Here is a 56061-nt window from a genome sequence, read left to right on the forward strand (position 1 = left end):
TGCGCACGAGGCTGTGCTATAAGAGTTTCACGGCCGTCTCGCCGGACCTGTCGCCGGGTCAAAGCGGGCAGATAGATCAAGCACCTCCTGTCGATCCTCAACAGAGGTCGATGCGTAATCGGCGAACTTCGACCATTTGCTGAGGTACCGACAATGCGCGTTTTCTATCTGAGTCATTCTAATCTCAAATCTTTGAAGCGGTCGCTCGCTGGCCAGCAGGACGTGCGTTCGAGCCATCTTACCGAGGCCATTGCGAGGGGCTTCGGCTTTGGAACGGCCGCAGCCCTTCAAGCCTGGATGAACGATGACGACGGTCAGTATCGGCCGTTTGATCAGGAAGCGTTTTCGGATCGGGTCAGCGAACTGCATGGAGCTTCTGAAATCACGTTCAACTTCCCCGAGCTTCCCCGCGAAGACCGGTACGTCGAAGACGTCTTCGATCAACTGCATCCCATCGTCTTCAGGAAGGATCACATCCAGTTCCAACTGCCAGGCATCCACGAGATCGTTGACATTCAGCTGCGCCCTCTGCCGGGCGGGTGGTTCCGGTTCGACCGCTCACATGCGATCCACACGCCGGTCCAAGCAGGCCCTTACTACCCGAGTCGTGACATTGACGATGACGCGTCTTACGCCATGCATCGGGCGATCGAGAGCCTTGCGAGCTATCACCGCGAGGCGGTTGGCGAAGGGCACACGCCCTCTGAATCCTGGCTGGTCAGTCGCTCACGTTAACGAACTGGACTTTGTTCCCCCTCCTCGACAGGAGGGGGAATGTCGTCTGAGAGAGTAATGGATGTCTGGGATGTCGCATCCTTTCCGGAACCGGTGATCGAAGCACTCCGTGCTGTAGACGGCGCTTTCGTGGCCCACACGCTAAACGTCACCCAGAATCGCTATGAGCCGGACCCCACGGACGAGCCACGTCGGCTCGGGCTCGACGTGATCGCTCGCACCATGGCGGGAGTAACCATCCGAGCCTGGCACTACGGGCGTCTCTGCGCCGATGAGGTGGAATTACTGATGCGCGAAGGCCTGTGGCCCACGAGTCAGCATCGTCGCAATATGCGCCTACGCACGCGGCAGGATGCCGGCGACCTGACGAGCGACGATGTCGCGAGCCTGACGGCATGTTGAGAGCTGAACACGGACTCCTTCGGTGTCAAGGACGGGGCTGTCTTCATGACCTCCACGCCTCGGCACCCCGAGGAGGACTATGTGTGCAGCCTCCTCGCATCCTGGGGTGGCGAGGCGTTGGCGCGCCCACGCGCAGGAACGCCCCTCGGCCAACGGCTGGCGCTTATCGGCGAGCCCGCGGTCCTCGAGATTGCGCTGCCATTCGATCTTCTCCCCGACTGGCGGCGAGGCCTCGTCGTGGAGGCGATTGAAGGTGGGTGGCTTGCTCGCCAGGGCTGTGGCGTTACAGAGAATGGACGGGACCTGCACGTGATCGAGCCATTGGCTCCGGAACGTATTTTGAGGGTGCTTCGTCCGTGCGACCACGACTTCCATACCCTCGGCAAATCCTATCCCACGGCAGCGGTCTGCCTGTCTCCGGATGGCGCGCTCCGCCGGTAACCGGGGCGAGTCACCGACTGAGGTTCGCGCCCCTGCCGGTGACCAGTTGCGCCAGACCGTTAGTCGAGGGAACGAGCACTACCGTCTGATCGATCTTGACGCCGGCGTACCCCATCCGAAGCCTGGCGTAGTGTTCCACACCCGATCCGTCGCGCACTACCGCCCACGGCGAAGCCCCTGCCTCATCATGAAACCCCGTTTTCACGACCACACCTCGCACCGGCTCCCTGCCGAGAACCCGTACATCCCTCGCGCCCTCCAGCCGACGCTGATTGAGGGTGCGGATGATGTCCCGCCGCACTTGGAGCGTGCGCAGTTTCGTCTCCATCTCGCCGTCGAGCCGATACCGCCGCCCGGACCGCCCCGCGAGCCCTAGCCGTTCCAGATGTCTCAGCCGCCCGCGCGTCAGAGCCGCCCAGGCGTCGGTTGATCCGACCCCGTCATCGACCATCCCGTTCTTGTCCGCCTCGGCGATCAGCCGCCGGTCGAAACCGGTAAAGCGGTCGGCCTCCGTCTCCTTCCAGATGCGCCGCTCAGCCTCCACCCGCGAGAGATCGCCAAGCCGCTCCTGCGCCACTTCCTGCGCCCGCGCGCGAAACCCATAGCCGATGTAGTCGCGCGGAATGACGAGGTCTCGCCCGTCCTCGCGCCGACCCCGGACCAGCACATGGGCGTGAGGTTGATCGGTGTCGAAATGGCAGGTCGCCACCCATTTCAGGTTCGGCTCTCCGAGGTCCGCCGAGACCCGGCCCATGACCTCGCGGACATAGGATTTCATGTCGAGCCGATCGCCATGTTCCGGCGAGATGATGAACCGGAAATGATGCCGGTCCTGGCTCCACCCTTCCGTTTCAAAACCGGGTTGAACGCCATCGAGACCAGGGTCGAAAAACTCCGGCCGCGAGCCTTCCGCCCCGGCGCCCGCTCGCCCGAGGTAGGCCACATGCTTGGCGAGCGCGGCTCCCCGATCGGCGCCCTTGCCCATGTGCCGCGAGACCAGCGCCTTGACGATGACCTTCTGGCGAACGTCCAGACGAAAGGCGCGACCTGACCGGTTCTGAGCCGCCTTGAGCACCCCTGACCGGTTTCCCAGCGTAAAGGCCCTCGAACTCGCCAGACGCTTGAGCATGCCGCTTTTGACATCCATCCGCTCGGTCTTGAGGGAAAGGGGAAGGCCGACGTGCACCGCGTCGACGGTCCGCTCGGAACGGGCTGAGACCCGCCCCTCGATCGCGTCCCGGATCAGCATTCGCAGTCCTCCAGAGCATGGAGCGAAGGCTCGAAGGATGACAACTCAAGACAAGTCGTCAATGATGCTCCGAGCTGCCGCTAACTGTCGGGCAGAATAGAAGAAACCGGCGCAGTCAAAAACACCCTTTTATCTTGCCCTCCGACCCTTTTTGCAGATTGTCATCCATCGAAATCACACGCCGACATACCCTATCAACAGTCATCATAGTTGGTGACCGGAAGCGAGATACACACGCTGCACAGGCCGTCGATCGGATCGAGCCGCCGGATGACAAACAAAAACCCGCCCGGCCGAAGCCGAGCGGGTCGTTGTTTTCAGGTCCAGTCTCTCAGGCGGCCCGGGCCTTGATGGGCACATGCCGCAACCCGGACTCCATCGCCTTCTGCCCGAGGTTGAGCGCAGGTCCGAACGGCCGGTGGTCCTCCCTCATCCCCGCCAGCGAATGGACCAAGGTCAGGCAGACCTCCGGCTCGAGCGCGATGAGCTCGTCGTTCGCCCTGAAGGGAGCCGCCTTGCCGTGGGTGTCGAAATCCGCGCGGGCGAGGATCAGCTTCACCCCCTTCTGCTGGGCCCATTTGATCGCGAGTTTCTCGGAGCCCTTCGCCCCGGTCGTCGCCAGAGCCATGTCCGGCCATTCCTGTTTCGCCCAGTTCAGAGCGTCGAAGATCCGACCGGCATCCTCCGCGCTGTCGGCCGTCGGCGCGCCCCGGAAGGCGATCACCGGACCGCCCGGATCCGCCTCCCCGGACTTCCGCTGCTTGATCGCCCGGATCGCCTGTTTCGCCTCAAGCTGGGCCGCCGTCAGATGGGTGCCGCGCCGCGATCCCCGCCAGGCCGTCCAGACCTCCCCGGTCGCGACCGTCCAGGTCTCAGACGCCGCGTCCCGGATCAGTTCGCAGGCCTGCGTCGCCGCATCGCCTGCTCGGGCCTTCGCCGTGGCTTCCTGGAGTTCGACGTCAGCCGCTTCCGATCCGTCGAAGTCCCGGTCGAGCGATCGCATCGTATCGCGCGCCCGGTCCGCATCGCGTTCGATCCGCCCGGCCGCCGAATGGAAGGCGCCGATCAGGGCCTCTCCCAGGATGGTCTGGAAATCCTCCAGCGCGGTGTCAGAAATGACGTCGATCAGCTCGGTCATGAGCGCGCGCCCGAGTTGAACCAGGGCGTCTTCGGTCGGAAGCGAACCTCCCTCGTTCAGGGAAGCGGACAGGTCGGCCAAGGCGGAGGATGAAGTGTTGAAACGGGTCATTGGAACATTCCTAGAGAATGTCGAGCGCCCCATGCGCAACGACCCCGGTTTTGGCCACAGCGGGGTCCCCGGCAGTCACCGGAGCGGAGGGCCGCTTGCCCTCCGTGGAGGGAATAAGGCGAAGCCGTTGACTTCCGGGGTGCTGTGACAAAATCGGAGGGCGTTGTGTGGGGGTAAGTCGTCGTCGCCCTTCGCGACGACGACACCACTCGGCGCCGTTGCGCCGATACGGAAGACAAGACAACGCTCTTCCCGTCCGTCGGCGTCGGCGAGCCGGCGGCGCTACGCGGTTGCGAACGTCTGAGGGCGCCGCAGGCAATAGTCCGATGCTCACTCACTGGCATGAGAGAAACCAGCGGTGCTAAATCAACCCGTCCTTCAAACGTCGGAGCCTGGTATGGAGAAGATCACCGTCGCCGTGCTGCGAACCCAAGGCGGATGGCGCGTCATGAAAGACGATCGGCAGATCGGTGAATATGACTTCCGTGTCGATGCGGAGGACGCCGGATTAAAGCTGACGCGGCAAATCCATCTCTCAGGCCGCGACGTGGAGCTTCTCGTGCAAACCGAGGGCTCCCACGACGTCACGCCGATGCGAGGCTGGGAGACGGTTCACTGAAGAGAGGACGGCCTGTCTACGGGCCTTATTCTGCGGCGGAACCGGTCCAGCCGACGGGACGCCAGCCTGCCAAGAAAGGCCTCCATCGCCCCCTGAACGGGGCCGCTGATGTCACGCTTGCGGGCGTCCATGTCGAGGACATGCGCCGCCTTTTTTTCGGGAATTCCAGCCAGAAGCAAGGCGCGCGTAGTCGTCGCGGGTCCCAGCGCAGAATCTGACGGGCGACTTTCAACTCAGCGGCCGGGGCCGCGTCGGGACCTCGATCGGCCAGAGGCCGACAAGCGGGCGGCCCGATCTTGGCTGCCCGGGCCAAATACAAACGGCGACCTCGTCGAGGCCGCCGTTCAGATCGTCTCAGATTGCAGCAAGGGCGTGACGGATCTCAGTCGAGAAGCGCCAGCCGGTCGAGGGTGCGGGGAGTGTCCGCCGCCGGCCGATAGGCGACGGCGGCATGCAAGGCACAGAAGGCCCCCCGGGTCACCGGTTGACCGCACAGACTGAAGTCAGCGGCTCCGGGCTCACCGAAAGGCCAACGGCACTGGCAGCGCCGCACCGAGAGGACTGTTGCCAGGCCATGTTCAGCCGCGACTACGGGACGAGCGTCGATCGGCCGGGTCGCCAGGGACCTGGCCGGCGAGAGGCCGACCGGCTTCGGACGGGCGTCAGAGCCTTTGGGCGGGCGGCCGGAACGGCCCGCCGACAGACCTATGCGATGGACCTTGCCGAGCACGGCGCTGCGCGTGATGCCATTGGCGAGATCGCGGGCGATCTGCTCGGCGGTCTGGCCCTCGAGCCAGAGTGTCTTCAGACGACCGATGCGGTCATCGGTCCAGGCAGAGGCGGTCATGGGAAGCTCCGATGCTGACGAGCCCGATCGGCTCGCCCTGCGCCGCCCTGCCTTTCCCTCCCTCCCCAAAGGAAACGGCCCGACGCTCGCGCGCCGGGCCGCTCTCATTCGCCCGCTGTCTAGAACGGGATGTCGTCGTTTAGGTCGTAGCCACTGGCCGGCTCCTGGACCTGGCGACCGGAGTCGCCCTCGTCCTCGGCGGCGCCATCGGAAGCTTCGCGCCGGTTCTTCAGTCGGATATCCCCGACGATCACGCGCATGTCGTAGTGTTCGACACCGTCCTTGCCGGTCCAGGTGTCGTTCTCGACATGACCCTGGATCACGACGCGGCTGCCTTTGCGGGCGAACGGGCCGATGTATTTCTCGGCCGTCGCCTCGTTGAAGCAGATGCAGTTGAAGCCGGTCGTGCGTTCGCCGGGCGTGCCGTCGGCCTTGCGGAAACGGGTAGTCTCGAGCACGCGGAAGCTTGCCCGCTTCTTGCCCGAGCCTTGAGCCGAGAGGACGGAGGGGTTGGCCGTCAGATAGCCTTCGATGATCACGGTTTGCATGGTCAGTCTCCTGAGAATTGAATGTTGATGAGGGATCAGGCGGCGGCGCGGTCGGCGCTGCTGTCCTGGATGTCGCGTTCCTCGGCCCAGTCGAGGACGGTGAGCCGGTTGATGACCAGTTCCTTGGCCGTCCGCTCGGTCCCGTTCTTGGCCGCGTAGGCGGTGTCGATGAAAGCGCCGATGACCACGGCCTCACACCCCTGCGCGAGGCCCCGGGCTATGACCTTCTCGTTGAGGCCTTTGGACCAGCTCACGCAGTTGACGCCGACCAGCCGATCCTTGCCGGCGTTGTCGACGCCGCGGCTTTCAAGCAGGCGAAACACCGCCTTGCCGAAGTCGTCGGTGATCTGGGGGTCGGCCGCCAATCGGCCGGTGAACATCACGTTTTGCATGTCAGTCTCCTGGATATCCGAAGCCGTCGGGGAGCCGATCTCCCCAATCCCGCTTCACCCGGAAACTCCCTTCCTCCGCTCCTTTGGACGGTGTTCGGTCGCGCACGCGATCCTGGGCCTCACCGACATTGCCGAACCCACAATGTGATCCTATATTGGATCATATTAGGAGGCTTGTTCGATGCCCGATCCCCAGTGGACTCTGCCCGAAGCGGCGTTCGTCCTTGATCAACCGCTCGACGCGATCAAACGCGACGTCAACCGCCGACCACTCAAGCCAGAGGCCTCAGGTCCGGCCAAGCGCGCTGTGCGATGCGTCGGCCTGACCGATCTCGTCTATCTCGACATGGTGGCCACCTATCGCCACACCCTGACGCCTTCCGCGCTCGACGACCTGTATGTCGCCGTGATCAAGGAGTCTCCGCGGTCCGCCAGTGTTTCTGTCGGGCCGCTCATCGTGCAGTTGAAGCGGCATCGGACAAATGTCGCGCAACGCCTGAAGGCGCTGGAGGCTGTGGATCGCGCCATCGAGATCAAACACGGCGCTCCCGTCGTAAGAGGCACCGACATCGAGGTCCACCGCCTAGCGGCGCTCTCGGCAGGCGGAGCCACCGATGAGGAGATCCTCGAGGACTACCCGTCGCTGTCGCTCGCCAAGATCAAGGCGGCGACCGCTTATGCGCGCGCCCATCCCAAATCCGGTCGCCCTTACCCGGCGACGTCGGCGAAGCGCGCGATGCAGGGAGCCGACCTTGGCGGGCTCGAGCCATTCATGCGGCCGAGGGGATGATCTATCTGCTTGACACCAACGTCGTCAGCCAGAGCAGCAAGCCCAAACCGTCCGCCAACATCCTGGCCTGGCTCCGGTCGGTCGATGACCACGAGCTCTGCATCAGCGCCATGACTGTCCGCGAGTTGCGATACGGAGCGGAGCGGGCGACAGCCGCTGACCATCCTGCCGCCGCGGCGATCACACAGGGCGTGGACGCGGTCATCGCCGCCTATGCGGGCCGCATCCTGCCCATCGACGAAGCCGTGGCCGCCGTCTGGGGCCGGATGCTGGCCGAGCGCGACGGCGACGAGGAGGATACCGCCCTGGCCGCGACCGCGCTGGTCCACGGTCTGACGCTCGTCACCGCCAATATCAAGGATGTGACGGGTCGCGGCGTCCCCCTTCTGAACCCGTCCCGGTCCCCGCCGAAGGCGACGCCGGTCTGACCCGCTCAGGCGGCCTGCCCGTCGAGGACGGTCTGAACCGGATGGCGGCGCAGCACCGCCTCCAACACGGTCGGCCGCTCAACCGGGACGAAGACCCGAGGCGTGTAGGCGATGATCTCCACGAAACAGCCCGAGACGACCAGGGCGTCGCGATCCGTCCGGCCTCCCACCACCTCGATGCGCCAGCGGTCCATAACGCGGGACCGCTTCAGCCACAGCCCGCCCTCCAGCGATAGCTGGACGTTGCGGTCGAGGATCGTGGCGGCGGTTCTCGCGCCGTCCGCCCAAACCTCGGCGACGTCGGTCAGACCCAGGCTCGTCTTCAGAGTTCGAGCCTGAACCTGGTCCAGAACCCGCCCCAGCCAGCGGCGTCCGTCCGGCGCCCGGACCCGGCGAACCGAGCAACCCCGCGCCGGCAACCGGCCCCAAATCGGCAACAGCAATCCCGTGGCAAGCGTCAGTTCGCGCGTCCGCCAAGGGTCGGTCCCGGCGACCTCTTGGTCCCAGACCCGCCGCCAGGTCGAAACCTCCGCTGGCTTCCACGCCGACTCCTCGAACGTCTTCTCGGCCATCGTCTGGCGATCGTCGGGCCGAACCAGCCGCACGGCGGTGATCAGGCGGTTCTCGTCCGTCGAGGTGGTCAAGCCGAGTTCCGCAATCGCGGCGCGGCCCGACTTCTCGTTGACGACCAGCTGGTGGGCGACATCCTTCGCCCAAGTCAGGGCGGCGTCGGCGACGAGGATCTCGCGCCTTACCTTGAGCGAGAAGGTCACCAGAGCCGTCTCGGCGCCGGTCGAGACATCGGTCCGGATCACTTCCTGATCCGTGACCTCCAGTTCCTCGGCCTCGATGTCCTCCAGCCCGCGGTCCAGTTCACCGGAGGCGGCGGCTCGATCGAGGATGCCGGACAGGATGCGGTCGAAGTCCGCGAACAAGGCGTTCTGGTCGGCGATGCGCAGCGCCAGAAGCCGGTTCAGGAAGGTATGGATCGGCGGCAGGTCGTCGGAGGGTTTGAGGCCGCCGTCGTCGTCGAGCAGCTTCAAGCTCGTCTTGGCCACGAAGGTCTCAAGCGTCATCGAGTCCAGCTCCCCGAAGGCCAGTGCGCCGTAGAAGACCAGCAATGCCCGGCGCGCCCAAGGGCTCTCCAGATTGTCCTCGGCGCGGAACAGGCCGGCTCCGGCGGTGCGCCGTTCGCCGCGCGTGAGCGCGCCCAGAGAGTCCAGCCGGCGCGCGATCGTCGAGGTGAACCGCTTCTCGCCCTGGATGTCGGTGGTGACGGGCCGGAACAGGGGCGCGGATGCCTGATGCGTCCGGTGGGAGCGGCCAAGGCCCTGGATGGCGGCGTCGGCCCGCCAGCCCGGTTCGACCAGATAGTGGACCCGCCGCTGCTGGTTCGGAGCCGACAGGTCGGCATGGTAGCTGCGGCCGGTTCCGCCGGCGTCGGAGAAGATCAGCACCCGCTTGCGGCCCGACATGAAAGCGTCGGTCTCGGCGCGGGCCGCGGAGGCGCCCCGCCGCTCCACGACGCGACGACCGTCCCTCACCACCACCCGGCGCGACCGGCCCGTGATCTCGGCGACCGCGTCGGTCCCGAAAGCTTCCAGCAGGGCGTCGAGCACGCCCGGCACAGCGGGCAGCAAGGCCATCTTCTCGATCAGGGCCTCGCGTCGGGCCAACGCCTCCTGACTGAGGGCGGGACGACCGTCGTCTATGACCGGGACCATGGTGACATTGCCGTCATCGTCCTCGACCGCCTCCATCAGATGCACGGGAAAGGCCTCGCGCAAATAGTCGAGGACGTATTCTCGCGGCGTCAGGTCGATGGATAGGTTGTTCCATTCCTCGGGCGGGATCGAGGACAGCCGCCGCTCCATCACCGCCTCGTTTGTGGAGACAATCTGGACCACGGCCGAGCGCTCCGAGGCGAGGTCGTCGCGGATTGACGCGATCAGGCTCGGCGCCTTCAGGCCAGCCAGAAGGTGACCGAAGAAGCGCAGTTTAGCGCCCTCGAAAGCGGAGTGGACCGCGGAAGCCGCCATCGCGCTCTTCGGCTTGCCAGCGTCGTCGCTGAGACCGGTCGCCTTCAGCGCCTCTGCCAGATTGGCGTGGATCAGCTGGAAGGCGTCGGCCCACTGGTCCCATACGCCGACGTCGTCTGGCATCAGCGGATGGACCAGGGGTTCGTACTCGACGCCCTCGAACGACAGCGATCGCGCCACATAAAGCCCGAGCGCCTTGAGCTCGCGTGCGACCAGCTCCATGGCCGCGACCCCGCCCCGGTCCATGGCGTCCAGGAAGTCGGCGCGGGACATGAACGGCGCTTCGGGCCCGCCCCACAGGCCAAGACGTGCGGCATAGGCGAGGTTCTCGGCCGTGGTGGCGCCCGTGGCCGAGACATAAAGTATCCTGGCGTTCGGCAGACGGTTCTGCAGCGCCAGCCCCGCCATGCCCTGCAGCGAGGCCTTCTTGGTCCCACGCGCGCCCTTGCCGCCACCGGCCGCGTTGGCCATGGCGTGGGCTTCATCGAAGGCGATGACGCCGTCGAAGTCCTCGCCCAGCCAGGCGACGATCTGGTCGAGGCGGGAGGGACGGACGCCCCGCGCCGGCTGACGCAGGGTCGCGTAGGTGGTGAACAGAATACCCCGGTCCAGCCGGACCCCGTCTCCCTGCTTCCAGCTCGACAGCGGCACGATGTCGTGGGCCCCGCCGCCGATGGCGCCCCAGTCGCGCCGGGCGTCCTCCAGCAGGGCGTCATTGCGGGAGAGCCAGACTGCGCGCACGCGCCCCTGGCTCATGTTGTCTGCGACGATGGCGGCGATCTGCCGCCCCTTGCCGCAGCCGGTGCCGTCGCCGAGGAAGAAACCCCGACGGAAGGCGAACGCTTCGCTTTGATCATCGCGCACGAGCGCCACCTCATGCGGTGCTTCGCCGAGGCGGAACCGGCCGGGCAGGAAGGCCGCATGGGCCTCGCCGGCGTAGATCACCGTCTCCGTTTGGGCGTCGGAGATCCGGCCCTGGATGAGCACCGCCGGCGGCAACACCGGCCGGTAGGTCGGCGCGGGCGGCGCGACTGAGGCCATGGGCCCGGATTCGACCAGGGGTGAAGGGTGAGGCCGGGGATCGGGCAGGACGATCCGCGCCAGGGCATGCGCCTGATAGAGGCCGACGTCCCGGCCCTCTCCAGCCCAGGGCCGCGCCTCATAGGCCAGGGGTGTTGCTCCGGCCAGGAAGGCCAGTCGGCCTGCGGGAAGGGCCAGCCCGCGGTCGCGCGGCGCGAGGAAGGCGGCGGCGTCCAACGTCAACCGCACGCGCGGGCGGGCGGTGCCGCGATTCGGAAGGCTCGCGAGAATCCGGGCGGTCGCCTCCAGATCCTCGGGTTGGTGAAGAAGGCCGTCCCAGACGGCTGTCCCGCCGCGATCCATAACCAGCAGGCCGGTCTCGACCGAGGTGCCGTGTTTGGCGAAAGCGCGCGCGGGAAACGCCACGGCGGCCACCATGACGCCGTGGCCTTCGAGCACCCGCCTCAGATCGGTGTCGGCAAGGGCGGTGAGGGGCACGATCGCCGCCATCCGGCCGCCGTCCGCCAGAACCTTGACCGACGCGATAAGATGGGCCTGAAGATCCGAGAACGGCGGGTTGCAGACCACGACGTCGAACGCCCCGGCGTCCCCGAGGAGGTCGGGTAGATGGCGGCCATCGTGCCGCCGGCGCGTCGCCTTGGCGAACAGTCCGTCGAGGAGCGCGGCGCGCGTGGGCGCAAGCTCGTTTAACGTCAGGCTCGCCCCGCACGCTTCGGCCACTACGGCCAGCAATCCGGTCCCGGCCGAGGGCTCCAGCACGAGGTCGCCCGGCCGAACCTGCGACGCCAGCACCGCGAGGGCGGCGAGTTGGGGCGGGGTGGAGAACTGGTCCAGCGCGACCTGTTCCTCACTGCGCCGGCTGTGGGTCAGGCCAAGCGCTGAGACCGCGGCGAGCAGAGCGGCGATCTCGGCCGGGGCGTCCTCGAGCCGGGCGATCTGCGGCGCGAGGCGGCGGATCTGAAGCACCGTCGCGCCCTCGATAGCGTCATAGGCGTCGCGCCAGGTCCAGCCGCCCTCGGCGTCGGACGCTCCGAACGCGGTGGTCATCACCTCGGCCACGAGACGTCGATCCAGCGGGCGGGAGCGGGCAAGATGGATGGCCAATGCACGGGCAGCGGCCAGGATGTTGGCGGGGAGATTCCCGACGGCGAGGTCGGCGAACAGCGACAGGTTGCGGATCGTTGACATGGAAGGCTCCGATCGCCTGGAGCGGAGGGCTCCTCCCTCTCGGTCCTCCAGGCTCGCTTCGCCCCGCCCTCCCTTCGTCTCCCCGACAGTCGCGTCGACGCGCACGACGACAGAGAAACACCGTCCCGGCAGGTCGCCGGGGCGGTGTTTCCGTGTGCGGATAATCAGGCGGCGGCGACGTCCAAGGCCGCCTTGCCCGCCGGAGTGACGACGAAGGCGCCGGCCCCTTCGTCGTCCTCATCGACGCCATCGCCGGCGGCTTGGTCCTCGATGTCCGGGGCATCCTGATCGGCGTCGATCGGGGCGGCCCATGACAGGGCGGCCGGAGCCCAGGTCCGTTGCGCGGCCTGTTCGGCCACCCAGTCGACCAGCTCGGTCTTGCGGAGCGTCTTCGCCCGCTCGTCCTCGGCGCCCATGGTGTCGAGCATGCCGGTCAGCAGGCCCTTGGAGTGGGGCTGCAGGAAGGGGGCGTCGGGCGTCCAGTGGAGAGTGATGTCCGCTTGGCAGAGAGCGGCCAGCTCCGCCGCCTCGGCCCGGGCGCTGCGGCGGATGGAGAAGGTCTTCTCCTCCCGGACGTCGAGGCTGATGGCGGTCAACTCCGCCAGCAATCCCATCTTCTCGCCGTGGGCAAGGCCGTGGACCCAGGCGATGACGGTCTCGCCGGACGCTTCCCAGGCCGTGCGACGATCCTCGAGCCGTCGACGAACGTCACCATCCAGAGCCTCGATGACCCGGCTGTTCGCGGGATTGAACCCGCTGGCGGTGATGGCCAAGGCCGAGTCCGACCGCGCGACGTGCGCGCGTCGAACGAGGACGGTGAACAGCCGCGCGATCAAGGCTGTAAGCGCCGCCCCGGGATCGTCGGCCAGCGCGCGGATCAGACCCCGCGTCGCCACATCGGTCCGCACGGCGTGAAGGGCATGGTTGACGCCTTCTGTCTCCGGCTCCGGAGCCTCGACTTCCGGCGGAACATAGGCCGGTGGCGCCGCGGTCCGACGCGCGGCCTCCGGCGCGGCGTCCTGATCCTCTTCGTCGATCTCGGGTTCCTCCGGCGTGTAGCAGCGGACTTCGACGCCTGCCTCCGCGGCCGGCCACAGGACCATCGTGGTCACGACCCGGCCCCCGCATCCAGTCTGGTCTGATGCAATCTTGGCGTGGATCATGTCGACGATCGCCAGATCAGCCACGTCGGGGTGCTCGACGTCTGCCAGGGCGATGCGGGCCTTCTCGGTCCGGTCGTTGAACACCTCCCTCTGCGCCCGGTAGCGCGCCATCTCTTCGGCGGGGAGTGAACCGCCATACACATAGCCGAGCGCCTCCAGATCGTCGGGAAGCTCTGGCTCCGGGCCGGCGGTCACGTGAACCGAGATCCCTTCGGCCTCGAACACGGCCGCGATCCCACGTGCGCGACGGGTCCAGACCTCGGTCAGGATGTCGGGGTCGAGCAGGACCGGCGGCAGTTCACCGAACAGATCGCTCTCCGTCCGCCCCCCGGCGTCAGCATAGGCCTGAGGATCGACCAGGGCGCAGCGGCGATCGCGCGTGGTGACCCGGCTGTCGTCGAGCCGCTCCTTCACCCGCCATTCCTGGAAGCCCTGGCCGTCCAGCGTCATCTGGGCGATGTCTTTCTGCTCCTGAAGGTCCGGCAGGCGCGCCAGCAGCCGGGTCTGGCGAAGCGTGATCCGGCCCGCTTTCAGCGCCACCAGAGCGGCCGGCGCGACCCCGGACAAGGCGGCCAGCCGTTTGATCTCGATCTCGTCATAACCGAGCGCCCGCGCCATGGCGGTGATCGTCAGTTTCGACTTCAGCATCCGGCCAATGGCGGCGATGACATCGGCCACATGGACCGGCACGGCGGTGTTGGTCAAAAGCACCGCCGCCGCCTGGCGCGCCGGATCGGTCTCGACATAGGTCCGGACAGGATAGTCCTCGTCGATGTCGCCGGCCTCCAGCAGGCTCGCCAGCGCCAGACGACGACGACGACCGTCTAGGGCCATGAACGGCTGCTCCTTTTTGCCGCGACCGGGCCTGACGGTCACGGGCTGCAACTGACCGGCCGCCTTCAGGGTGGCGGCCAGGGTCGGAATATCGTCGTCGGGCGGTTCGCCATAGCGCAGGTTCTCTCGCGCGATGCCGAGATCCCCGAGGCGGACGATGCGTTCCACGGGCGTGAAGATGACGGCCGGGGTTGGGGTTTCAGGAACAGAGGTTGTTGAGGTGATGACGGGAACGAGGTCGGTCATGAGGTCTCTCCTGCCGGGCGACGGGGGCCATCCCCGTCACTCCGGCGCCCCTCAGAGCCCTCGCTCCCCCTTTGCGACGCCGCCGCGACCGCGACCTCGTTCCAGTCGCCGAACGGCGGCTCGGGCCATGACACCTCAACCTTGAGACCGTCATTCACCAGGCGGCGGCGGAGCCGGGCAGCCGCCGCCTCACCGGCCTCGCCACGGTCAGCGGCGATCAGGACCCGGCGCACCCAGGCGGGCGGGCTCCAGGCGACGAGGTTATTGGCGGCCATAAGAGCCCAGCCGGGAAGACCGAAGCGGTCGATGGCCGACAGGGTCGTGACCACCCCTTCGCCCACCAACATCTCTTCGGCCGCAGGCGAGAGGCGAACGGCCGCGCCGGGCGGGACCTGACCCACAGTCTTTCGGGCCAGGCGCAGACCGCCGGCGGGCAGACCATTGGTCTCGAGATAGGTCAGCTCGACCGCCGTCAGACGATCCTCGGCGTCGCTGACCCGGGCGATCAGAGCGGGACGCACGCGCCTACCACTCTGATAGACCGACAGTGGCGCGGAGGGGTGCAGGCGAAGATTGTAAGCGGCGGCTCCGGTCATGACTGCGCGCCGTCGCAGATAGAGACTGGCCGGACCGTGGGGCGGTCGCTCCGTCGTCGCGGTCCACAGACGCGATGCGGTCTCGACGCGAAGGCGCCGGTCCGGTCTCGGCGATGAGGACCGTCCGCGCCCGCCGCCGGTGAGCCGACCGGCGTCATCGATAAAGCCGCGAAGGCGAAGATCATCCCGTGCGGTGCGCCAATCGGCGCCGCCGAATCCGTGGATGATGACCCGATCATCGGCCAGCATCAACGAAACCGAACGGTCCGCCGTGCTGTGGCCGGGTGCGGGGATGCTGGCGCGCGAACCTCCGGCATAGAGGTCGCCGCCCAGGGCGGCGACAATCGCGTGAAGGGTCATGGCCGCCTCAGATCAGGCCGAGCTGTTTGAAGCTCGCCGTACCCTGACGGCCGATGACGAGATGGTCGTGCACTTGCAGGCCGAAAACGCCGGCGGCGTCCACGATCCTGCGGGTCATCTCGATATCGGCCCGTGACGGGGCCGGGTCGCCGGACGGATGATTGTGGACAAGGATGAGCGCCGAAGCCGAGAGTTCCAGCGCCCGCCGGACGACTTCACGGGGGTAGACCGGGGCGTGATCGACCGTGCCTTCGGCCCGGAATTCGTCCCGAAGCAGGATGTTCTTCTTGTCGAGATACAGGGCGCGGAACTGCTCTCTCGGTTCGTGGGCCAGGGCCGAGCGAACATAGGCGACCAGGGCGGACCATGATGACAGGACGGGGCGGCGGCAGGCCTCCGATCGGGCCAACCTGATACTCAGCCGGCGCAACATCTTGAGATCCGTGATCGTGGTCGCGTCGAGCGTGGCGGCCCGCGCCAGCTCGTGCGGATCCGCCGCGACGACGGCGGCGACCGTGCCGAACACCGCCAGCAAGGTCGCTGCAGCCTGCGCGATGTCACGCTCCGGCATGGTGCGTGTCATCAGCAGGGAAAGAAGGGTGGCGTCGTCCATCTCCTGCTCAAGGCCCGGCGACGCCGCGAACAGGTCTCCCGAACGCAGGCCGGAAGGCCTGAATGTTGATGAGGACAAGGGTCGCATCGCGGGGCTCCAGGGGCTGCTGGCCCCGGATCGGGGCGACCACCCCCCGCCCTTCCTTTTTCTCCAATGCCCGTTGGCTAAGAGGGGCGATGGCTTCAGGCTGCGCCCATGAAATGGCTCCTGATCCTCACTGGTCTTCTCCTCGCTCCCGCCGTCGCCCACGCGGATCCGTGCGAGGGCCGTTTGCCTGACCGCGCGGGCGCGTCCTTCTCCGGTCTGGTGCGCTACATCGGTGACGGTGACAGCCTGTGTGCGGGCCCCAACAGTGACCCCTCGACCTGGATTGAGGTCCGGCTGTCGGATTTTAACGCCCCCGAGCTCCACAGTCCGACCGGACGCGCTGACCGGGACCGATTGTCGGGCTTGGTTCGCGGACGTGTCCTGACGTGCGTGGCGGTTCGCGGTCGTAACGGTCGCGTCATCGTCTATGATCGGGTGATTGCCTCATGCCGCCTTAATGGTCGAAGGGTCGGCGACCTGCTGCGTGCCGCCGGTGGACGCGAAGGGGGAGATTAGGACGCGAGCCTGCTGGACCCCGCAAGCCCTGCCGAAATCCAACTTGGAGTGGCAGTCCCCTCGTCCATCCGCGCGCATGTCGGACCCCTTGGCCACTTCCCTTCCGAGTTCCCTGCGAGCCATCAGCTAGGAGGAAGTCGTCGGCTCGCGGGGGCCCAAGGTCATAGGCGGATCGCTGCGGCAAGTATGTGGATGCGAGGCGCCCTACGAGCGTCCCGTCAGGCGACGTCGCAAGTCGCGTTCGATGGTTTTCCTCTGATGCGGAGTGAGTTTGCGCCACCCCGCGACTTCCAACCGCGTGCGTCCACAGCCTGCGCAAAAACCGGAGCGGGCGTCGAAAGTGCAGACATCGATACAGGGTGTCTTGGCCATCCCACCTGTCTACCGGGCCAGGGAGACGACGGCCTGCCAGGTCAAGACCAGGCCGACGACAGCGATCAGAACCCCTGAAAAATAGGGCGCCTTTCGTGCAAAAGCCGCGAAACCTCCCGACCAGCGCTTCTCCGCATGCCGCATCCCGATCGCCGCTGCGACACCGACGGTGACCATGGTCGCCGCCAATCCGATCGAAAAGCACAGGACGAGGGTCGCACCCAAGGCCACCTGCTTCAGCTGCAGGCAGAGCAGCAGGACGGTGATCGAGGCCGGGCACGGGATCAGGCCGCCTGTCAGGCCGAAGAGCATGATCTGCCAGGTGGTCACCTTGCGGTTGGCGAACCGTTTCTTGATGTCGTTGGCGTGGGCGCGTTCATGGGCGTCCTGGTGGCCGGGGTTTGAGACATCCAGGCCGCCGTGGTCATGACCATGCTCGTGATCGTGTTCGGCGAACTCGACGTCGAAGTCATGGGTGTGATTGCCGTGGCCCAGAACCAGCCGCGCCGTGAAGGCGTGGGGTTCGGGAATGACGTCAGCCGATTCGAGATAGCCGTCGCGTGTCTCGAAGTGGAATGTCTGGACGGAGCCGTCCGCGCGCGTGGTGGCGACCTTGATGTCGCCGGCCCTCGGGACAGGACCGTGATCGGGGGCAAACCGGAAGCGCGGCGGAATACCGTCCTCGAAGATACTCAGGCTGACGACGCCATGGCCCGTGTCGATCCAGCGCGTCTCGTCGTGGGTGTGGTCATGATCATGCTCGTTATGGACGGCGTTCTGCTCGCGCCATGTGGCCAACAGCATCCATGCGGCGACACCGAGGATGATCACGGCCGAGGCCAGTTGGAACCAGCCCTCCGAGGCTTCGATGTCGAAGAACTGACCGAAGTAAAGACCGGTCAGGGCGATCGCCCAGACGATGGCCGTGTGCGACAAGGTCGCCGAAAGCCCGAGCAATACCGCCTGCCAGACCGTCCCGCGCACGGCGACGATGAAGGCCGCCATCATGGTCTTGGAATGCCCCGGCTCAAGACCGTGAAGCGCCCCGAGAAGGAGGGCCGAGGGAATGAACAGCCAGGCATGGGCCGAGCCCTGCGCGAGCAGGTCCGCAAACGGAGTCATCGGCGTCTCACAGGTATTTGGTGATGTCTTTGAACTCGGCCATGGCCTGCCGCGCCTCAGCCGGATCGCCCTCCGCCGCATGGGCGAGGCAATGGTCGATGTGATCGTGGATCAGGGCCTTCTTGGCCGCCGCCACGGCCTTCTCGATTGCGTGAAGCTGCTGGGCGAGGTCAAGGCAGGTGCGGCCGCCCTCGATCATGGCGATGGTTTTCCGCAGATGTCCCTCGGCGCGTTTGAGCCGATTGACGATCTCGGGATGGGATTTATGGACGACGTGGGCCATAGCAAGATGCTATCCCCCCGGAGGGGATAAGGCTAGCCCCCTGGCTCGACCCGCAGGATGATCTTCGATGTTTTCCCCGCTCCGACATGCCGGTTATCGGCACCTGTTTACGGCTCAGGTCGCGGCCCTGCTCGGCACGGGCATGGCGACGGTGGCGCTGGGTCTGCTGGCGCATGATCTGGCCGGGGCCAATGCCGGCGAAGTCTTGGGGATGGCCCTGGCCATCAAGATGATCGCCTATATCGGCGTCGCGCCCTTCGCGAACGCCCTGGCGGCCAGGCTTCCCCGCAAGGCCCTGCTGGTCTCGCTGGATGTCGTCCGGGCCTGTGTCGCCGGCGCCTTGCCGTTCGTTGGCGAGGCCTGGGAGGTCTATGCCCTGATGACGGTGCTGTACGTCGCCTCGGCGGCCTTCACCCCGGCGTTCCAGGCGATGATCCCCGACCTGCTGCCTGACGAGGCGGAATACACCAAGGCCCTGTCGCTCTCGCGCCTCGCGGCCGATCTCGAGAGCGTGGCCAGTCCCGTGCTGGCGGCCGTGCTCCTCGCCTTCATGAGCTACAACAATCTGTTCGCCGGGACGTCCCTCGGCTTCGTTATCTCGGCCCTTTTCGTCGTCACGGCTGCACTGCCGGTACTGACGCAGACGGCTCAGAAACCCTTCATCCAGCGGCTCACGGGCGGGGTTCGCCTGTTCGCTTTGACGCCACGTCTGCGCGGTCTGATCGCCATCAGCATCGCCGCGGCCGCCGGCGGGGCCATGGTGTTCGTCAACACGGTCGTCCTGGTGCAGTCCCGCTTCGCCATGTCCGGCCAAGCCGCCGCCTGGGCGCTAGCGGCTTTCGGGGCGGGGTCGATGGCGGCGGCGATCGCCCTGCCTCGCCTGCTGGACCGGGTCGCAGACCGGACCGCCATGTTGTGGGGCGCCGCGATCATGACCCTGGTGCTGCTTGGGGGATCGGTGCTGGCGACCACCTATGTCGCCCTGCTCATCCTCTGGGCCGTCATGGGCGTCGGCTATTCGCTGACCCTCACACCGGCGGGTCGCGCCTTGCGTCGGTCTTCCAACGCACAGGATCGTCCGGCCCTGTTCGCGGCGCAGTTCGCCCTGTCCCACGCCGCCTGGCTGATCGCCTATCCGGTCGCCGGTCTGGTCAGCGCGGCTGCGGACCCCAGCGCGGCCTTTCTGGTGCTGGCCGCCCTGTGCGCGTTCGGAACGGTCCTAGGATTTGTAGTCTGGCCTGCGAACGACCCGACGGACCTGCCGCATCGGCATGACGCACCGGCCGAAGACGATCCGCATCTGGACGGTCAATCCGGAGAGGCGTTGCACAGCCATCCCTTCGTCATCGACGAGCGCCACCCGCGATGGCCGACGACGAAGGAGTGAGCCCAAGGCGGGAGACATCCGACCGTAAGCCTCAGTCGACGAAATCGACGCTCTCGTAGTCGCCCGAGGTTTGAAGCGTGATGGTGACACGCTCGCCGCTGCGGTTACGCCAGAACCAGCCGTGATGACCCGCGAAAGCGGCCGTTAGCACCCCCGTCTCGCGGGCGGAGGTTCCCTTGCTATAGCCGTGATAGGTGATCCCTTGGCCGTCACCATGGGTGTCATAGTTCACCGCCGGGCCACTGGTGGACCAGGTGAAGTTCGCCTTCGCGCCGTCCCCCATGGCCATTTTGATCTCGGCCCCCTCGTCAGGCTCAAGGGTCAGGGACGTGCGATGGCTGCGACCCGCCGATGCGCCATTGGTTGTCGTAGCTGCGGCTGCCGTCTGGGTCGTGACCGCTGGCGGGACGGCTTCGGTCTTGCCAGACCTGGGCGGCTCCTGAGTTGCGGTGTCTGGTGAGCCCACTGGTGCGGCTGCCGGCAAGGCAGGCGCGGTCCTCGTGGATGTAATGACCGCCGCCGTTGAGGCCGCTTCAGCCGCAGCTTCAACGGCGAGTTGGCGCTTGATCCGGCCCATCTCGGTCAGCCCGAAGACCGAGCCGATGCGGGTAGGATCGACGCCGTACTCGGCTGGAAGGACCACGGTGACCAGCAGGGCCGAGGCGATGACGACGGCGACGCCGGTAGACTTGAGCAGCTTGGCCGTCGACGGCAGTTCGGCGGGATCGGGTTGATTGAGATTTTGCATGGAAGGTCTCCCGTCAGGCGACGAAGAAGCCGACGAGCTGATAGCCCGTCAGGATGAAACCGAGGATCATGAGGATGACGTTGGCCAGATAGGCGTGGCGCCCGAAGCTGGCGGTCCGGCGCCAGAATCCCATGGCGATCAGGATGGCTCCGAGCGCCAGAAGCTGGCCGATCTCCACGCCGATGTTGAAGGCGATCAGGTTGACCAAGAGGCCGTCTGAAGACAGCTGGAAGTCCTGCAGTTTGGTCGCCAGACCCAGGCCGTGGAACAGACCGAACGCCAGGGTCGCGGCCCTGGCGTCCGGCTGGACACCGAACCAGCGTCGGTAGGCCCCCATGTTGTCGAGCGCCTTGTAGACGACGGACAGGCCGATGATGGCGTCGATCAGATAACTGGAGACGTTGACGTTCAGCATCACGCCCAGCAGCAGGGTCGTCGAATGCCCGACGGCGAACATGGTGACGTAGAGGCTGATATCCTTGAGGCGGTAGAGGTAGAAGATCACCCCGAACAGGAACAGCAGATGGTCGTAACCGGTGACCATGTGCTTGGCCCCCAGATAGACGAAGGGCCAGAAGACGATGCCGGACGTCTCCTGGATGTAGCCCTTGTCCCCTGCCGCCACCCCGTGCGCCAGGGTGGCGGTGAACAGGCCGTTGAGGAAGAGCACCAACAGGCCTGCGCTCAGCAGGCCGATGGGCGTTCGCAACCAGGCGGTCGCGCGCTGGAGACGCGGGTTCATGAAGTCCTCCGGGAGTATGCGAAGGGAAGCCGCTCACGCCACGACCGTCTGACGCCGTTCGGCGAAGACGGGCGGCCGTGGACGAGGCTGTAGAGGGCGGGGAGCACGAGCAGGGTCAGCAGGGTCGAGGAGATGATCCCGCCGATGACGACCGTGGCCAGCGGGCGCTGGACCTCGGCGCCGGCTCCGACGTTCAAGGCCATGGGCACGAAGCCGAGGCTGGCGACGAGCGCCGTCATCAGCACCGGGCGAAGACGGGTCAGCGCCCCCTCCCGGATTGCCTCGCCAAGAGGCTTCCCTTCGGCGATCAGGCTGCGGATGAAGGTGACCATGACGACACCGTTGAGCACGGCGACCCCGGACAGGGCGATGAATCCGACCCCCGCCGAGATCGACAGAGGCAGCCCACGCAGCATCAGGGCGGCCACCCCTCCGGTCAGGGCCAGAGGCACGCCGGAGAAAACGATGGCCGAGTCCTTGACCGAGCGGAACAAGGCGAACAGCAGGCCGAAGATCAGCAGCAACACCGCGGGAACCACGAGTTGCAATCGTTTGGCGGCCGAGATCAACTGCTCGAACGTTCCGCCATAGGTGACCCAATAGCCGGCCGGTATGGCGACCTCAGCATCGACCCGGTCCTGAACCTCGCGGATGAACGAACCCAGGTCGCGGTCGCGGACATTGGCCGTGGTCACGATGCGGCGTTTGCCGTTCTCTCGGCTGATCTGGTTCGGACCCTTTGTGAGTTCGATCGTGGCGACCTCATTCAGGGGCACGAACTGACGCGGCTGTCCTTCGCCCGCCGGGAGCGGGACCTGGAGACGACCGATGGCGTTGGTGTCGGCGCGCAGACGCTCGGGCAGGCGGACAACGACGTCGAAACGACGGTCACCCTCGAAGATTTGCCCGGCGGTCGTGCCGCCCATCGAGGTGGAGATAACCGACTGGACGTCTTCGATGCTCAGGCCAAGGCGCGCCATGGCGGGTCGGTTGGGTGTGATCTGGAGCACCGGCAGGCCGGTGATCTGTTCGGTCTGGGGATCGGCGGCCCCGTCCACCGAGGCCACGATGGCTTCGATCTCGGCGCCGAGGCGCAGCAGTTCGTCGAGATCGTCGCCATAGACCTTGATGGCGACGTCGGCCCGCACCCCGCTCAGCAGTTCGTTGAACCGCATCTGGATCGGCTGGGTGAACTCGTATTTGCTGCCGGGAATCTCATTCACGGCCTCTTCCATCTCGGCGACGAGGTCGCCGCGAGACTTGCGAGGGTTCGGCCAATCCTTCCTGTCCTTCAGCATGATGAAGGTGTCGGCGACCGAGGGCGGCACCGGATCGGTGGCGACCTCGGCGGTGCCGATCTTGGCCACGACCCGCTCCACCTCGGGGAAGCGGGCGATGCGGGCTTCCAACGCAGTCTGCATCTGCACGGCCTGGGTCAGGCTGGTGCCCGGGATGCGCAGGGCGTGCATGGCGATGTCGCCTTCGTCGAGATTGGGCACGAACTCCGAGCCCATCCGCGACGCCCCGAACCCGGCGAGCAGCACCAGCACGACCGCAATGCCGATCATCAGGCTGCGGGTCCTGAGCGCGAAGTCGAGCGCCGGCTGATAACCCACCCGGGCCCAGCGCATCAGGAAGCTGTCCTTCTCCTCGACCTTGCCGGTGACGAACATGGCGACGGCGGCGGGTACGAAGGTCAGGGACAGCAGGAGCGCTGCCGTCAGGGCGATGACGACGGTGATCGCCATCGGGTGGAAGGTCTTCCCCTCCACCCCGGTCAGGGCGAAGATGGGGACATAGACCAGGGTGATGATCATGACCCCGAATAGCGAGGGCCGGATTACCTCGCTGGAGGCGGTCGCCGCCAGATCGAACCGTTCCTCGCGGGTCAGGATACGACCCAGGCGATGCTGGGCCTCGCCGTAGCGCCTGAGGCAGTTCTCGACGATGATGACGGCGCCGTCCACGATCAGGCCGAAGTCGAGCGCGCCGAGGCTCATCAGATTGCCGGAGGTTCCGGTCCGCACCATGCCGGTGATGGTCATCAGCATGGTGACGGGAATGACCGCCGCCGTGATCAGGGCCGCGCGGATGTTGCCGAGCAGCAGGAACAGCACGACGATGACCAGCAGGGCGCCCTCGACGAGGTTCTTTTCGACGGTGTGGATGGCGCGTTCCACCAGTTCGGTGCGGTCGTAGACCGGCGTGGCGACGACACCGGGCGGCAGGGCCTTGGCGGCTTCATGCAGGCTGGCGGCGGCGGCCTGGGCGACGATACGGCTGTTCTCGCCAGCCAGCATGAGAACCGTCGCAAGGACCGTCTCCTTGCCGTTCTCGGTCGCGGCGCCGGTGCGAAGTTCCTGGCCCATTCCGATGTCGGCGAAGTCCAGGATGCGGATCGGAATGCCCCCACGCGTGGCGATCACGATGTTGCCCAGGTCTTCACTCGTCGAAGCCTGCCCCGGCACCCGGATCAGATACTGTTCGCCGAAGCGCTCGACATAGCCCGCGCCGACGTTGGCGTTGTTGTTGTCCAGCGCTTCGACCACCTCGGCCATGGTCACCCCGTAGGCCGCCAGCCGCTGCGGATCGGGTGTGACGTGATACTGACGCTCGTAGCCGCCGACGGTGTTGACCTCGGTGACACCGCGCGTGTTGCGAAGCTGGGGCCGGATGACCCAGTCCTGAAGCGTGCGCAGGTCTTCGGTCGTATAGGGCTGGCCGTCGGGACGTCGTGCACCCGGCTCGGCCTCGACCGTATACATGAAGATCTCCCCGAGGCCGGTGGCGATAGGGCCAAGTTCAGGGGTGACGCCGGGGGGAAGCTGACCGAGGGCGCTTTGGAGGCGCTCATTCACCAGTTGGCGTGCGAAATAGATGTCGGTGCCGTCGTCGAAGATGACGGTCACCTGGCTCAACCCGTATCGCGAAACCGAGCGGGTGTATTGAAGGCCCGGAACGCCTGCGACGGCGGTCTCGACGGGGAAGGTGATGCGCTGTTCGGCCTCCAGCGGCGAATAGCCGGGGGCTTCGGTGTTGATCTGAATCTGGACGTTGGTGATGTCCGGAGTGGCGTCGATCGGCAGGCGCTGGAAGCTCCAGACGCCGATGGCGCAGGCCAGGAGGACGAGCCCCATGACCGCCCATCGGAAGCGGATCGACAGGGCGATGATGCGTGCAAGCATGGTTCTCGCGCCCCCTAGTGATCATGGCTCGCGCCGGACTTTTCGATGTCCGCGCGAATGAGGAAGGCGCCGTCCACGACGTATTCGGTTCGGGGTTCGAGCCCGCCAAGCACCTCGGTCCACTCGTCGGTCCTTCGGCCCAGTTCGAGCATCCGCACCTCATAGGTGTTGCCGACCTTGGCGTAGACGACCTGGAAATCGCGGAACGGCTGGATGGCCTTGGTCTGGACGGCGAGAGGCACTGCACCCTCACCGACCTGAACGGTGCCCTGTACTCCCAGGCCCGGCCGCCAGACGCCGCCCTGATAGGCCAGTTCGACATGGGCGATCAGGGTCTGGCTCATCGGATCAGAGCCGGGCAGGATGGTTTCGATGACGCCATTGAAACGGTGGTCACCTGCCAGACTGGTGACCTCGACCCGCTGGCCCCGGCGGACACGTTCTGCATCGCGCGGATAGAGGGCGAACTCGGCATGGAGGCGGGTTGGGTCGCCGATCACCAGCATCGGCTCGCCGCCCGCGCCGGTGATGGCCCCGGCGTTGACGTTCTTGGCCATGATGACGCCGGAGATCGGCGCGGTGACGGAATAGGTCTGGAGGCTCTCGCTGGACTCGACCCGCGCCACAACCTGGCCTCGCGATACGCGCTGGCCCAGTTCGACGTTCAACGCCATCACCCGACCCGGATAGCGGGCGAAGACATCGCTCTGGCCCTCAGGCGTGATCTCGACCCGACCGCTCAACGGCAGAGACTCGCCCAGGACTGCGGAACCGGCGCGCTGCGTGGTGACGCCACCGGCGCGGGCGGCGTCGGCTGAGATGACGGTGCGACCCTCATAGGACTGGTAGGCCCAGGTCGATCGCTTGCCGTTCTGGGTCGCCGCGACCGCCACGTCGAAGGAGTGCGGCTCGGAGACGACACCGGGGCTGGCGAGATAGTCCTCGGTCGGGATGAAGGTGAACCGATCGACCTTCGGCCCGAGACGGGTCAGGGCCATGGTCGCCTGGACCTGACGTGGATCGAGCGGCTTGTCCTTCAGATAGGGATAGAGCCGGAACAGGGGCTCTGGTCCTTCCTCGAAGATGGTGATCTCAAGGGCGAAGTCTCCGTCGCGGAGCATCCGGCCTCGGTGAGGGCCACGCTCATAGTCGGCGGCGGCAGCCTCGCCGTTTTCGCCTGCCTTTTCGGCGGGCTTGTCTCCGCAAGCGGCGGCGGCGAAGGCGAGGACGATCGCAGACGCAACGAGCCAGCGCCGCGAAGGTGTCAGGCGGATCATGGTTGAGTCTCCAGGGCGAGGATCAGGTCGCCGTGCGCGCCGGTCAGTCTGTCGAGGCGGGCGCGATCGATATGGAATTGCTTGAGCACCGCGACGCGGCGGGCGCGGGTCTGCAGCAGGGCGGTCTGGGCGGAGATGACGTCGTTGTAGGTGAAGCCGCCCCTGTTGAAGCCGTCGCGCACCAGAACGACGGCGCGCTCGGCCTGGGGAAGGGTTTCCTGCCCGATCCTGCGAGCTTCGCTGGCTCGGGCCATGACCTGAACCTGCAGGCGCGCGATCTCACGTTCACGGTCGATGCGGGCGGCGGCGAGATCACCCTCGGCGGCCAGCCCCTCCGCTCGGGCGCGGTCGATGGCCCCGAGGTTCTGGTCGTAGCGACCAAGGGGAATCGACGCGCCGACGACAAAGCCGAGGTCGTTGCCGTCCCCGAAGTGACGGACGCCGGCGCTGACCGTGGCGTCCGACCGGGCGCGGGCCGTCTCCACCGCCACCCGGGCGACGGCGATGTCGCGCTGTGCGACGAAGATGTCCAGGTCCGCCTGGGCGACCCCATCCGTGACGTCGAGCGCCGACCGGGTGTCGGCGAAGGTCTCGGCGCCAAGGGTGAAGTCCGATGACCCATCCCAGAACCGGGCCAGCGAAATGTTGGCGACCCGGACGGTAATCCCGGCCTGATCGAAGTCGATCTGGGCCTGAGCCAGTTCGGCCTCGGCGCGCGCCCCGGCGAACAGAGGATCGCGCGCCATGTCCACGCGGCGACCGACCTCGGTCTGGAACCGTTCGGCGAGGTCAAGGCGCTCGCGGGCGATCTCCAACTCGGCCTGAGCCGCCAGAGCTTCCGCCCAGGCGCGCTGCACCTGTTCGAGCCGGTCCAACTGGCGAATGCGCGCGGTGGCGTCGACCAGCAGCCCTTCGGCTTCGGCGAGAGAGACACGGGCGGACCTGTCACCGCCCCGCTCGAACCGTTGCTCGACTGTGAGCGTGGTCTCGGTCCGACGGAACAGGTCGCCTCCGCCGATGGTCGGAAAGTTCTCGACCATCACCCCAAGCGTGGGGTTGGGACGAACGTCCGCCTGACGCACGGCTGCCCGCGACGCCTGTCGCCGGGCCTGGGTCGGTGCCAGTGAGGGATCGACCAGGGCGGCTCGACGCAGCGCCTCGTCCAGCGACAGTACAGGCGCGGTGGACGTGGCCGCCGCATCCTGTGCGACAGCAAGGGTCGGCGGCAGCGAGGCCGCCAGAATGAGCGCGAGGGCCGACACGGCCGTCAGTCGCGCCCACGGCCCGGCAATGCCGGACGATGGGGTCTTCAAGGGATTCTCTCCGGGAAACGGGGGTGCACGCGCGACCGATTGGCCGCGTCGGATCAGATGATCGTGCGCGTCCGTCTGGGAGGGTATTCAGGCCCGTCGCCGTCGTGGGCCGGACGTGCGCCATCGCCCGCCGGCTGGATCAGCACGGCGTTCATGGCGACGAGGGGGCTCAGATCGCGGTTGAGGATCGGGATGGCGGTGTGGCTGTCGCCGCTCGTATGGTGGTGATGGCTTGCTGGACGCCCGGCCTCGCCCTCGTCTTCGCCGTCTTCGGCTTGATCCAGTGGATCCTCGGCCGGCGCGTCGGGGGCGATATGGACGTGCAGCGAGCCATGATCGACGTCCGCGATCTCTGCGTGATCACCGTGGCCGATCGCGACTGCCGGCCAATCCGACGCATGGGCAATCTGGTGCCGCCCTTCCTGAACCCCATGCAGGCTCAACGTCGCCACGAGGGCGGCGCACAGGCTGACGCAAATGGTGCGAAACAGGCGAGACAAGATTGAACGGCTCCTTCATCCGCCATAGTGCGACCCGATCCCAATGGCAACGGTCGAGGTTGCCGCATCACGATATGGCTAGGATTCGTCCTTCAGGTGGATACGTGATGGCGGAGGTCGGGAGCTCCGTTGACGGCTGCGACGATGCGAACATTGATCGATCCGCCAGTCGTGGTAAGGGGCGGCATGGGAGTGACTCACTATCATTCTCAAAATGTTTTCTTGGTGGGCTGCGGGTCGCTGCGGCGCCAGTGCGGCGCCGACCGGTCGGGATTGACCGACGCCGAGGCAGTACCCACGTCTCGTGGCCCGGGGTCAGGCCGGCGCTGCGGGCCGGGCTCGCCGGCTTTCGAACCGGCGTCGGATCCAGGTTCGCCCAGGTTTCTCAACGAGCAGATGCAGGGCCGCCGCGATCAGCGCCGTGACGACGAACAACCCTGCCAGTTCGACTGGCGTGATGCGGAAGGCGCTGTCGATGCCGCGCAGTTCGGCGACCACGCCCTTGAAGGCGACGAGGACGGGCATGTGCACGAGATAGAGGGCGAAGGAGGCTTCACCGGCGAAAACCAGCGCAGGGGCGGCGAGAGGCCCCTCGCAGTCCGCGCGTGCGAGCAGGGACCAGGTCAGGATAACGGGGGCTGAGAGGGCGACGATGATCCGGTCGTCCAACGACAGCTGCATAGCGCCGAGCAACACGAGGGTAGCAGCCAGGGCGGCGGCGATGGCGACGGGCCGGCTCCAGCGCCAGCGATGGCCCAAGCCGTAGAGCGCCATGCCGATCAGAAAGGCCGGCGCTATGCGCAAGATGCCCATGTCGTCCTCGGCCCGAGGCAGAACCTTGCCGAAGGTTGAGACGTAGGCCGCGTCGATGACAACATAGCTGACGATGCCCAAGCCGAGCAGGAACCAAGGACGATGTCTCATCCGGATGGAGAGAAGGGCGTAGGCCGGGAACAGCAGATAGGCGAACCATTCCGCCGAGAGCGACCAGGACGGGCCGCTCCAATTGTATCCGATTTCGCTTGGAAACCACGCCTGTACCAGGAACAGGGTCTTGAAGAAGCCCTCTGTCGTGTAGGTCGAGAGATCGAACGGAACGCCAGAGATTGAAGCTCCGAGCACCATGATCAGAACACCGCCTAAAATCGCCAGATGGAGGGGATAGAGCCGAGCCAAGCGGGCCACGAGGAAGCGCCTGTAGCTGAACGTTCCTGCGGCGAAAGCGGGGCCGTAGACGTGGGCCAGAATGAAGCCCGACAGCATGAAGAAGGCGTCGACCCCCAGCCGGCTTCGCTCGATGATCGGGCTGTAGCCCAGGGCCGGATCCCACTGAAGCTGGTAGTGGAACAGCACCACGCCCATGGCCAGGAAGGCCCGCAGGCTGGTCAGGGCCCTCAGATCAGCCGGGTAGCCTTCGTGAGTCGGAGAAACGGACGTCATGAACGATGGCCCCCACGGCGGGCGGCACAGGACGGACCGCTTAATTGGTCTACGCATCGGTCGCCGCCATCCCTCATCCTCTCGCATCCGGGGGTCAGGCCTGCCGCGCTGGAGAAAAGGCCATGATCTGATCCTGCGCCGCTCGCGGGCTCATGGCGGTCGGCTTGCAGGTTTCATCGGAAGGCGCGATGACGCGCGCCACCGGCTCAGCCCACAGTTCAGCGCGGGCCGTGGTGAACGATGGCCTGGATCTCATCGAGCGCGGTTTTCTCCATGGGCGATGGATGGGCCGTCTATGCGGGCGCGCACGAAGACCACGTCGCCCACCCATGTCGCAATCCAGCTGACCGTGGCTCGCGCGGGCTCGGTCCGCGTGGTTCTGGACGACCGTCCGCCCTGAGCCGTCAGGCGATCGTCATCGGGCCTTCTGGCGCTGATCGGCCGGCCCTCGCCTCGTCATTCCGCCCTCTCCGACGGCCCTGTCGAGCCCTGAGGCCCAGCCGGACCGCATCGTGGCGGGCTTCAAAGAACAGCTCGGCGTCAAGGTATGTAAGCTGGATGCACGCCTTGAAGGGGCGCTCCTCAAGCCGTCTGAGGACCCGGCGCCCGGAGCCGTCGCCCGGGAGCCTGGGCGGTCGGCGCCTCAAGGTCCTGGCCTAGGCGCAGATGCAGGCTCCACGTCTTTGCTACGCTCCCGTGATTTTCCGTGGGTTTTTCGGCCTGTTCACCAGCCTGTGGGATCATCTCTTGGGCAAGTTTCCGGTCCGGGGTCCACACGCCCCGGGCAGGCCAGATCGGCGGTCGGCCCGACTACCCGAGAGGATATTTTAAGACGCTCGCCGAACCAATCCGACGGGATGTCTAGGGAAATGTCCTGCGCTAGCGCGAGGCGCGTCCGAGAAGGTCGATCAGTTCTGTGGCCTTGGCCTTGCGATCGGAGAGATCGTCGCCGGTCATCGCCCCCATGACGCAGTGGTCAAGGTGGTCTCTGAGCACCTCGCTCTCGACGCGCAGCAGGGCCGCCCGTACGGCCTGGAGCTGGGTGAGGACCTCCACGCAGTAGCGGTCCTCCTCGACCATCCGGGCGATGCCGCGCACCTGGCCCTCGATCCGGTTCAGGCGGTTCAACACCTTGGGTTTTGTTTCCGTCTGCATCCAATTCCTCGCTCTGACCGTTCGACCCTACCCCAGGACAGCGCCTTGCGCGATACCCCCTTAGGGTATATATGGCGTCCAGCTGTTTCAAGGAGCCCGCCATGTCCATGCCCTCCCCTTCGCATCCGCCCGACCACAGCTGCTGTTCGGCCAAATCGGCGGACAGCGGCGCGAAGGCGGTCGATCCGGTCTGCGGCATGACCGTCGATCCGGCGACCACAGCGCATCGGGCGGCCCACGACGATAAGGACTATTTCTTCTGTTCGGCGGGCTGCCGGACCAAATTCATCGCCGATCCGGACCGCTATCTCGGCGAGGCCCGGCAACCGGCGCCTGTCATCCCGGGCGCCATCTACACCTGCCCGATGCATCCGGAGGTGCGCCAGGAGGGCCCGGGCTCCTGCCCGATCTGCGGCATGGCGCTGGAGCCGGAGACCGTCACCGCCGAGGCGCCGGTCAATCACGAACTGATCGACTTCACCCGCCGCCTCTGGGTTGCCGCGGTCCTGACCCTGCCCGTCTTCGCGCTCGAGATGGGCGGCCATCTGACCGGACTGGCGATGCGGATTTCGGGCCAAACCTCCAACTGGATCCAGTTCGCGCTGGCGACGCCCGTGGTGCTGTGGGCCGGCTGGCCGTTCTTCCAGCGGGGCTGGGCTTCCCTCCGCAACCGCAGCCTCAACATGTTCACCCTGATCGCCATCGGCGTCGGCGCGGCCTGGATCTACAGCGTGGTCGCGGTGCTGGCGCCGGCTCTGTTCCCGGCGGCGGTCCGCCGGATGGACGGCAGCGCGCCGGTCTATTTCGAGGCAGCGGCCATCATCACCGTCCTGGTTCTGGTGGGCCAGATTCTTGAGCTGCGCGCCCGCGAACAGACGTCCGGCGCCATCCGGGCGCTGCTTGATTTGGCGCCCAAGACCGCGCGGCGGCTCCGTGACGACGGCGGCGACGAGGACGTCACGCTCGACATGGTCGCCGTCGGAGACCGGCTGCGCGTCCGCCCCGGCGAGAAGGTGGCGGTCGATGGCGAGATTCTGGACGGTCGGGTGACCATCGACGAGTCCCTCGTCACGGGTGAATCCATGCCGGTGACCAAGGACGTCGGCGACAAGGTCGTCGCCGGATCGCTCAACAAGACCGGCTCGTTCGTGATGCGGGCCGACAAGGTGGGCGCCGACACCCTTCTGGCGCAGATCGTCCAGATGGTGGCCCAGGCCCAGCGCAGCCGCGCGCCGATCCAGCGGCTGGCCGACAAGGTGTCCGGCTGGTTCGTGCCGGCCGTGATCGCCATCGCGGTTCTCGCCGCCGTCGTCTGGGGCCTGATCGGTCCGGAGCCGCGCCTGTCCTACGCCCTCGTCGCCGCGGTGTCGGTGCTGATCATCGCCTGTCCCTGCGCCCTGGGCCTGGCCACGCCGATCTCGATCATGGTCGGGGTGGGGCGCGGCGCCCACGCCGGGGTGCTGATCAAGAACGCCGAGGCGCTGGAGCGTTTCGAAAAGGTCGACACCTTGGTGCTCGACAAGACCGGTACCCTGACGGAGGGGCGACCGTCGGTGACGGCCATCCGGCCCGCCGCCGGGTTCGACGAGACCGAGCTTCTGAGACTCTCCGCCAGTCTGGAGCGGGCCAGCGAACATCCGCTGGCCGACGCCGTCGTCCGCGCCGCGACGGATCGCAAGCTCGCGCTGTCGGAGGCCTCGGAGTTCGACAGCCCGGTCGGGCGTGGCGTCACCGGGGTGGTCGACGGCCGCCGCGTGGCGCTCGGCAACGGCCGCTACCTCGGCGAGATCGGCGTCGATGTCGCCGCCCTCGAGGCCGAGGCCGAGGCGCTACGCCAGGACGGCGCCACCGCGATCTTCGTGGCCGTGGACGGGGCCGCGGCCGGCGTCCTCGGCATCGCCGACCCGGTCAAGGCGACGACCGCCGGGGCCATTCGCGATCTGAAGGCCGCGGGCCTGCGCCTGGTGATGATGACCGGGGATAACCGGACCACGGCCGAGGCGGTGGCGCGCCGGCTCGGCATAGACGACGTCCAGGCCGAGGTCCTGCCGCAGGACAAGGCGGCGGTCGTCGAGCGGCTGCGCGCCGAGGGCCGGATCGTCGCCATGGCTGGCGACGGGGTCAACGATGCCCCGGCCCTGGCCGCCGCCGATGTTGGTGTGGCCATGGGCGCAGGTTCCGACGTGGCGATCGAGAGCGCCGGCGTCACCCTGCTGGGGGGCGACCTCCAGGGCATCGTCCGGGCCCGCAAGCTGTCGAAGGCGGTGATGAGCAACATTCGCCAGAATCTCGTCTTCGCCTTCGGGTACAACGCCCTGGGCATCCCGGTCGCGGCGGGGCTGCTGTACCCGGTCTTCGGCCTCCTGCTGTCGCCGGCTCTGGCGGCGTTGGCGATGGCCCTGTCCTCCGTGAGCGTCATCGGCAATGCGCTGCGGCTTCGTGCGGTCAGACTTTAACGGGGGCGGCATGGGGGACCGGGGCCAGGAGAAGGCGACGACCGGCGTTTGCGCCATTACGCACTCCGGCAGCCGATCCCTCGCCTGATCCAACAGCGTTCGGGTATATTTGATCAAGGCGGAACCGTGTCGGAGGACCCGGATTTAACTGGCGTTCATGTCCGGTTGCGCAACGGCGCCGAGATCCCGGTTCAAGTCCGCGTCCCGCCGCCGCCCCGCGGCGCTTTCGTCAACTAGCCGCCGGCCGATTCGCCGGCGCCGCCCCACGCCGGAGACACCCGATGTTCAACCTGACCTTCACACGCTCGTCCGTTCTGCTCGCCGGCTGTTCCGCTCTCCTCGTGGCGGCGTGCAGCCCGGCCGCCGAGCCGCCGGCGGCCTCCAAGGCCGACGAGTCGGCGCAGACTCCGGAGCCCATGGCGATGGCGCAGACGCCCTTCTCCGCCGCCGAGGCGAGGATGCACGAGGCCATGAGGTCGGCGACGGGAGCCAGCGCCGGAGAGGCATGGGCCCGCAAGATGATCCCCCATCACCAAGGCGCCCTCGATATGTCCCAGATCGTGCTGCGCGACACGCGGGATGCCGACATTCGCCGGATGGCGCAGAAGACCGTCGAGATGCAGACCGGGGACATCGCCGAGCTCCAGCGTTGGCTCGAAACAAACGTGGGGGCCGCAGCCGGTGCGGCAGCGCCGGGCGGAGGCGGTGAGCCGCCGTTCGCGCCGGCCGAAGCGAAAATGATGGAGGCCATGATGGCCGCGACCGGGGTCGACACGGACCAGACCTGGGCTCGCAAGATGATCGCGCATCACCAGGGCGCCCTCGACATGGCCCAGGTGGTGCTGCGCGAAAGCCAGGACGCCGACATCCGGCGCATGGCGCAGAAGACGATCGAGATGCAGACCGCGGACATCGCGGAGCTGCGCGCCTGGCTGGAGGCTCATCCCGCCAGCGCAGGATGATCCGGCGTCGGCGAGAAGTCCCGTTGCAGATTTGCGAGTAGAGGAAGAACAATCGATGGAAAACATGAAGACCATGCACGCCATGAAGGGGAGCTACCGTTCCTTCGGCTTCGAGCTCGTCTTGGATTTCATCATCATGTACCTGGTGATGTACACGATGATCGCGTCCCTCAATCACTTCTATTTCAACCTCAACAACGTCTACATGACGCTGATGATGGTCTCGCCTATGGCGATCCTCATGCTGGTGTTCATGCGGTCGATGTATCCGTCGAAACGGACGAATCTGCTGATCGGCGGGGCTGCCGCCCTGGTGTTTGCGGTCAGCTTCTGGGGTATGCGGACCCAGGCGGCGGTGGGAGACACGGAGTTCCTGCGTTCGATGATCCCGCACCACTCCGGCGCCATCCTGATGTGCCAGCAAGCCTCGCTGACGGATCCGGAAGTGCTCGGTCTGTGCGAGGAAATCGTCCGCTCCCAGGAACAGGAGATCGCCCAGATGAAGGCTCTTCTGGCGCGGCGCTGATCCAGCGCTAGGCGACGGGAGTTTCCGGCCCGGTCGGCTCTGCGGCAGCGTGTCGCGAGGGGCGACCGGGTCGCCTGCGTAAAACCATATAGATCGTCGCCTCGCCGAGGCGCGGTTCTGACTTTAAGGAGTATCTTATGAAGCTGGATCGTCGACTGCTGCTGCGCGGCGCCGTCGCGGGCGGCGGTCTCGCCGCCTTGCAGGGCCTGATGCCCGCCTGGGCGCAGACGGGCTCGCCGGGGCTGCGGTCGGACCTGCCTACCCTGACTGGGCCGAATATCGATCTGACCATCGGTCAGACGCCCTTCACCGTGAACGGGCGCACCGCGACGGCCACGACCATCAACGGCGTGCTGCCGGCGCCGGTGTTGCGGCTGCGCGAAGGCCAGAACGTCCGTCTGGCGGTGACGAACACCCTGGACGAAGACACCTCGATCCACTGGCATGGGTTTCTTCTACCCTTCCAGATGGACGGGGTGCCCGGGATCAGCTTCCCAGGCATCAAGCCGCGCGAGACCTTCGTCTACGAGTTTCCGATCAGGCAGTCCGGCACCTTCTGGTATCACAGCCACTCCGGCCTGCAGGAGGCGCTCGGCCACTACGGGCCGATCGTCATCGATCCGGCCGGCGCCGATCCGGTCGCCTACGACCGCGAGCATGTGCTGGTCCTGTCGGACTGGAGTTTCATGCATCCGCACGAAATCCTCGACAAGCTGAAGAAGAGCCCCGGCTACTTCAACCGGCAGCGCACGACCCTGGCGGGCCTCTTCTCCGGCGAGGACCGCATGAGCCTGGAAGAACGGCGCATGTGGGGCCAGATGCGGATGGACCCGCGCGACATCCTCGACGTGAATGGGACGACCTACACCTATCTGATCAATGGACACGGCCCGCAGGAGAACTGGACCGGCCTGTTCCGACCCGGCGAACGGGTGCGACTGCGCATCATCAACGCCTCGGCCATGTCGATCTTCAACGTCCGCATCCCCGGCCTGCCGATGACGGTGGTCCAGGCCGACGGCGAGAACGTGCGTCCGGTCGAGACCGACGAGTTCCAGATCTCCGTCGCCGAGACCTATGACGTTATCGTCCGGCCGACCGAGGACCGGGCCTACACCATCGTGTCGGAAGCCATTGACCGTTCCGGCATGGGGCGGGCGACCCTTGCTCCGCGCCTGGGGATGACCGCCGAGGTTCCGCCGCTCCGCGAGGTTCCCAACCTGACCATGAAGGACATGGGCATGGGGGACATGGGCGGCATGGGCGGCATGGACCACGGCTCGATGGGGGGCCAGCCGGGCGGCGCCATGGCGGGGATGGATCATAGCGCCATGACCGGCGCCTCCGGCGGCACCATGGCCGGGATGGATCACGGCGCCATGGCGCCCCAGTCCACGGGTGCGATGACCGGGATGGACCACGGCTCCATGGCCGGCATGAACATGCGCGATCCCGCCAACGCCCCGCCGGACATGGCGGTGGGGGTCGGCGTGGACGCCATCGCCATGGCGCCGGCCAACCGCATGGGCGAGCGCCCGACGGGACTGGCCGACGTACCCCACCGCGTGCTGGTCTACACCGACCTGGTCTCGCTGACGCCCAACAAGGACCAGCGTCCCCCGTCGCGGACCATGGAGATCCACCTGACCGGCAACATGGAGCGGTTCATGTGGGGCTTCGACGGGAGGAAGTTCAGCGAACTGGTCGAGCCGATCCGCTTTGAGCGGAACGAGCGGGTGAGGGTGACCCTGGTCAACGACACCATGATGGCCCACCCCATCCATCTGCACGGCCACTTCTTCGAACTGGTGACCGGCGGACCGGCGGGCCACCAACCGCTGAAGCATACGGTCAACGTTCTCCCCGGCGGCAAGGTCACCTTTGACCTGACCGCCGACAATCCCGGGGACTGGGCCTTCCACTGTCACATGCTGATGCACATGCACGCGGGCATGTTCAACGTCGTCACCGTCCGCCCGATGTCAGGAGCCTCGTCATGATCCGTCGGTCCGTGGGTCTCGTCCCTCTGCTCCTCGCGGCCTCGGCCGGCCCGGTGTTCGCCCAGAGCCACGCCGGGCACGGCGCGGCGGCTAACGCCGTCCAGACCGCCGTCCAGCTGCCCGCCGGTTGCGTCCGGCGCGGCGCGCCGACGGCGGATCCGTCCCGCGTCGGAACGCCCGGGGCGCCGGTCTGCCCGACCGGCGCCGTGCCCGAGCGCGCGCCGGCGTCGGCGGATCCCCACGCCGGGCACGACATGTCGACGATGAGCCAGACCGCGCCCGCGCCGGCCATGCCGGCGGGACATGACATGTCGACCATGCAGAGCGGCCAACAGCCGGCCGCCGCCGGTCAGCCGGATCCCCACGCCGGGCACGACATGTCGACGATGCGGCAGACCGCGCCCGCGCCGGCCACGCCGGCGGGCCACGACATGTCGACCATGCAGAGCGGCCAGCGGCCGGCCGCCGCCGGTCAGCCGGATCCCCACGCCGGACATGACATGTCGACGATGGGCCAGACCGCGCCGGCGCCGGCCATGCCGGCGGGACATGACATGTCGACCATGCAGAGCGGCCAGCAGCCGGCCGCCGCCGCTCAGCCGGATCCCCACGCCGGGCACGACATGTCAACGATGCGGCAGACCGCGCCCGCGTCGGCCATGCCGGCGGGACATGACATGTCGACCATGGGGCAGATGCCCCCGGGTCATGACATGTCGGCCATGGCGATGCCGCCCGACGTGCCGACCAGCGCGGACAACCCGGGACGCCCTCCGGAAATGCCCCTTCCGCCCGGGGCGACCAGCGGCCCCGCTCACGCCGCCGATACCCTGTTCGATCCCGCGGAGATGGCGGCGGCCCGCGAACAGCTTCGCGTCGAGAATGGCGACGTGCGGACCACCGCGGTGATCATCGACCAGCTCGAAGCGAGTTTCGGAGACGGCGAAGAAGGCTACGCGCTGGACGCGCAGGGCTGGACCGGCGGCGACATCAACCGCTTCTGGTGGAAGTCGGAAGTCGAGGGCGACTTCGACGGCGAGGTCGAGGAAGCCGAGGTCCAAGCCCTTTACAGCCGGGCGTTCCGGCCCTTCTTCGACTTCCAGACCGGCCTGCGGCAGACCTACCGGCCCGAGGGCGACCGGACCGATCTGGTCGTCGGCATTCAGGGTCTGGCGCCCTACTGGTTCGAGGTCGATGCGGCGGCCTTCCTGTCCAACAAGGGCGAACTGACGGCGAGGGCGGAGGCCGAATATGATCAGCGGATCACCAATCGCTGGATCGTGCAGCCCCGGGCCGAGGTGGTGCTGTCGGCGGAGGACATCCCCGAACTCCGGATCGGGTCCGGCCTGTCGACGCTCCAGATCGGGGCCCGCTTGCGCTACGAGTTCCGCAAGGAATTCGCACCCTATGTCGGCGTCGAATGGACCAAGAGCTTCGGCAATACGGCGGACTTCCTGGAAGCTGACGGGCGAAGCTCGGAAGACACCCGGCTGGTCGTCGGCATTCGGGCGTGGTTCTAGCGAAGCGGCGGCGGGTCTTGTCTTGACGCCGGCGCCCCCACAGGCACGCAACGGGTCGGTTGTCAGGACGCCCCCGCCGGGGCCAGGGCCTCGCTACAGCCTGTGCCTTGCGCCGGCCGGTGACCGGCCCGGTGTTGTCCAATGACAGCGGGGCGGCGGATCCGGGCCGTCGTGATCGATCTGGATGACACCCTGCTCTCAGCCTATCGCCGCCCTGATCTGGCGTGGCGCAGCGTCTGTCAGGTATACCAGACCGAGCTTGGCGACCTCGCTCCGGACGTTGCAGCGCGCGCCCTGACGGAGGCGGGGCGGGCCTTCTGGAGCGATCCGGACAGCCACGCCGTGGGCCGCGCAGACCCGAAGCAGGCCCGGCGCGTCATCGCAGCCAAAGCCTTCGAGGCCTTGCGGCGCGACAGTAGTCCAACGGTATCTCCCGAGATCGCAGAGCGCATCGCCGACGCCTTCAGCCTCCATCGCGACCGGCAGATGCGGCTCGAACCCAAGGCGGACGCCGTGTTGGTCCAACTGCGGGACGCTGGATACCGGCTCGCGCTGCTCACCAACGGCGCCGGTCCACTGCAGCGCGCCAAGATCGAGCGTTTCGGTCTGGCTTCGCGTTTCCATCATATCCAGATTGAAGGCGAGGTCGGCGTTGGCAAGCCCGATCCGGGCGCGTTCAGGCGAGTGTTTGCCGCCTTGAACGTCGATCCGCCCGAGGTCTGTGTCGTCGGAGACAGTCTGGAATGGGACATTCGCCCGGCCAAGGCGCTGGGCTGTTTCACCATTCTGTACGACCCGGAGGCTGGCCAAGCTGTAGGACGCGGTTTCGGCGACGCCCACGTTGTGACCCGGACATTGGCGAGCTTGGCGCCCCACCTTCAGGAGCGTAGTTCGCCCCCCGGCCGGATGGATCGCGCCGGCCGGCGATCACGGCGCGCCGACTGAGCCCAGGGCTGAAAGACCATCGCGAGGGGTCAGCCGGGGAGCCGACCGCTGATCGACGACGGAAAAACGCCGCGCGGCAGGTCGCGCGGCGTTCCTTCCACATCCGGCTTCGGCCCCTCAGGAGGCGGGAGGCCGATCCCTCAGTGAACCATGAAACGGACGAGGCCGTTCATCTGGTGGCCGTCGGCGCCCTTCGCGGCCCAGGCGGCGGAATAGGATCCGGGGGCCAGGATGGGGAGGGGCGCGCTGACCGTGGTGACCGGCGCCGCGTCGTCGACCACAGCCACGTCGATGGACCGGGCGTCAGGGCCCGTCAGCCTGAGAGAGGTCAGGGTCATGGCGTGCGGGAACGTCGCCGAGAAGGTCGTCGGCGCGACCGCTAGCATGGCGTTGTCCGCGGGCGCGGTGACGACGCCGTTGGCGGGGGCCTGCATGGCGGCGTGATCCTGCGCCGACATGCCCGCGTGCGAATGGCTCTGGGCCTGGGCGAGGGAGACGGGAGCCAGCGCCGCCAGAGCGGCCAGGCTGGTGAGGATTGAACGGTTCATGAGAGACTTCCTGATGCTTACGTGGACTACTGGTTGGGCGGCATGGTCATGCCGTCCATCTTCGACATGTCATGGCCGGCCATCGGATCGGCCGGCGGCGGCGTCGGGGCGGGTGCTGGCGCCGGCGCGGGGCGGGTCGGTCGGGGCGTCGAGGCCCGGGGGGACGGCGCCGGGGCTGATGCGGCGGCCTGCGGCTGCGGGGTCGGCTCGGGCGTGGCGACCGGCGCGGCCTCCATCGGGGTCGTCGCCGAGGCGCCCGGCGCCGTCTGGGCCTCGACCGGTTGAGGGTCGGCGGCCGGCTGGCAGGCGCCCAAGGTGATCGCCGCTGCGGCGGCTAGGATCGGGACTCTCATGTGACAAGCTCCTGAAAGAAAAGGGCGATGATCGGGTCGATTTCCCGCGACGCCCTCATACTAGAATACGCGGACGGGCGCCGCATCCCTCGCCGCCTGGAGGTCGATCGACGGAGCGCCGCTGCGGCCCGAGCGGGGCTAAGGCGCGACGAAGGTTCCGAGGACCCTCGAGCTGATCACTCAAGAGCGGCCCGGACAGCGGGCGTGTCGTCCAGCGCCTCGGACAGCTTGCGACGAGCCCGCGCCACGCGGGTCTCCACGGTCTTGATGGAGACACCCAGCATCCCGGCCGTTTCCGCCTGACTGCGCCCCTCGATCGCCGTCAGCAGAAGCGGAGCCTTGAGGTGCGGCGGCAGATGGCTCACAGCCTCGTTCAACCGCGCCAGCCTTGCGCTGGCATCCATCCGGTCATCCACCGCTTCGGCCCCGTCCGGCACGGACATGGCTTCCGGCGACGACAGGTCGACGCCGCCCCGGATGAGCCGCCGAACGAAGCGGCGACGGCTCCAGTCCCGGCATTTATTGAGTGCGATGGTCCGGATCCAGGCCTCGAAGGGTCGGACCGGGTCGTAGCGGCGAATGTTGATCCAGGCCGCCGCATAGGTGTCCTGCAACAGGTCCCAGGCGTCCTGTTCATCGCCGACATAGCGCCGGACGAAACGGAACAGAGAAGTCTTGGTCTGCCGCATCAACTCGCTGAAGGCCGCCCGGTCCCCGCCGGCGGCGCGGGCTGACAGGTCGTTGGGGCTGTCCACGCGGAACGCTAGCCTTCGTCGGGCGCGAGGGCCTCGACGATACGGTCGTCGAATACCTCGGCCTGGGCCGGCGTCAGAACGGACCGCATCTCGAAGACGTGGGCGATCGTCTCCTTCTGCAAGGCGCCCATGGCGACGTGGAAATGGTCCACCGCCGCCTGGACCTGGGGACCGTCGCCGTCGCTCCGTGCGATCGCGCGCGCCAGTTCCTGATTGGCCGCGCGGACGTCCGCTTCGAGCGCGGGCCGGCGCGCGGCGAACCGGGCTTCGACTGCGTCGATGCGGGTCAGCTGGTCGGGCGAGAGCTTCAGGTCGTGGTGCACGATGTCGTGCAGGGATGGCGGTTCGCGCCGGCTCAGCACCCAGCTGGCGCTGATCCAAGTGCCCGCGCCGCTGGCGACCGCCGCCAGGACGGCCGTCAGGGCGATGGCCTGCCAGCCGCGCTTCATCGGCCGGTTTCCAGTCTCACCAGAGGCGACAGGCCCGCGTCGACCGTGAAAATGGCCATCTCCCCGGCCGGTCTGGGGGCGGCGACCGCGCCGACGCCGCCTGCCGTCAGGCCGGTGACCAGGGCCATGGCGACGGCCCCCAAACGCAGTTGCGACGCGAGCCTTTCGCCGCGAAGCGCGTCGACCCGGCTCCAGACGAGCGGTTCGAGCCCGTCGAGCGACCGGCCCAAGGGCGTCGCCGCCGATCCGGCCAAAAGATCATCCAAATTACGCGCCATCGAACACTCTCCTTGCGCCCCTAATCCCTACTACGCCGAAACAAGCCAAATCCCTCAAACGAGGGGACGGCCTCCCCGGTGCGTAGTTAGCAGAAGGGACGGGATGGGAGAGAACAATGTCGATACGCAAACTTCTGTCGGGGATCGCCCTGGTGGTGGCGCTGTCTGTCAGCGCGCCCGCGTTCGCGCACGAGGATCATGACAAGCAGGCCGCGGCCCGTGCCCAGGCCGCCGCGCCGGCGGGCGCCGTGCCAGAAGGCGGCGTGATGGCCATGCCGGGGATGGCTATGGACATGGACCACGGGGCCATGACGGCGGACGAGGGTCCCAAGCCAATGCCCCAGCGCCTGTATCGCTGGCTCGGCGCCATGCATCCCGCCGCCGTCCATTTCCCGATCGCGCTGTTCCTCGTCGCCGCGCTCCTCGAGATCGCCGCCCTGACGCTGCGTCGGCCGGTCCTGACCCAGGGCACGCGGGTGATCATCGCCCTGGCGGCGATCTCCGCGGTCGCCGCGGTGGCGCTGGGATGGTTCGCTATGGGGCTGCCCGGGAAGGACGATGTGACTCACCTCTACCATCGGTGGCTCGGCACCTCGATCGCCGCGCTCGGCCTGCTGAGCTGGTGGGCGAAGGAACAATGGGTCCGCCGGCCGGGGCGCGGGCGCGAGCTGATCTACATCGGTCTTTTGACCGTGACCGCCGCCGCCGTGGTGGTCAACGGCCTGCTGGGCGGGATGCTGACCCATGGCATGAGGCATCTGATGTTCTGACGGCCTTGGGGTCCGTCGTCGCCCGAACGCCTCGTTCTTCATCTACTTCGCCGGACCGGGTTCTACTGCGGCCGCGGCAAACCAGGAGACTGCACCATGATGTTCCGTTCAGCACTCGCCGGATCGGCGGTCGCCGCCCTCCTCGCGACCTCCGGCCAAGCGCAAGCTCAATCACAGGCGCCGGCCCGCTCCCACGCCCCCGGCTCGGCCCATACGCCAGGCTCGGCGCACGCCCCCGGCGATGCGCAATCCGCTGACGAGGCCCAGGTCCGAGCGGTCGTCACCGCCTACAAGGACGCCATCGAGCGGATGGACGTGTCGCAGACGCCGGCCCTGTTCTGGACCGACTCGGAGATCTTCGAGAACGGCGGCGTGGAGGGATCGTTCGCCTATTATCTGGAGCACCATCTCGGGCCCGAATTCGCCGATCTGGCCGGCTTCGACTTCCGCAACCACGAAATGAAAGTCGAGGTTGACGGCGACACCGCCTTCGTGAGCGAGACCTACACCTTCCACATCACCTTCAAGGACGGAGCCCGGGCCCCCATAGAGCGCCGCGGCGCCGCCACGAGCGTCCTGCGCAAGCGGGGTGACGAGTGGAGGTTCGACGTCTATCACTCCTCGGCCCGGCCCTTCCGCCCCGCCGCCTGATCGCGGCGGCGACCGTCATCGGCGGCCTCCAGATATCGCTCGCCAGAGGGACCCATGAGATCGATGCCCACCCTTTCACGCCGTGCGTTTCTGGCCGCGGGGGCCGGCTCCGTCGCCGTCGCGGCCTGCGCTCCGGGCGCCCGTTCATCGACCGAGCTCGCGGTCTACAAGACCCCGACCTGCGCCTGTTGCACGGCCTGGGTGGATCACATGCGCGCCGCCGGCTTCAAGGCGCGGGTCAACGAACTCCCGAGCCTTCGCTCTATACGCAGCACCCAAGGCGTGCCCGAGGCGCTCGCCTCCTGCCACACGGCCATGATCGGCGGCTATGTCCTCGAGGGCCATGTGCCGGCCGAGGATGTCCGCAAGCTTCTGGCCGAACGTCCCGAGGCCGTGGGCCTCGCAGTGCCGGCGATGCCGCTGGGGTCTCCCGGCATGGAGACGCCAGACGGCCAACGTGAGCCCTATGAGACCCTGCTGATCCTCAAGGGCGGCGGTACGCGCGTCTTCGCGCGTCACGGCTAGGCGAGGCCCAGGGATGAAGGTTCTCAAGCTCTCCACCCAGCTGCACAAATGGATTGCGCTCGTCGTCGGCCTTCAGGTCCTGTTCTGGGTCGGCGGCGGTCTGGTGATGACGGCCATTCCGATCGAGACGGTGCGCGGCGAACATCGGGCGGTTGACCTCAAGCCGAGCCCGCTGGAGCTCGGCGCGCTTCCGGCACTGAGCGAGATCGCGCGCCGAGCGGGCGTCGCGCCTGTCCAGGCGGAGCTTCACACGACGCCGCGGGGGGCGGCCTGGACCTTGAAGCCGGCGTCGGGCGAGCCAGTCGTCGTGTCCGCCGCGACCGGCCGGCCGTTCGGACCGATGTCGGCCGCCGACGCCTCGGCCTTCGCCAAGGGCGCGTACAAGGGCGAGGCGCGGGTTTCCGGCGCGGTTCTTCTGGCGACGGCGCCCGAGGAGACGGGACGCACCGGACCGCTGTGGCGGGTAGACTTCGCCGACCGCGAAAAGACGGCCTTCTACCTGTCGCCAGCGACAGGCGAAGTGGTGACGCGCCGCTCGGGCGTGTGGCGGATCTTCGACTTCTTCTGGCGACTGCACGTCATGGACTGGAACGACGGCGAGGACTTCAATCACCCCCTGATCATCATCACTACCGCCTTGACCCTGAGCATTGTGATTTCGGGCTTCATCCTGCTGTGGATACGGATCTCCCGCGACCTGAAAATGGCGCGTGCGGTTCGCAAGCGGGAGCCATGAGGCAGGCGACGGCTCGATCACAGGAAGCTCTGCCAAGAGACAACGACCGGACTTCACCACCGCGTCTCGCCGCCCTGACCACCGCCTGGCCGCCGCACATCCTGCGGCAAGAGGACGTCGCGGCCAACGGGGCCGAAATGTTCGCCACGACCCACGGCGGTTTCGAGCGGCTGGCGCCTATCTATCGAAACGCCTTGATCGACACACGGCATTCGTGCGTCCCAATGGACTGGTATCTGCAGCCGCACAGCTTCGCGGAGCGGAACGACCTGTTCCTGGAACACGCAGTCGCCCTGATGGCCGAGAGCACGACGAGCGCGCTGGAGCAAGCGGGGTGATCGCGACCTTGGCCGGTTTTGGACCACTCGGATCATCACCTGCCCGGCGCGCCGCTAGTCCGATCCGGCCCTTCCGGGTCATTCGTCATCCCAACTACTGGATCGCATCTCTTGAGATCGCCATCCTGCCGCTGGTTTTCGGCCAGGTCTGGATAGCAGTGGTGTTCACCGCGCTTAATGCCATGCTGATCACCTGGCGGGTGCGGCTGGAGGATCGCGCTCTTGCCTATCAGGCCTGTGAGCCAGAACGACCTGGATGCGAGGCGGGCCAGTCACCGACGATCAGGTCACGCGGTGCGAAATCTCGGTCAGAGCCCTGAGACCGGTTCCGAAGCGGGCGATTGATGCCCGGTGCCGTTCCAGTTCTCCGTAGGGCAGATAGCGCACATTGAGATCGGCGATCCGGCTGAAGGCCGGACGTTGCAACTGCGCCCGCACATCGTTTTCGCGGCTGTCGGGAGCGACCAGGAAAAGGCCGGCGGAGATGTTTAGTTCGCCTGACAGGGCGAGGTCCAGCATTCGCACGACACCGGAGTAGATCGTGGTGGAATGCTCGACCTCGAAGGCGGCCGCCACGCGGTCCGCGTCTCCCTCCAGCCAGAGTACGTCGATCAGCCGGATGGACTCGGCGCCTGGACCGTTCGCCAGCGACGGCGGTAGTTGTTCTAGGCAGCCCTCGCTCAGGCGTGCGCCCTCGTGCTGGCGCCCGCGGTCATTGGACGCGATCCAGACCCTGTAGCCCAGCGCGCGACCCAGATCACGGACCCAGGCCTGGATCTCTGTGTGGGTCCGGTCCGTCTCGCCCTGCTGGAGCGCGGTCTTCTCGAACTTGACCGCTTCGGCGCGCGCTTCGGCCAGCCGCGCGTCCCAGCCGCTGGCGGACAGACTCTCGTCGTCCAGGGGCGGCGCGGGATAACGGCCGGAGCCCACGTCGAACAGGAAGCCCGCGATCGCCCCGAGATCGTTGGACAGAAGATCGCTGTAGCGAGCGTTGAGGGCCAAAATTCCTTGCCGCATCGCAAGGTAGTGCTCCCAGCTCCCGAGCTTGACCTTTGATCCGGTGATCGCGTTGTAGCCGTTGACGATCGCGGTATTGAACGGCGAAACGTGGGTGGGATGGAGAAAATAGATCAGGTTGGCCACTGCAGGCCCGAGTCCCTTGATTCGGAGTTGGTCGATCGTGCGGATGCCCGCGAGAATTTCCGTTGCTGTCGAACAACAGCTGCAGTGATGCAGGAGCCGGCCGAAAGCGCGTTGATTGGCCGGGTTTTCGTAGATGTCCGGGATGCGAAGTTTGGGCTTCCAGAGGAAGGCATGGTCCGCGCCCTTGAAGATCTGCCGTTGTTCGGCCACCGAATGAACGATCGTCTCCAGCGACGACCCGCGATAGGCCACGCCGAACCGGCCTGCTTCGATCTCCTTGACGACCTGGCCGATGCCGCGACGGATGGAGCGGAAATTCTTCAGACGCTCGTCCCACAAGAACCAGGTCTGGTAGGTCGCAGCCGGGTCGCGCCGCCACTGTTCAATAAGATCACGAACTCGATCTGACACGGCGCGCCCCCTCAATTCTTGAGCAGTCTAGGCGGGTCCAGGTCGCTGGGCCAACGGCCATTCGCAGCCGGTCCCAAGAGCGCGTGCGACGCACCTGGCTCCAGCGCGTTCGGCGCGCGCCAACGGCTACATCGCCATTTCCATGGCCGAGACCGGAGCCAGGGTTCCCATGATGGACACCAGGGCCAGCAGCCCCAGGGCGAGGAGGGTCTCCATCACCAAGCTGCGTTTCAGCCGTGAAATGGCGGGGCCAAGATACTCGGGATCGTCCAGGGCGCTGCCGAGGTGGGGCGTCAGATAAAAGCGGTTCGCGGCCGCCAGAACCAGCATGAGCGCGAAGAGCACGAGCTTGCCCGTCAACAGCAGACCGTAGGGCGTGCTCAAGAGGCCAGCGATACGATCGGGTCCGACCATGAACCAGCTGTTCACCAGTCCGCTCAGAACCAGGACGGCGACCGATGCGGTTCCGACGCCGGCAAATCCGTGAAGCGCTCGATGAAGGATCCTGTCGCTATCAACCGTTTTTGACCGTCGCCCGAAGGTCAGGATAAGCAGCGCCGCGAGCGCGCCGAGCCACACCGCCGCCGCCCAGCTGTGCAAAATAGCGGCCGTCAGATGCACATAGCGCCCGGCGCCTTCGGTGGCCGCGCCGTGTCCCGTCCAGGCGAAGCTGGCGCCGACGATCAGACCGGCGACGGCGAAGAATCCCCACAGGCCGCGGGACGGCTTGTCTTGGATGAGCGCAAGAAGCGCGAGCAACGCGGCCAGCGTCCGGACGAGAAAGGCGGGTCCGAGGCTCGTGCCCGTGAGCATGAAGCCGAGCGTCGCCGGCTTGAGACCTTCAGTCAGCGAGCCCGCCATCACAGCGGTCTGGGCCGCGAAGGCGGCGGCGGAGCCTATGGCGACCACGGCCGCCGCGCTGACCAGCAAGGATCTCGTCCAGCCGAGGGCCACCGCGTCCGACCCGCGCAACCCGTAGAGGAGGAATAGCGGCGTCCCGAGCAGGACGACAGCGCCGCCGTACTGCGCGAGCCGGAGCAGGATGACCAGAACGTCGAGCACGATGGGTCAGCGCACCGTGAAGGCGATGGCGCCGGTCATACGGTGGCCGTCTGCGGAGGCGGCGTGCCAGTTGAGGCTGTAGGCGCCGGCCGCGAGCGGTCGCGCCGTCCGTCCCGAAACGGTCATGCCGTCATCGGAGACGGTGGTCGCGACCGGGAATTTGGCACCGGCGGCGTTCACGACCTCGAGGCCCGAGAAAGCGGGAACGACGCGTTCGCTGAAGGTGACCGTCAGCGAACGCGGCGAGGCGATGCTCGCGCTCGCCGCCGGGTTGGAGGCGACGACGCGCGCGTGGGCGGCAGCCTGCGTCGCCCCCAACAGCAGGGCGCCGACGGCGCCGACGACGGAAAGGATTTTGCGAGTGGTCATAGGGAGGCTCCGAAACCAGAGGGGTTCAATGAGTTATACGGGCGCCGGGGTTGAATCCCTCGTTCGAACTGCGGGCGGGCGCGCGCTGATCCGGAGCATTGCGTTGCGCGCGCCCGACGCCAGCCCGTCGGTCGCTTGACACGGCCGGCCGACGGGCGTGGGATGAACGCGCATGTGGAACCTCGTCCGCACCCTTCTGTTCGCCCTGGCGGTGGCCGGCTTCGTCGGCCAGTCGTCCGCGCACGCCACGCCGTTCCAGGTATTCGAAGCGACGGGCGGCATGGCGGACATGGATTGCGCCGAGATGATGGTGATGGCGGACGGGCCTTCCGGCGGCGCTACTAGCCCTTGCGACGAGATGACGCCCGACTGCATCGCCAAGATGGGCTGCGCCGCCGTCGCGGCGCCCATGCCGCCGGCGCCGACCGTTCAACGGCCTTCGGCTCCGCGGGGACTCCGGTTCGCAGCCGTCGATGTCGTGCGAGAGGGCGCAGGCCCGCTTCCACTGAAGAATCCGCCGAAACGGCTGGCTTAGAACGCTTTCGCTGAACGGTAGGCCGTGCGCGACGTTACGCCGCGGTAACCGATCGATCTGAGCCCTTCGCCGGTGTCCTGCCCTCACGGCGGGTCCGATGGTTTCGAGGAATTTCATGACCATTCGTTTGAGGACGGCGACACGCGCGTCTGCTTGTCAGCCGCCCCGTGTCCGCCTGCCGCGCGTCACGACGCGGCGAGCCGAGGCTTCGGCGCCCACCCGGTGCCGTGAGCTAACCGCAAGCTGGGCGATCCTTCCCGCTTCCGTTCTGCTCCTGAGCGTCTGGACCGCGCCGGCCCAGGCTGACCCCCAGACGTTCGACGAGGCCCTGGCCCGCGCGGCGTTCAGCGCACCCAGTCTGCGCGCCAGCGCATTGGGTGTCGACGCCGCTCGTGCGGCCGTTCCGGCAGCGGGGCTTCTGCCGGACCCCCGGCTCTCCGTCGGTCTCGACGGATATCCGGTGACCGGGCCGTTCGCGGGGCAATTCGATGAAGACTTCACCATGCTCAGGATCGGCGTCGAGCAGGAGGTGCCCAGCCGCGCGCGTCGTCGCGCCGAGCGAGACATCGCCGAGGCGGCGATCGGCGTCGCCGGCGCTGAGGAGTCCGTCGCGCGACGAGAGGTCCGGGTCGCCGTGGGCCTTGCGTGGATCGACCTGTTCTATGCCGAACGCCGCTTTGCGGCGTTGGAAGAGCTGCTGGCGACGTTGCAACCCCTGTGGGACGCCGCCCCGGCCGGAGTCGCGTCCGGCGCCTATCGGCCCGCCAACGCTCTCGGGCCCGTTCAGCTCAAAGCCGATCTTGACGATCGCCGCAGCAGTCTCGCCGCCGACATCGAGAAGGCGCGAGCCGAACTCGCCCGGTGGACGGGCGACGCCGATCCCGAGACGGTTGGCCCGCCGCCGCAGGACGATCTCGACCTGACCGCCTTGCGGAACGGCATCGCCCAGCTGCCGACCGTGCGGGCCTATGGAGCCGCCGCGCGCCGCGCCGAAGCCGAGGTCGACCTGGCCCGCGCCGGACGTCGCCCGGACTGGTCGTTCCAAGCCAGCTACGCCCGCCGCGATGAGCGGTTCGGCGATCTGTTCTCCGTCGGAGCGAGCGTGCGGCTGCCGATCTTTCCCGGTCGAAGGCAGGATCCCGTCATCGCCGCGCGCGCCGCTGATGCGCTGCGGGTCACCGCCGAGCGTGAGGACGCTGAGCGCGTGTTGACCGCGTCGCTGCGAAGCGCCCTGGCCGAATACGCGACCGCTCACGATCAATGGGTCCGGTCGCGCGACGTCGTTCTGCCCAGTGTCCTTCAGCGTTCCGATCTCGAAACCGCGAGCTATGCGGCGGGTCGGGCGGGCATCGTTGAAGTTCTCGAAGCCTTCACCGCCGTGGCCAACGCCCGGCTCGACACGCTCGATCGCGAGGCCGCCGTGATGCGTCAAGTGGTCGAGATCACTCTCACCTATGGGAACGACGACCGATGAACGCCCTTCGCAACAAACGCCTGGGCATCGCCATGGGCGCGCTTCTTTTGGTCGGGGTCGGCGTCGGGGCCGGCATCGTCGTCGCTCCGCGGCTGGATGGGGCCGGCGGTGAGACCGCCGAGGGGGGAGGGGAGCGCGAGATCCTCTATTGGTACGATCCCATGGTTCCAAACGAACGCTACCCGGGGCCGGGGAAGTCGTCCATGAACATGGAGACCATCCCCAAATATGCCGATGAGGGGGGAACGACCGCCACCCCCGGCGTTCGAATCGATCCGGCGCTGGCCCAGAATTTGGGGGTCCGGTATGCCACGGCTCGCCGTGGCGACCTTGAGGGCGATCTGAGCGCCACGGCGGTGGTCGATTACAATGAACGCGACATCGCCGTGGTCCAGTCGCGGGCCGACGGCTTCGTGCAGCGAGTCTACAACCGCGCGCCGGGCGATGTCATCGCTGCGGGCGCGCCTCTGGTCGATTTGCTCATCCCGACCTGGGGCGGCGCCCAGACGGAATATCTGGCCGTACGGCGCACCGGCAACACGCCCCTGATCCAGGCGGCGCGGCAGCGACTGGTGCTGATGGGCATGTCCGAGAGCCTGATCGCCTCGGTGGAGCGCAGCGGGCGGGCGCGAAACACGATCACGATCTCAACGCCCACTGGCGGCGTGATCAAGACCCTGGGCGTGCGCGCCGGCATGAGCGTGACCCAAGGCATGACCTTGGCCGAGATCAACGGCCTGGCCACCGTCTGGGTCAATGCCGCCATCCCGGAGGCGCTGGGGAGCCGGCTAAGGGTCGGACAGTCCGTCGAGGTGGCTTTGACCGCGTTCCCGGGAGAGCGGTTCACGGGTCGTCTGACCGCCCTGTTGCCGGAACTCGTCGGCGACAGCCGCACGGTCACGGGACGGATCGAAATGGCCAATCGCGGGGGCCGTTTGCGCCCCGGCATGTTCGGCCGGATCACCTTCGGCGGCGGTTCGACGACGGCGTTGCTCGTGCCGACCGAGGCGGTGATCCGAACGGGTGAACGGGACATTGTCATGCTCGCCCGGCCGGAAGGCCGGTATCAACCGGCCGAGGTCCGTGTCGGGCGAGAAGCCGGGGGGCAAACCGAGATCCTCGCCGGTCTCAGGGAAGGCGAACGGATCGTCGCGTCGGGGCAGTTCCTGATCGATTCCGAAGCCAGCCTGTCAGGCGTAACGGCGCGGCCGATCGGCCCGACGTCCCGGCCCGCCACCGCCGCCCCAACGGGCGCATCCATGGCCGCGCCCGCCTCGCGCGGGAGGTCGAGCCAATGATCGCCGCGGTCATTCGCGCCTCGGTCAAGGGGCGCTTCCTCGTCCTTATGGCCGCCGTCGCCCTGCTCGCCGCCGGCCTGTTCGCGGTTCGCAGCACGCCGGTCGACGCCTTGCCGGACCTGTCGGACGTGCAGGTCATCATTCGCACCAGCTACCCGGGGCAGGCGCCCCAGATCGTCGAGAACCAGGTCACCTATCCTCTGGCGACCACCATGCTGTCCGTACCCGGCGCGCGAACGGTTCGAGGCTATTCCTTCTTCGGCGACAGCTTCGTCTATGTGCTGTTCGAAGATGGGACGGACCTCTACTGGGCGCGTTCCCGGGTCCTCGAATACCTCAGCCAGGTGCAGGCGCGGCTTCCCGCGACCGCCCAACCGGCACTTGGTCCGGACGCCACCGGCGTAGGCTGGGTCTATGAATACGCCCTGGTCGATCGCACAGGCCGCAACGATCTGGCGCAATTGCGAAGCCTGCAGGATTGGTTCCTCCGCTACGAGCTGAAGACCGTGCCGGGGGTCGCCGAGGTCGCCAGCCTGGGCGGCATGGTGCGGCAATACCAGGTGGTGCTCGACCCCGTCAGGCTCGCGTCCTACGGCGTCACCCATCAGGCGGTGGTGGACGCTCTCCAGCGCGCCAACGGCGAGACGGGCGGCTCGGTGCTCCAGCTCGCCGAAGCCGAATACATGATCCGCGCCAACGGCTATCTGACCGAGCTCGACGACTTCCGGGCCGTGCCGCTCCGCACGGCGGCTGGAGGCGTGCCGATCAGCCTCGGGGATGTCGCGACCATCCAGATCGGCCCGGAGATGAGACGCGGCATAGCCGAGCTCAACGGCGAAGGCGAGGTCGCGGGCGGCGTCGTCATCCTTCGATCCGGCGCAAACGCCCGCGCCACGATCGCGGCCGTGACCGAGAAACTCGAGACGCTCAAAGCCGGACTGCCCCCGGGAGTCGAAGTGGTGACGACCTACGATCGCTCGCAGCTCATCGACCGGGCGATCGACAATCTGAGCGGCAAGCTGATCGAGGAGTTCATAGTCGTCGCCCTGGTCTGCGGCCTGTTCCTCTGGCACGCCCGGTCGGCGCTGGTCGCCATCCTGACCCTGCCGCTGGGCGTCCTGGCGGCCTTCCTGATCATGAATCTTCAGGGCGTGAACGCCAACATCATGTCGCTGGGCGGCATCGCCATCGCCATCGGCGCCATGGTGGATGCGGCGGTGGTCATGATCGAGAACGCCCACAAACACATCGAACGATGGGAACACGATCACCCGGATGAAAAGCTGGCGGGCGAAGATCGCTGGAAGGTCATCACCGAGGCGGCCGTGGAGGTCGGCCCCGCGCTGTTCCTGAGCCTGCTGATCATCACCCTGTCGTTCATCCCGGTGTTCAGCCTGCAGGCCCAGGAGGGCCGGCTGTTCGCGCCCCTAGCCTTTACCAAGAGCTATGCGATGGCGGCGGCGGCGATCCTGTCCATCACTCTCGTGCCGGTTCTGATGGGCTATCTGATCCGCGGACGGATCCCGGCCGAACAGAGCAATCCGATCAATCGCTGGCTCACGCGCATCTATCGCGGGCCATTGGACTGGGTGCTGCATCATCCCAGAAAGACCTTGGTGGCAGCCTTGCTGATCTTCGCCACCACCGCCTGGCCTCTTAGCCAGCTCGGCGGCGAATTCATGCCGGCGATGGACGAGGGCGACCTGCTGTATATGCCTTCGGCCCAGCCGGGTCTCTCCCCGGCCAAGGCCGCGGAACTGCTGCAACAGACGGACCGGATGATCCGCACCGTGCCCGAAGTGGCGACCGTGTTCGGCAAGGCGGGCCGGGCGGAAACCGCCACGGATCCGGCTCCGCTGGAGATGTTCGAGACCACCATCCAGTTCAAGCCGCGCGATGAATGGCGGCCGGGCATGACCCCGGAAAAACTGATCGAAGAACTCGATCGCGCGGTTCAGGTCCCCGGACTGTCCAACGTCTGGGTCCCTCCCATCCGAAATCGCATCGACATGCTGGCGACGGGCATCAAGAGCCCCGTCGGCGTCAAGGTGTCCGGCTCTGACCTGGCCGCGATGGACCGTATCGCGGCCCAGGTGGCCGATGTCGCCAGGACCGTACCGGGCGTGACCTCCGCCTTGGCCGAACGCCTGACCGGCGGGCGTTATGTCGACATCGACATCGACCGGCGCGCGGCGGCCCGCTACGGCCTGAACATCGCCGATGTCCAATCGATCGTATCGGGCGCCGTGGGCGGCGAGACGATCGGACAGACGGTGGAGGGGCTCGCCCGCTATCCGATCAGCGTCCGTTACCCGAGAGAATTGCGCGACAGTCTGGAGCAACTGCGCGCCCTGCCGATGCTGACGCCGTCGGGCCAGCAGATCACCCTTGGCACGGTCACCAATATCCAGATCGCGGACGGCCCGCCGATGCTCAAGTCCGAGAACGGCAGGCTGACCACCTGGGTCTATGTCGACACTCGGGGGCGCGACCTCGCGTCTGTCGTCGCCGATCTGCGTCAGGCGGTCGCCAGCGAGGTGGATCTCGCGCCGGGCGTCAGCATCGCCTACTCCGGCCAGTTCGAATATCTGGAACGGGCGGCCGAGCGGCTAAAGATCGTGGTTCCGGCCACGCTCGTGATCATCTTCATCCTGCTCTATCTGACCTTCGGGCGCTTCGACGAAGCCCTCCTCATCATGGGCACCCTGCCATTCGCCCTGACCGGCGGCTTCTGGTTGCTCTATCTGATGGGCTTCGATCAGTCGGTCGCGACCGGGGTTGGCTTCATCGCCCTCGCTGGCCTGTCGGCGGAGTTCGGCGTCGTGATGCTGATCTATCTCAAACATGCGCTGAAGGATCGAGGACCTGATCCCGACCGGGAGCAGGTCGAGGAGGCCGTTCGCGAGGGCGCCCTTCTGCGGGTCCGGCCCAAGGCGATGACGGTCGCCGTGATCTTGGGCGGTCTGTTCCCGATCCTGATCGGCCACGGCGCGGGGTCGGAGATCATGACCCGGATCGCGGCGCCAGTCATTGGCGGCATGATCACCGCGCCCCTCCTGTCGATGCTCGTCATCCCAGCCGGCTATCTCCTCCTGAGACGCCGGAAATCACGTCCCACCCAAACCCCCACCCAAGGAGCTACCCTATGAAAAACCTGTTCGTGAAGTCGGCCAGGCTCGCCCTCGGCCTGAGCCTGTCAGCCGGGGCGGTCATTGCCCTGGCGGCCTGCAGTCAGCAGCCGGCGACGGAGACGGAAACCCCAGCCGCCACCGGTTCCGCCGTTGCCCCCGCGGCGCCGGCGGAGATGGACGCCATGTCGTCGGCGGCCGGAGAGGAGTCCGCGACCGCGCGCGGGGTGATTTCGGCCATCGACGCGGAGGGCGGCAAGATCACGATCGAGCACGAGCCGATCGCCAGTCTGGAATGGCCCGCGATGACCATGGGCTTCGCGGCGTCACCCGCCCTGATTGACCAGGCGAAGGTCGGCGACCGGGTCGAGTTTGATCTGGTCGTTACAGGCAGCGCGGGCGAAGTGAAGGCGATTCGGCCGCAGTAATCCCCTGCTGCCGGACTGTCGTCGCACGGGGCGGCGGCGTCCGGGTTGACGACGCGGCGGGGAACCTTTGGCTTCTCCGCCGCGTCGAGCCTTTATGGGTTCAGCAGACGGCTTCAAAGCGGCGTGAAGATGGACAGTGCCGACTGTCCGAGTTGTTTCGGTCCGAACCCGAATGGGCTTCGAGGCGGCGCTCGGCGCGGGGATGTCGTGCGAACAAGCCGAACCGTGGACTGAGGGACCGCAGCGTTGGAACTCGCCTTGGAGTACCCGAGTTCGATCTTGAAGGAGGTGGGTGACATGAGCGACATGAACGGAATGCCCTCAAGGTCGGGCGAGGCACGCCTGTCGTGCCTGCTGAGGTCCATCGATCTGACTCCTCAACGACGGGCGCCCGCGTCGGATCTTCTTGGGCGGTCCCGCCGGGGCTCGGTGGCCGCCGCCCTGCTGCTGGTGCTCCTGGTGGTCGCCGTCGTGAGCTGGCGAATCGGTCCCGCCGGCGTGGCGTCCGGGGCGCGGGAAGAGCGCCTCGAGGACGACGCCGACGAGCCCGCGCGATCCGACCGCCGCGACGAGCGAGATCGCCGCGGCCGATCCGGGGGCCGGGACCGTGACTGACCCCATCCGGCGTCGTTTCCCGCCTGTGGCGCGCCGGTGAGCCCTGACGGCGCCTGGCGCGGGGGTCTGCAGATCGGCCCGGGCTGGGCGCGGTGGCGCGGCGCGGTCGGCGACAACGCGCTTCACCGGCACCTCGCGGCGCAGGCGGTGTTCGCCGACCGGCCGATCGCCGTCGAGACTGCGGGCGGCCGCGTCCTTCGCGCCACGGCGTTTCTCGTCGATCCGCTCGTGGGCCATCGGCTCGGCGCCGCGGCGCAGGCCGAGATCCTGTTTTTCGAGCCGGGAAGTCTGGGCGTGGAGGCGCGCGCGGCGCTTCGGGCCGTGCTCGTCCGCGCGTCCAGCGCCCACGTGCTGGCGGCCGAGGGCCGTCGGCGGTTCTGGTCGGACCAGGCGGGCGGAGCCGGAGGCGAGCCGGCCGCGCCCGCGGTGTCCTGGATGGCCGGCGTCCTGACGTTCATCGACGCCGCGCTCTCGGAAGGCCCCGTGCGGCTCGATGCGGCTGCGGGCCGCGCGGGTTTGTCGGCCGACCGGTTCCGTCACGTCTTCGCCGAAGCGCAAGGCTTGTCGTTCAAGCGGTTCGTCCTCTGGCGGCGGCTGCAGCTTGCGGCGACACTGCTGGCGGGCGGGGTCGACGTGACCACCGCCGCCCATGAGGCCGGCTTCTCCGACGGCGCGCACCTCGCGCGGACGATGAAGGCGATGTTCGGGGTGCAGCCGCGGCGCCTGGTCCCCTCCGGCTGAGCAGCCGCTTCGTTCAAGCGGCGAGCCCGAATCCAGGCGATGCTCGTCGCCATGAACCAGGACAGAGACTTCGTCCCCGCGCTCGGTCGCCACGAGCTCACCGGCGCCTACGACAGGGTGCTGGCCGTCATGACCCGGGAGCGTCGCTGGCGGTGCGCCCTGCTGTCGGAAGCCGATCCGCAGCCTGGCGAGACAATCCTCGACGTCGGCTGCGGCACCGGGACCTTCGCGATCCAGCTCAAGACGGCGTCGCCGGGATCGCGCCTCATCGGCGTCGATCCCGACAAGGCGGTGCTGGAGATCGCGCGCGACAAGGCTCGCCGGGCCGGGGTCCACGTGGAATGGCGAGCCGGCTACGGGGACGCGCTGACCGCGATCCTGCCGGGCGCGGCCGCGGACAAGGTGGTCTCGAGCCTGGTGCTGCATCAATGCCCGATGCCCGTGAAGCGGGCGATCCTCGCCGCCTGCCTGGGCGCGCTTCGACCCGGCGGCCGGCTGCATATGGCCGACGCCGGCCGCCAGGCGAATCCCTTGATGCGCCTGCTCTTCCGGCAGGTTCAGATGCTGGACGGCTTCGAGCACACCGAGCCCAATGCGCTCGGCGTGCTCCCGGACCTCATGCGCGAAGCCGGCTTCGAGGCCGTGAGCGAGACGCGGCGGATTCCCACCCCGACCGGGTCGATCTCCCTCTACGCGGCCGTGCGGCCGTAGGCCGCCGTCGGGGGCGCCGCGACGCCCTCGACAGCGAGCTCCGCCTGCCCGCGATGACGGCGGGCCCGAGCTCGGGCGGCCGCGGCGCGCGACGGAGGGCGCAACTTGCCGGGCGCCGGGCCGCTCCTGTACCGGTCGACGCCAAAGGAGGCCGAGCGCATGAACTCTATTCCAACCGGGCGCAGGGGTTCGTGCGTGTGGCGGTTTGCACGCCGCGCATCGCCGTGGCCGATCCGGCGGCCAACCTCCTCGAGACCCTGAAACTGGCGCGGGAGGGACACGCCCGCGGCGCCGACCTCATGCTGTTTCCGGAGCTGGGCCTGTCCGCCTATGCGATCGACGACCTCCTGCTCCAGGACGCCCTCCTTCAGGCGGTGAACGCCGCGCTCGCCGAGCTCGTGCAGGCGAGCCGGGACCTGCAGCCGGT

At 67.4% G+C, this 56061-nt stretch carries 54 protein-coding genes and 1 pseudogene (1 of these 55 only partly in view); 27 read left to right on the top strand and 28 right to left on the bottom strand.

Features of this window, described 5'->3' with window-relative positions; all coding sequences use genetic code 11:
* The first annotated feature begins 153 nt into the window (after positions 1 to 153).
* The gene (locus HNP47_RS12645) at positions 154 to 735 is read left to right on the top strand and encodes a hypothetical protein (protein WP_035305748.1); all 582 of its coding nucleotides are present in this window, start codon (positions 154 to 156) and stop codon (positions 733 to 735) included.
* 57 nt (positions 736 to 792) lie between these two features.
* Positions 793 to 1137: a hypothetical protein gene (locus HNP47_RS12650; protein WP_155988052.1), complete on the top strand. Its 345-nt coding sequence runs from the start codon at positions 793 to 795 to the stop codon at positions 1135 to 1137.
* A gap of 451 nt (positions 1138 to 1588) precedes the next feature.
* Here HNP47_RS12650 and HNP47_RS12655 read toward each other — a convergent pair whose 3' ends face one another.
* Both HNP47_RS12655 and HNP47_RS12660 read right to left on the bottom strand, forming a co-directional pair.
* Entirely contained in the window at positions 1589 to 2827 is a 1239-nt protein-coding gene (locus HNP47_RS12655) for a DUF3363 domain-containing protein (RefSeq protein WP_035305757.1), read from the bottom strand.
* A gap of 331 nt (positions 2828 to 3158) precedes the next feature.
* On the bottom strand, positions 3159 to 4076 hold the full coding sequence (locus tag HNP47_RS12660) for a DUF2493 domain-containing protein (RefSeq protein ID WP_035305761.1): 918 nt from the start codon (positions 4074 to 4076) through the stop codon (positions 3159 to 3161).
* A 397-nt stretch (positions 4077 to 4473) separates the two neighbouring features.
* Here HNP47_RS12660 and HNP47_RS12665 point away from each other — a divergent pair, with 397 nt between their 5' ends.
* Positions 4474 to 4695, top strand: coding sequence for a hypothetical protein (locus tag HNP47_RS12665; protein WP_035305764.1), 222 nt, complete (start codon positions 4474 to 4476; stop codon positions 4693 to 4695).
* Between the two features lie 382 nt (positions 4696 to 5077).
* Here the strand turns inward: HNP47_RS12665 and HNP47_RS12670 are convergent, their stop codons facing one another.
* From HNP47_RS12670 to HNP47_RS12680, 3 genes are all read right to left on the bottom strand, one after another.
* Positions 5078 to 5542 carry a GcrA family cell cycle regulator gene (locus HNP47_RS12670; protein WP_035305766.1) on the bottom strand — a complete coding sequence of 155 codons (465 nt, stop codon included), beginning with the start codon at positions 5540 to 5542 and terminating at the stop codon, positions 5078 to 5080.
* A 119-nt stretch (positions 5543 to 5661) separates the two neighbouring features.
* Positions 5662 to 6090, bottom strand: a complete 429-nt coding sequence (locus tag HNP47_RS12675) for a single-stranded DNA-binding protein (RefSeq protein WP_035305768.1) — start codon at positions 6088 to 6090, stop codon at positions 5662 to 5664.
* A gap of 35 nt (positions 6091 to 6125) precedes the next feature.
* The gene (locus HNP47_RS12680; RefSeq protein ID WP_260394869.1) at positions 6126 to 6470 is read right to left on the bottom strand and encodes a hypothetical protein; all 345 of its coding nucleotides are present in this window, start codon (positions 6468 to 6470) and stop codon (positions 6126 to 6128) included.
* Positions 6471 to 6663: 193 nt separating this feature from the next.
* On the opposite strand from HNP47_RS12680, the gene HNP47_RS12685 reads away from it, so the two are divergent.
* Both HNP47_RS12685 and HNP47_RS12690 read left to right on the top strand, forming a co-directional pair.
* Positions 6664 to 7272: a DUF433 domain-containing protein gene (locus HNP47_RS12685; protein ID WP_184279847.1), complete on the top strand. Its 609-nt coding sequence runs from the start codon at positions 6664 to 6666 to the stop codon at positions 7270 to 7272.
* Positions 7269 to 7700: a type II toxin-antitoxin system VapC family toxin gene (locus HNP47_RS12690; RefSeq protein WP_035305778.1), complete on the top strand. Its 432-nt coding sequence runs from the start codon at positions 7269 to 7271 to the stop codon at positions 7698 to 7700. Before HNP47_RS12685 ends, HNP47_RS12690 begins: the two co-directional genes overlap by 4 nt.
* A 5-nt stretch (positions 7701 to 7705) precedes the next feature.
* On the opposite strand, the gene HNP47_RS12695 is transcribed toward HNP47_RS12690, so the two are convergent.
* The 7 genes from HNP47_RS12695 to HNP47_RS12725 form a co-directional block, all read right to left on the bottom strand.
* Positions 7706 to 11968 (bottom strand): strawberry notch-like NTP hydrolase domain-containing protein, encoded by a 4263-nt coding sequence (locus HNP47_RS12695; protein ID WP_035305781.1) that lies wholly within the window; start codon positions 11966 to 11968, stop codon positions 7706 to 7708.
* 164 nt (positions 11969 to 12132) lie between these two features.
* Entirely contained in the window at positions 12133 to 14211 is a 2079-nt protein-coding gene (locus tag HNP47_RS12700; RefSeq protein WP_035308125.1) for a ParB N-terminal domain-containing protein, read from the bottom strand.
* Positions 14208 to 15167: a toprim domain-containing protein gene (locus HNP47_RS12705; RefSeq protein WP_081836174.1), complete on the bottom strand. Its 960-nt coding sequence runs from the start codon at positions 15165 to 15167 to the stop codon at positions 14208 to 14210. The genes HNP47_RS12700 and HNP47_RS12705 overlap by 4 nt, the downstream gene beginning before the upstream one ends.
* Before the next feature lie 7 nt (positions 15168 to 15174).
* The gene (gene radC, locus HNP47_RS12710) at positions 15175 to 15780 is read right to left on the bottom strand and encodes a RadC family protein (RefSeq protein WP_052004993.1); all 606 of its coding nucleotides are present in this window, start codon (positions 15778 to 15780) and stop codon (positions 15175 to 15177) included.
* A gap of 807 nt (positions 15781 to 16587) precedes the next feature.
* Positions 16588 to 16755, bottom strand: coding sequence for a DUF1289 domain-containing protein (locus tag HNP47_RS16595; protein ID WP_081836171.1), 168 nt, complete (start codon positions 16753 to 16755; stop codon positions 16588 to 16590).
* A gap of 9 nt (positions 16756 to 16764) precedes the next feature.
* On the bottom strand, positions 16765 to 17877 hold the full coding sequence (locus HNP47_RS12720) for a nickel/cobalt efflux transporter (RefSeq protein ID WP_184279848.1): 1113 nt from the start codon (positions 17875 to 17877) through the stop codon (positions 16765 to 16767).
* A 7-nt stretch (positions 17878 to 17884) separates the two neighbouring features.
* A complete protein-coding gene (locus tag HNP47_RS12725; RefSeq protein WP_088582496.1) occupies positions 17885 to 18160 on the bottom strand; it encodes a metal-sensing transcriptional repressor in 276 nt (91 codons plus the stop codon).
* 67 nt (positions 18161 to 18227) lie between these two features.
* Here HNP47_RS12725 and HNP47_RS12730 point away from each other — a divergent pair, with 67 nt between their 5' ends.
* Positions 18228 to 19547, top strand: coding sequence for an MFS transporter (locus HNP47_RS12730; protein WP_135194136.1), 1320 nt, complete (start codon positions 18228 to 18230; stop codon positions 19545 to 19547).
* A gap of 31 nt (positions 19548 to 19578) precedes the next feature.
* On the opposite strand, the gene HNP47_RS12735 is transcribed toward HNP47_RS12730, so the two are convergent.
* From HNP47_RS12735 to HNP47_RS12770, 8 genes are all read right to left on the bottom strand, one after another.
* Positions 19579 to 20295, bottom strand: a complete 717-nt coding sequence (locus tag HNP47_RS12735; RefSeq protein ID WP_184279849.1) for a transmembrane anchor protein — start codon at positions 20293 to 20295, stop codon at positions 19579 to 19581.
* 13 nt (positions 20296 to 20308) lie between these two features.
* Positions 20309 to 21037, bottom strand: coding sequence for a HupE/UreJ family protein (locus HNP47_RS12740; protein ID WP_035308114.1), 729 nt, complete (start codon positions 21035 to 21037; stop codon positions 20309 to 20311).
* Complete coding sequence (locus HNP47_RS12745; RefSeq protein WP_135194138.1) at positions 21034 to 24222, bottom strand: efflux RND transporter permease subunit; 3189 nt, start codon at positions 24220 to 24222, stop codon at positions 21034 to 21036. Before HNP47_RS12745 ends, HNP47_RS12740 begins: the two co-directional genes overlap by 4 nt.
* A 14-nt stretch (positions 24223 to 24236) precedes the next feature.
* The gene (locus tag HNP47_RS12750) at positions 24237 to 25499 is read right to left on the bottom strand and encodes an efflux RND transporter periplasmic adaptor subunit (protein ID WP_035308110.1); all 1263 of its coding nucleotides are present in this window, start codon (positions 25497 to 25499) and stop codon (positions 24237 to 24239) included.
* Positions 25496 to 26812, bottom strand: a complete 1317-nt coding sequence (locus HNP47_RS12755) for a TolC family protein (protein WP_184279850.1) — start codon at positions 26810 to 26812, stop codon at positions 25496 to 25498. The genes HNP47_RS12750 and HNP47_RS12755 overlap by 4 nt, the downstream gene beginning before the upstream one ends.
* 53 nt (positions 26813 to 26865) lie before the next feature.
* Positions 26866 to 27312 carry a hypothetical protein gene (locus tag HNP47_RS12760; RefSeq protein WP_088582500.1) on the bottom strand — a complete coding sequence of 149 codons (447 nt, stop codon included), beginning with the start codon at positions 27310 to 27312 and terminating at the stop codon, positions 26866 to 26868.
* A 315-nt stretch (positions 27313 to 27627) separates the two neighbouring features.
* Positions 27628 to 28752: an acyltransferase gene (locus HNP47_RS12765; RefSeq protein WP_088582501.1), complete on the bottom strand. Its 1125-nt coding sequence runs from the start codon at positions 28750 to 28752 to the stop codon at positions 27628 to 27630.
* Between the two features lie 879 nt (positions 28753 to 29631).
* Entirely contained in the window at positions 29632 to 29907 is a 276-nt protein-coding gene (locus HNP47_RS12770) for a metal-sensitive transcriptional regulator (protein ID WP_088582502.1), read from the bottom strand.
* A 107-nt stretch (positions 29908 to 30014) separates the two neighbouring features.
* Between HNP47_RS12770 and HNP47_RS12775 the strand changes: the two genes are divergently transcribed.
* The 6 genes from HNP47_RS12775 to HNP47_RS12800 all read left to right on the top strand — a co-directional run bounded on the left by HNP47_RS12775 (position 30015) and on the right by HNP47_RS12800 (position 38316).
* The gene (locus HNP47_RS12775; RefSeq protein ID WP_409360161.1) at positions 30015 to 32363 is read left to right on the top strand and encodes a heavy metal translocating P-type ATPase; all 2349 of its coding nucleotides are present in this window, start codon (positions 30015 to 30017) and stop codon (positions 32361 to 32363) included.
* A 281-nt stretch (positions 32364 to 32644) separates the two neighbouring features.
* On the top strand, positions 32645 to 33325 hold the full coding sequence (locus tag HNP47_RS12780) for a DUF305 domain-containing protein (protein WP_052004990.1): 681 nt from the start codon (positions 32645 to 32647) through the stop codon (positions 33323 to 33325).
* Between the two features lie 55 nt (positions 33326 to 33380).
* Positions 33381 to 33851 (top strand): DUF305 domain-containing protein, encoded by a 471-nt coding sequence (locus HNP47_RS12785; RefSeq protein WP_112863190.1) that lies wholly within the window; start codon positions 33381 to 33383, stop codon positions 33849 to 33851.
* 137 nt (positions 33852 to 33988) lie between these two features.
* The gene (locus HNP47_RS12790) at positions 33989 to 35851 is read left to right on the top strand and encodes a copper resistance system multicopper oxidase (RefSeq protein WP_112863189.1); all 1863 of its coding nucleotides are present in this window, start codon (positions 33989 to 33991) and stop codon (positions 35849 to 35851) included.
* Positions 35848 to 37371, top strand: a complete 1524-nt coding sequence (locus tag HNP47_RS12795) for a copper resistance protein B (RefSeq protein WP_245159369.1) — start codon at positions 35848 to 35850, stop codon at positions 37369 to 37371. The genes HNP47_RS12790 and HNP47_RS12795 overlap by 4 nt, the downstream gene beginning before the upstream one ends.
* A gap of 171 nt (positions 37372 to 37542) precedes the next feature.
* Entirely contained in the window at positions 37543 to 38316 is a 774-nt protein-coding gene (locus HNP47_RS12800) for an HAD family hydrolase (RefSeq protein WP_164952667.1), read from the top strand.
* A 140-nt stretch (positions 38317 to 38456) separates the two neighbouring features.
* On the opposite strand, the gene HNP47_RS12805 is transcribed toward HNP47_RS12800, so the two are convergent.
* The 5 genes from HNP47_RS12805 to HNP47_RS12825 form a co-directional block, all read right to left on the bottom strand.
* Complete coding sequence (locus HNP47_RS12805) at positions 38457 to 38864, bottom strand: copper resistance CopC family protein (protein WP_052004988.1); 408 nt, start codon at positions 38862 to 38864, stop codon at positions 38457 to 38459.
* A gap of 26 nt (positions 38865 to 38890) precedes the next feature.
* Positions 38891 to 39217 carry a hypothetical protein gene (locus HNP47_RS12810; protein WP_135194141.1) on the bottom strand — a complete coding sequence of 109 codons (327 nt, stop codon included), beginning with the start codon at positions 39215 to 39217 and terminating at the stop codon, positions 38891 to 38893.
* 176 nt (positions 39218 to 39393) lie between these two features.
* A complete protein-coding gene (locus tag HNP47_RS12815) occupies positions 39394 to 39972 on the bottom strand; it encodes an RNA polymerase sigma factor (protein WP_245159370.1) in 579 nt (192 codons plus the stop codon).
* Between the two features lie 8 nt (positions 39973 to 39980).
* On the bottom strand, positions 39981 to 40421 hold the full coding sequence (locus HNP47_RS12820; protein ID WP_088582505.1) for a Spy/CpxP family protein refolding chaperone: 441 nt from the start codon (positions 40419 to 40421) through the stop codon (positions 39981 to 39983).
* On the bottom strand, positions 40418 to 40699 hold the full coding sequence (locus tag HNP47_RS12825; RefSeq protein WP_088582506.1) for a hypothetical protein: 282 nt from the start codon (positions 40697 to 40699) through the stop codon (positions 40418 to 40420). The genes HNP47_RS12820 and HNP47_RS12825 overlap by 4 nt, the downstream gene beginning before the upstream one ends.
* 116 nt (positions 40700 to 40815) lie before the next feature.
* Between HNP47_RS12825 and HNP47_RS12830 the strand changes: the two genes are divergently transcribed.
* The 6 genes from HNP47_RS12830 (at position 40816) to HNP47_RS16600 (ending at position 44039) form a co-directional block, all read left to right on the top strand.
* The gene (locus HNP47_RS12830; protein ID WP_088582507.1) at positions 40816 to 41469 is read left to right on the top strand and encodes a DUF2231 domain-containing protein; all 654 of its coding nucleotides are present in this window, start codon (positions 40816 to 40818) and stop codon (positions 41467 to 41469) included.
* 96 nt (positions 41470 to 41565) lie between these two features.
* Positions 41566 to 42120 carry a nuclear transport factor 2 family protein gene (locus tag HNP47_RS12835; RefSeq protein ID WP_135194142.1) on the top strand — a complete coding sequence of 185 codons (555 nt, stop codon included), beginning with the start codon at positions 41566 to 41568 and terminating at the stop codon, positions 42118 to 42120.
* 54 nt (positions 42121 to 42174) lie between these two features.
* A complete protein-coding gene (locus HNP47_RS12840; protein WP_306418727.1) occupies positions 42175 to 42645 on the top strand; it encodes a DUF411 domain-containing protein in 471 nt (156 codons plus the stop codon).
* A gap of 13 nt (positions 42646 to 42658) precedes the next feature.
* Positions 42659 to 43381 (top strand): PepSY domain-containing protein, encoded by a 723-nt coding sequence (locus HNP47_RS12845; RefSeq protein WP_088582510.1) that lies wholly within the window; start codon positions 42659 to 42661, stop codon positions 43379 to 43381.
* Positions 43378 to 43719: a hypothetical protein gene (locus HNP47_RS12850; RefSeq protein WP_088582511.1), complete on the top strand. Its 342-nt coding sequence runs from the start codon at positions 43378 to 43380 to the stop codon at positions 43717 to 43719. The genes HNP47_RS12845 and HNP47_RS12850 overlap by 4 nt, the downstream gene beginning before the upstream one ends.
* Positions 43716 to 44039, top strand: coding sequence for an isoprenylcysteine carboxylmethyltransferase family protein (locus HNP47_RS16600; protein WP_205678542.1), 324 nt, complete (start codon positions 43716 to 43718; stop codon positions 44037 to 44039). The genes HNP47_RS12850 and HNP47_RS16600 overlap by 4 nt, the downstream gene beginning before the upstream one ends.
* Here the strand turns inward: HNP47_RS16600 and HNP47_RS12860 are convergent.
* From HNP47_RS12860 to copC, 3 genes are all read right to left on the bottom strand, one after another.
* A complete protein-coding gene (locus tag HNP47_RS12860) occupies positions 44002 to 45273 on the bottom strand; it encodes a type II restriction endonuclease (protein ID WP_088582921.1) in 1272 nt (423 codons plus the stop codon). The two genes, HNP47_RS16600 and HNP47_RS12860, sit on opposite strands and share 38 nt — an antisense overlap.
* Positions 45274 to 45399: 126 nt before the next feature.
* Positions 45400 to 46335 (bottom strand): copper homeostasis membrane protein CopD, encoded by a 936-nt coding sequence (copD, locus tag HNP47_RS12865; RefSeq protein ID WP_184279852.1) that lies wholly within the window; start codon positions 46333 to 46335, stop codon positions 45400 to 45402.
* 6 nt (positions 46336 to 46341) lie between these two features.
* A complete protein-coding gene (gene copC, locus HNP47_RS12870) occupies positions 46342 to 46704 on the bottom strand; it encodes a copper homeostasis periplasmic binding protein CopC (protein WP_088582513.1) in 363 nt (120 codons plus the stop codon).
* Positions 46705 to 46876: 172 nt separating this feature from the next.
* Here copC and HNP47_RS12875 point away from each other — a divergent pair, with 172 nt between their 5' ends.
* The 9 genes and pseudogenes from HNP47_RS12875 to HNP47_RS12915 form a co-directional block, all read left to right on the top strand.
* Positions 46877 to 47239 carry a hypothetical protein gene (locus HNP47_RS12875; protein WP_088582514.1) on the top strand — a complete coding sequence of 121 codons (363 nt, stop codon included), beginning with the start codon at positions 46877 to 46879 and terminating at the stop codon, positions 47237 to 47239.
* Between the two features lie 115 nt (positions 47240 to 47354).
* Complete coding sequence (locus tag HNP47_RS12880) at positions 47355 to 48713, top strand: TolC family protein (protein WP_135194144.1); 1359 nt, start codon at positions 47355 to 47357, stop codon at positions 48711 to 48713.
* Positions 48710 to 50011, top strand: coding sequence for an efflux RND transporter periplasmic adaptor subunit (locus tag HNP47_RS12885; protein ID WP_112863185.1), 1302 nt, complete (start codon positions 48710 to 48712; stop codon positions 50009 to 50011). The genes HNP47_RS12880 and HNP47_RS12885 overlap by 4 nt, the downstream gene beginning before the upstream one ends.
* A complete protein-coding gene (locus tag HNP47_RS12890) occupies positions 50008 to 53160 on the top strand; it encodes an efflux RND transporter permease subunit (RefSeq protein ID WP_112863184.1) in 3153 nt (1050 codons plus the stop codon). Before HNP47_RS12885 ends, HNP47_RS12890 begins: the two co-directional genes overlap by 4 nt.
* Complete coding sequence (locus tag HNP47_RS12895; protein WP_035307582.1) at positions 53157 to 53567, top strand: copper-binding protein; 411 nt, start codon at positions 53157 to 53159, stop codon at positions 53565 to 53567. The genes HNP47_RS12890 and HNP47_RS12895 overlap by 4 nt, the downstream gene beginning before the upstream one ends.
* 297 nt (positions 53568 to 53864) lie before the next feature.
* Entirely contained in the window at positions 53865 to 54182 is a 318-nt protein-coding gene (locus tag HNP47_RS12900; RefSeq protein ID WP_135194148.1) for a hypothetical protein, read from the top strand.
* Between the two features lie 36 nt (positions 54183 to 54218).
* Positions 54219 to 54923 carry an AraC family transcriptional regulator gene (locus tag HNP47_RS16545; RefSeq protein ID WP_052004914.1) on the top strand — a complete coding sequence of 235 codons (705 nt, stop codon included), beginning with the start codon at positions 54219 to 54221 and terminating at the stop codon, positions 54921 to 54923.
* Positions 54924 to 54962: 39 nt separating this feature from the next.
* Positions 54963 to 55634 carry a class I SAM-dependent methyltransferase gene (locus HNP47_RS12910; RefSeq protein WP_230307678.1) on the top strand — a complete coding sequence of 224 codons (672 nt, stop codon included), beginning with the start codon at positions 54963 to 54965 and terminating at the stop codon, positions 55632 to 55634.
* A 167-nt stretch (positions 55635 to 55801) separates the two neighbouring features.
* Positions 55802 to 56061, top strand: a pseudogene (locus HNP47_RS12915) (NAD(+) synthase) (its annotated part continues 1771 nt past the right edge of the window); the annotation flags it as partial.

Origin of the sequence: Brevundimonas vesicularis, assembly GCF_014204545.1 — a bacterium.
GTDB classification, from domain to species: domain Bacteria; phylum Pseudomonadota; class Alphaproteobacteria; order Caulobacterales; family Caulobacteraceae; genus Brevundimonas; species Brevundimonas vesicularis_B.

Coding starts and splice junctions, on each gene's coding strand:
- HNP47_RS12645 (WP_035305748.1), top strand. CDS start 154: ATGCGCGTTTTCTATCTGAGTCATTCTAATCTCAAATCTTTGAAGCGG.
- HNP47_RS12650 (WP_155988052.1), top strand. CDS start 793: ATGGATGTCTGGGATGTCGCATCCTTTCCGGAACCGGTGATCGAAGCA.
- HNP47_RS12655 (WP_035305757.1), bottom strand. CDS start 2,827: ATGCTGATCCGGGACGCGATCGAGGGGCGGGTCTCAGCCCGTTCCGAG.
- HNP47_RS12660 (WP_035305761.1), bottom strand. CDS start 4,076: ATGACCCGTTTCAACACTTCATCCTCCGCCTTGGCCGACCTGTCCGCT.
- HNP47_RS12665 (WP_035305764.1), top strand. CDS start 4,474: ATGGAGAAGATCACCGTCGCCGTGCTGCGAACCCAAGGCGGATGGCGC.
- HNP47_RS12670 (WP_035305766.1), bottom strand. CDS start 5,542: ATGACCGCCTCTGCCTGGACCGATGACCGCATCGGTCGTCTGAAGACA.
- HNP47_RS12675 (WP_035305768.1), bottom strand. CDS start 6,090: ATGCAAACCGTGATCATCGAAGGCTATCTGACGGCCAACCCCTCCGTC.
- HNP47_RS12680 (WP_260394869.1), bottom strand. CDS start 6,470: ATGTTCACCGGCCGATTGGCGGCCGACCCCCAGATCACCGACGACTTC.
- HNP47_RS12685 (WP_184279847.1), top strand. CDS start 6,664: ATGCCCGATCCCCAGTGGACTCTGCCCGAAGCGGCGTTCGTCCTTGAT.
- HNP47_RS12690 (WP_035305778.1), top strand. CDS start 7,269: ATGATCTATCTGCTTGACACCAACGTCGTCAGCCAGAGCAGCAAGCCC.
- HNP47_RS12695 (WP_035305781.1), bottom strand. CDS start 11,968: ATGTCAACGATCCGCAACCTGTCGCTGTTCGCCGACCTCGCCGTCGGG.
- HNP47_RS12700 (WP_035308125.1), bottom strand. CDS start 14,211: ATGACCGACCTCGTTCCCGTCATCACCTCAACAACCTCTGTTCCTGAA.
- HNP47_RS12705 (WP_081836174.1), bottom strand. CDS start 15,167: ATGACCCTTCACGCGATTGTCGCCGCCCTGGGCGGCGACCTCTATGCC.
- radC (WP_052004993.1), bottom strand. CDS start 15,780: ATGGACGACGCCACCCTTCTTTCCCTGCTGATGACACGCACCATGCCG.
- HNP47_RS16595 (WP_081836171.1), bottom strand. CDS start 16,755: ATGGCCAAGACACCCTGTATCGATGTCTGCACTTTCGACGCCCGCTCC.
- HNP47_RS12720 (WP_184279848.1), bottom strand. CDS start 17,877: ATGACTCCGTTTGCGGACCTGCTCGCGCAGGGCTCGGCCCATGCCTGG.
- HNP47_RS12725 (WP_088582496.1), bottom strand. CDS start 18,160: ATGGCCCACGTCGTCCATAAATCCCATCCCGAGATCGTCAATCGGCTC.
- HNP47_RS12730 (WP_135194136.1), top strand. CDS start 18,228: ATGTTTTCCCCGCTCCGACATGCCGGTTATCGGCACCTGTTTACGGCT.
- HNP47_RS12735 (WP_184279849.1), bottom strand. CDS start 20,295: ATGCAAAATCTCAATCAACCCGATCCCGCCGAACTGCCGTCGACGGCC.
- HNP47_RS12740 (WP_035308114.1), bottom strand. CDS start 21,037: ATGAACCCGCGTCTCCAGCGCGCGACCGCCTGGTTGCGAACGCCCATC.
- HNP47_RS12745 (WP_135194138.1), bottom strand. CDS start 24,222: ATGCTTGCACGCATCATCGCCCTGTCGATCCGCTTCCGATGGGCGGTC.
- HNP47_RS12750 (WP_035308110.1), bottom strand. CDS start 25,499: ATGATCCGCCTGACACCTTCGCGGCGCTGGCTCGTTGCGTCTGCGATC.
- HNP47_RS12765 (WP_088582501.1), bottom strand. CDS start 28,752: ATGACGTCCGTTTCTCCGACTCACGAAGGCTACCCGGCTGATCTGAGG.
- HNP47_RS12770 (WP_088582502.1), bottom strand. CDS start 29,907: ATGCAGACGGAAACAAAACCCAAGGTGTTGAACCGCCTGAACCGGATC.
- HNP47_RS12775 (WP_409360161.1), top strand. CDS start 30,015: ATGCCCTCCCCTTCGCATCCGCCCGACCACAGCTGCTGTTCGGCCAAA.
- HNP47_RS12780 (WP_052004990.1), top strand. CDS start 32,645: ATGTTCAACCTGACCTTCACACGCTCGTCCGTTCTGCTCGCCGGCTGT.
- HNP47_RS12785 (WP_112863190.1), top strand. CDS start 33,381: ATGGAAAACATGAAGACCATGCACGCCATGAAGGGGAGCTACCGTTCC.
- HNP47_RS12790 (WP_112863189.1), top strand. CDS start 33,989: ATGAAGCTGGATCGTCGACTGCTGCTGCGCGGCGCCGTCGCGGGCGGC.
- HNP47_RS12795 (WP_245159369.1), top strand. CDS start 35,848: ATGATCCGTCGGTCCGTGGGTCTCGTCCCTCTGCTCCTCGCGGCCTCG.
- HNP47_RS12805 (WP_052004988.1), bottom strand. CDS start 38,864: ATGAACCGTTCAATCCTCACCAGCCTGGCCGCTCTGGCGGCGCTGGCT.
- HNP47_RS12810 (WP_135194141.1), bottom strand. CDS start 39,217: ATGAGAGTCCCGATCCTAGCCGCCGCAGCGGCGATCACCTTGGGCGCC.
- HNP47_RS12820 (WP_088582505.1), bottom strand. CDS start 40,421: ATGAAGCGCGGCTGGCAGGCCATCGCCCTGACGGCCGTCCTGGCGGCG.
- HNP47_RS12825 (WP_088582506.1), bottom strand. CDS start 40,699: ATGGCGCGTAATTTGGATGATCTTTTGGCCGGATCGGCGGCGACGCCC.
- HNP47_RS12830 (WP_088582507.1), top strand. CDS start 40,816: ATGTCGATACGCAAACTTCTGTCGGGGATCGCCCTGGTGGTGGCGCTG.
- HNP47_RS12835 (WP_135194142.1), top strand. CDS start 41,566: ATGATGTTCCGTTCAGCACTCGCCGGATCGGCGGTCGCCGCCCTCCTC.
- HNP47_RS12840 (WP_306418727.1), top strand. CDS start 42,175: ATGAGATCGATGCCCACCCTTTCACGCCGTGCGTTTCTGGCCGCGGGG.
- HNP47_RS12845 (WP_088582510.1), top strand. CDS start 42,659: ATGAAGGTTCTCAAGCTCTCCACCCAGCTGCACAAATGGATTGCGCTC.
- HNP47_RS12850 (WP_088582511.1), top strand. CDS start 43,378: ATGAGGCAGGCGACGGCTCGATCACAGGAAGCTCTGCCAAGAGACAAC.
- copC (WP_088582513.1), bottom strand. CDS start 46,704: ATGACCACTCGCAAAATCCTTTCCGTCGTCGGCGCCGTCGGCGCCCTG.
- HNP47_RS12875 (WP_088582514.1), top strand. CDS start 46,877: ATGTGGAACCTCGTCCGCACCCTTCTGTTCGCCCTGGCGGTGGCCGGC.
- HNP47_RS12880 (WP_135194144.1), top strand. CDS start 47,355: ATGACCATTCGTTTGAGGACGGCGACACGCGCGTCTGCTTGTCAGCCG.
- HNP47_RS12885 (WP_112863185.1), top strand. CDS start 48,710: ATGAACGCCCTTCGCAACAAACGCCTGGGCATCGCCATGGGCGCGCTT.
- HNP47_RS12890 (WP_112863184.1), top strand. CDS start 50,008: ATGATCGCCGCGGTCATTCGCGCCTCGGTCAAGGGGCGCTTCCTCGTC.
- HNP47_RS12895 (WP_035307582.1), top strand. CDS start 53,157: ATGAAAAACCTGTTCGTGAAGTCGGCCAGGCTCGCCCTCGGCCTGAGC.
- HNP47_RS12900 (WP_135194148.1), top strand. CDS start 53,865: ATGAGCGACATGAACGGAATGCCCTCAAGGTCGGGCGAGGCACGCCTG.
- HNP47_RS12910 (WP_230307678.1), top strand. CDS start 54,963: ATGCTCGTCGCCATGAACCAGGACAGAGACTTCGTCCCCGCGCTCGGT.